This is a genomic window from Achromobacter sp., assembly GCF_050285585.1.
In the GTDB taxonomy this organism is placed as follows: domain Bacteria; phylum Pseudomonadota; class Gammaproteobacteria; order Burkholderiales; family Burkholderiaceae_B; genus Achromobacter.
In genome coordinates this window covers 1-56,053 of sequence record NZ_JBLZXF010000028.1, presented here as the reverse complement: position 1 = coordinate 56,053, position 56,053 = coordinate 1, and the positions used below count along the sequence as shown (strand labels likewise).

The 56,053-nt window shown below is 67.9% G+C and carries 50 protein-coding genes and 1 pseudogene (1 of these 51 cut by a window edge); 31 read left to right on the top strand and 20 right to left on the bottom strand.

Features of this window, described 5'->3' with window-relative positions:
* From ACN6PJ_RS25185 to ACN6PJ_RS25165, 5 genes are all read left to right on the top strand, one after another.
* A protein-coding gene (locus ACN6PJ_RS25185; RefSeq protein WP_427998521.1) for a branched-chain amino acid ABC transporter substrate-binding protein crosses the window boundary here: on the top strand, positions 1-200 show its 3' end. The gene continues 946 nt to the left of window position 1, outside the view; the window shows 200 of its 1,146 coding nt (coding positions 947-1,146); its start codon lies beyond the left edge, outside the window; the stop codon is at positions 198-200.
* 149 nt (positions 201-349) lie between these two features.
* Positions 350-1,279 (top strand): branched-chain amino acid ABC transporter permease, encoded by a 930-nt coding sequence (locus tag ACN6PJ_RS25180; protein WP_427998520.1) that lies wholly within the window; start codon positions 350-352, stop codon positions 1,277-1,279.
* Positions 1,276-2,364 carry an ABC transporter permease subunit gene (locus ACN6PJ_RS25175; RefSeq protein ID WP_427998519.1) on the top strand — a complete coding sequence of 363 codons (1,089 nt, stop codon included), beginning with the start codon at positions 1,276-1,278 and terminating at the stop codon, positions 2,362-2,364. Before ACN6PJ_RS25180 ends, ACN6PJ_RS25175 begins: the two co-directional genes overlap by 4 nt.
* Positions 2,361-3,161, top strand: coding sequence for an ABC transporter ATP-binding protein (locus tag ACN6PJ_RS25170; protein WP_427998518.1), 801 nt, complete (start codon positions 2,361-2,363; stop codon positions 3,159-3,161). Before ACN6PJ_RS25175 ends, ACN6PJ_RS25170 begins: the two co-directional genes overlap by 4 nt.
* Positions 3,158-3,889, top strand: coding sequence for an ABC transporter ATP-binding protein (locus tag ACN6PJ_RS25165; protein WP_427998517.1), 732 nt, complete (start codon positions 3,158-3,160; stop codon positions 3,887-3,889). The genes ACN6PJ_RS25170 and ACN6PJ_RS25165 overlap by 4 nt, the downstream gene beginning before the upstream one ends.
* Before the next feature lie 114 nt (positions 3,890-4,003).
* Here ACN6PJ_RS25165 and ACN6PJ_RS25160 read toward each other — a convergent pair whose 3' ends face one another.
* The 3 genes from ACN6PJ_RS25160 to ACN6PJ_RS25150 are packed head-to-tail and all read right to left on the bottom strand — an operon-like array spanning position 4,004 to position 7,101.
* Entirely contained in the window at positions 4,004-5,242 is a 1,239-nt protein-coding gene (locus ACN6PJ_RS25160; RefSeq protein ID WP_427998516.1) for a CaiB/BaiF CoA transferase family protein, read from the bottom strand.
* A 20-nt stretch (positions 5,243-5,262) separates the two neighbouring features.
* Positions 5,263-6,063, bottom strand: a complete 801-nt coding sequence (locus ACN6PJ_RS25155) for an enoyl-CoA hydratase/isomerase family protein (protein WP_427998515.1) — start codon at positions 6,061-6,063, stop codon at positions 5,263-5,265.
* A gap of 42 nt (positions 6,064-6,105) precedes the next feature.
* Positions 6,106-7,101, bottom strand: coding sequence for a Bug family tripartite tricarboxylate transporter substrate binding protein (locus ACN6PJ_RS25150; protein WP_427998514.1), 996 nt, complete (start codon positions 7,099-7,101; stop codon positions 6,106-6,108).
* A gap of 127 nt (positions 7,102-7,228) precedes the next feature.
* Between ACN6PJ_RS25150 and ACN6PJ_RS25145 the strand changes: the two genes are divergently transcribed.
* Complete coding sequence (locus ACN6PJ_RS25145; protein ID WP_427998513.1) at positions 7,229-7,930, top strand: GntR family transcriptional regulator; 702 nt, start codon at positions 7,229-7,231, stop codon at positions 7,928-7,930.
* 18 nt (positions 7,931-7,948) lie between these two features.
* Here ACN6PJ_RS25145 and ACN6PJ_RS25140 read toward each other — a convergent pair whose 3' ends face one another.
* Complete coding sequence (locus tag ACN6PJ_RS25140; protein WP_427998512.1) at positions 7,949-9,232, bottom strand: MFS transporter; 1,284 nt, start codon at positions 9,230-9,232, stop codon at positions 7,949-7,951.
* Between the two features lie 119 nt (positions 9,233-9,351).
* Here ACN6PJ_RS25140 and ACN6PJ_RS25135 point away from each other — a divergent pair, with 119 nt between their 5' ends.
* On the top strand, positions 9,352-9,954 hold the full coding sequence (locus ACN6PJ_RS25135) for a TetR/AcrR family transcriptional regulator (RefSeq protein WP_427998511.1): 603 nt from the start codon (positions 9,352-9,354) through the stop codon (positions 9,952-9,954).
* Between the two features lie 174 nt (positions 9,955-10,128).
* Entirely contained in the window at positions 10,129-10,350 is a 222-nt protein-coding gene (locus tag ACN6PJ_RS25130) for an XRE family transcriptional regulator (RefSeq protein WP_427998510.1), read from the top strand.
* A 131-nt stretch (positions 10,351-10,481) separates the two neighbouring features.
* Here the strand turns inward: ACN6PJ_RS25130 and ACN6PJ_RS25125 are convergent, their stop codons facing one another.
* A complete protein-coding gene (locus ACN6PJ_RS25125; RefSeq protein ID WP_427998509.1) occupies positions 10,482-11,771 on the bottom strand; it encodes an Nramp family divalent metal transporter in 1,290 nt (429 codons plus the stop codon).
* 129 nt (positions 11,772-11,900) lie between these two features.
* Positions 11,901-12,326: an OsmC family protein gene (locus tag ACN6PJ_RS25120; protein WP_427998508.1), complete on the bottom strand. Its 426-nt coding sequence runs from the start codon at positions 12,324-12,326 to the stop codon at positions 11,901-11,903.
* A 266-nt stretch (positions 12,327-12,592) separates the two neighbouring features.
* Here ACN6PJ_RS25120 and ACN6PJ_RS25115 point away from each other — a divergent pair, with 266 nt between their 5' ends.
* From ACN6PJ_RS25115 to ACN6PJ_RS25090, 6 genes are all read left to right on the top strand, one after another.
* Positions 12,593-13,747 (top strand): ABC transporter substrate-binding protein, encoded by a 1,155-nt coding sequence (locus ACN6PJ_RS25115; RefSeq protein ID WP_427998507.1) that lies wholly within the window; start codon positions 12,593-12,595, stop codon positions 13,745-13,747.
* A 187-nt stretch (positions 13,748-13,934) separates the two neighbouring features.
* Positions 13,935-14,858: an ectoine/hydroxyectoine ABC transporter substrate-binding protein EhuB gene (gene ehuB / locus ACN6PJ_RS25110; protein WP_427998506.1), complete on the top strand. Its 924-nt coding sequence runs from the start codon at positions 13,935-13,937 to the stop codon at positions 14,856-14,858.
* Positions 14,859-14,868: 10 nt separating this feature from the next.
* Positions 14,869-15,522, top strand: coding sequence for an ectoine/hydroxyectoine ABC transporter permease subunit EhuC (gene ehuC, locus ACN6PJ_RS25105; RefSeq protein WP_427998505.1), 654 nt, complete (start codon positions 14,869-14,871; stop codon positions 15,520-15,522).
* Complete coding sequence (gene ehuD / locus ACN6PJ_RS25100; protein ID WP_427998504.1) at positions 15,519-16,190, top strand: ectoine/hydroxyectoine ABC transporter permease subunit EhuD; 672 nt, start codon at positions 15,519-15,521, stop codon at positions 16,188-16,190. Before ehuC ends, ehuD begins: the two co-directional genes overlap by 4 nt.
* Entirely contained in the window at positions 16,187-16,957 is a 771-nt protein-coding gene (ehuA, locus tag ACN6PJ_RS25095) for an ectoine/hydroxyectoine ABC transporter ATP-binding protein EhuA (RefSeq protein WP_427998503.1), read from the top strand. Before ehuD ends, ehuA begins: the two co-directional genes overlap by 4 nt.
* A 115-nt stretch (positions 16,958-17,072) precedes the next feature.
* On the top strand, positions 17,073-18,185 hold the full coding sequence (locus ACN6PJ_RS25090) for an NADH:flavin oxidoreductase/NADH oxidase (RefSeq protein WP_427998502.1): 1,113 nt from the start codon (positions 17,073-17,075) through the stop codon (positions 18,183-18,185).
* A 3-nt stretch (positions 18,186-18,188) separates the two neighbouring features.
* Here the strand turns inward: ACN6PJ_RS25090 and ACN6PJ_RS25085 are convergent, their stop codons facing one another.
* The 3 genes from ACN6PJ_RS25085 to ACN6PJ_RS25075 form a co-directional block, all read right to left on the bottom strand.
* Positions 18,189-18,839, bottom strand: a complete 651-nt coding sequence (locus tag ACN6PJ_RS25085; RefSeq protein WP_427998525.1) for a dUTP diphosphatase — start codon at positions 18,837-18,839, stop codon at positions 18,189-18,191.
* A 106-nt stretch (positions 18,840-18,945) separates the two neighbouring features.
* Positions 18,946-19,494: a hypothetical protein gene (locus ACN6PJ_RS25080; protein ID WP_427998501.1), complete on the bottom strand. Its 549-nt coding sequence runs from the start codon at positions 19,492-19,494 to the stop codon at positions 18,946-18,948.
* 13 nt (positions 19,495-19,507) lie between these two features.
* Entirely contained in the window at positions 19,508-20,146 is a 639-nt protein-coding gene (locus ACN6PJ_RS25075) for a DedA family protein (RefSeq protein WP_427998500.1), read from the bottom strand.
* A gap of 106 nt (positions 20,147-20,252) precedes the next feature.
* On the opposite strand from ACN6PJ_RS25075, the gene ACN6PJ_RS25070 reads away from it, so the two are divergent.
* The 6 genes from ACN6PJ_RS25070 (at position 20,253) to ACN6PJ_RS25045 (ending at position 27,792) form a co-directional block, all read left to right on the top strand.
* Positions 20,253-21,293 (top strand): metal-dependent hydrolase, encoded by a 1,041-nt coding sequence (locus tag ACN6PJ_RS25070; RefSeq protein WP_427998499.1) that lies wholly within the window; start codon positions 20,253-20,255, stop codon positions 21,291-21,293.
* A gap of 417 nt (positions 21,294-21,710) precedes the next feature.
* Positions 21,711-22,322 (top strand): fimbrial protein, encoded by a 612-nt coding sequence (locus tag ACN6PJ_RS25065; RefSeq protein ID WP_427998498.1) that lies wholly within the window; start codon positions 21,711-21,713, stop codon positions 22,320-22,322.
* A gap of 25 nt (positions 22,323-22,347) precedes the next feature.
* Positions 22,348-23,094: a fimbria/pilus periplasmic chaperone gene (locus tag ACN6PJ_RS25060; RefSeq protein WP_427998497.1), complete on the top strand. Its 747-nt coding sequence runs from the start codon at positions 22,348-22,350 to the stop codon at positions 23,092-23,094.
* 44 nt (positions 23,095-23,138) lie between these two features.
* Complete coding sequence (locus ACN6PJ_RS25055; protein ID WP_427998496.1) at positions 23,139-25,793, top strand: fimbria/pilus outer membrane usher protein; 2,655 nt, start codon at positions 23,139-23,141, stop codon at positions 25,791-25,793.
* Complete coding sequence (locus ACN6PJ_RS25050; RefSeq protein ID WP_427998495.1) at positions 25,790-26,524, top strand: fimbrial biogenesis chaperone; 735 nt, start codon at positions 25,790-25,792, stop codon at positions 26,522-26,524. Before ACN6PJ_RS25055 ends, ACN6PJ_RS25050 begins: the two co-directional genes overlap by 4 nt.
* A 56-nt stretch (positions 26,525-26,580) precedes the next feature.
* Positions 26,581-27,792, top strand: coding sequence for a fimbrial protein (locus ACN6PJ_RS25045; protein WP_427998494.1), 1,212 nt, complete (start codon positions 26,581-26,583; stop codon positions 27,790-27,792).
* 356 nt (positions 27,793-28,148) lie between these two features.
* Here ACN6PJ_RS25045 and ACN6PJ_RS25040 read toward each other — a convergent pair whose 3' ends face one another.
* The gene (locus ACN6PJ_RS25040; protein ID WP_427998493.1) at positions 28,149-31,409 is read right to left on the bottom strand and encodes a GLUG motif-containing protein; all 3,261 of its coding nucleotides are present in this window, start codon (positions 31,407-31,409) and stop codon (positions 28,149-28,151) included.
* Positions 31,410-31,480: 71 nt separating this feature from the next.
* Positions 31,481-33,061, bottom strand: a complete 1,581-nt coding sequence (locus ACN6PJ_RS25035; RefSeq protein ID WP_427998492.1) for a ShlB/FhaC/HecB family hemolysin secretion/activation protein — start codon at positions 33,059-33,061, stop codon at positions 31,481-31,483.
* A gap of 593 nt (positions 33,062-33,654) precedes the next feature.
* On the opposite strand from ACN6PJ_RS25035, the gene ACN6PJ_RS25030 reads away from it, so the two are divergent.
* The 6 genes from ACN6PJ_RS25030 to ACN6PJ_RS25005 all read left to right on the top strand — a co-directional run bounded on the left by ACN6PJ_RS25030 (position 33,655) and on the right by ACN6PJ_RS25005 (position 38,708).
* Complete coding sequence (locus ACN6PJ_RS25030) at positions 33,655-34,311, top strand: response regulator (RefSeq protein ID WP_427998491.1); 657 nt, start codon at positions 33,655-33,657, stop codon at positions 34,309-34,311.
* A 174-nt stretch (positions 34,312-34,485) separates the two neighbouring features.
* Positions 34,486-35,253 carry an IclR family transcriptional regulator gene (locus ACN6PJ_RS25025; RefSeq protein WP_427998490.1) on the top strand — a complete coding sequence of 256 codons (768 nt, stop codon included), beginning with the start codon at positions 34,486-34,488 and terminating at the stop codon, positions 35,251-35,253.
* Positions 35,254-35,284: 31 nt separating this feature from the next.
* Positions 35,285-35,989 (top strand): dipeptidase PepE, encoded by a 705-nt coding sequence (gene pepE, locus ACN6PJ_RS25020; protein WP_427998489.1) that lies wholly within the window; start codon positions 35,285-35,287, stop codon positions 35,987-35,989.
* Positions 35,986-36,915: a DUF1177 domain-containing protein gene (locus ACN6PJ_RS25015; protein WP_427998488.1), complete on the top strand. Its 930-nt coding sequence runs from the start codon at positions 35,986-35,988 to the stop codon at positions 36,913-36,915. The genes pepE and ACN6PJ_RS25015 overlap by 4 nt, the downstream gene beginning before the upstream one ends.
* Entirely contained in the window at positions 36,912-37,601 is a 690-nt protein-coding gene (locus ACN6PJ_RS25010) for an AroM family protein (RefSeq protein WP_427998487.1), read from the top strand. The genes ACN6PJ_RS25015 and ACN6PJ_RS25010 overlap by 4 nt, the downstream gene beginning before the upstream one ends.
* 120 nt (positions 37,602-37,721) lie before the next feature.
* Positions 37,722-38,708 carry a Bug family tripartite tricarboxylate transporter substrate binding protein gene (locus tag ACN6PJ_RS25005; RefSeq protein WP_427998486.1) on the top strand — a complete coding sequence of 329 codons (987 nt, stop codon included), beginning with the start codon at positions 37,722-37,724 and terminating at the stop codon, positions 38,706-38,708.
* Between the two features lie 78 nt (positions 38,709-38,786).
* On the opposite strand, the gene coaBC is transcribed toward ACN6PJ_RS25005, so the two are convergent.
* From coaBC to ACN6PJ_RS24985, 4 genes are all read right to left on the bottom strand, one after another.
* Complete coding sequence (gene coaBC / locus ACN6PJ_RS25000) at positions 38,787-39,986, bottom strand: bifunctional phosphopantothenoylcysteine decarboxylase/phosphopantothenate--cysteine ligase CoaBC (RefSeq protein WP_427998485.1); 1,200 nt, start codon at positions 39,984-39,986, stop codon at positions 38,787-38,789.
* A gap of 158 nt (positions 39,987-40,144) precedes the next feature.
* Positions 40,145-40,672, bottom strand: coding sequence for a signal peptidase II (lspA, locus tag ACN6PJ_RS24995; RefSeq protein ID WP_427998484.1), 528 nt, complete (start codon positions 40,670-40,672; stop codon positions 40,145-40,147).
* Positions 40,673-40,674: 2 nt separating this feature from the next.
* Positions 40,675-43,536, bottom strand: coding sequence for an isoleucine--tRNA ligase (gene ileS / locus ACN6PJ_RS24990; RefSeq protein WP_427998483.1), 2,862 nt, complete (start codon positions 43,534-43,536; stop codon positions 40,675-40,677).
* On the bottom strand, positions 43,526-44,491 hold the full coding sequence (locus tag ACN6PJ_RS24985; protein WP_043547582.1) for a bifunctional riboflavin kinase/FAD synthetase: 966 nt from the start codon (positions 44,489-44,491) through the stop codon (positions 43,526-43,528). Before ACN6PJ_RS24985 ends, ileS begins: the two co-directional genes overlap by 11 nt.
* A 124-nt stretch (positions 44,492-44,615) precedes the next feature.
* On the opposite strand from ACN6PJ_RS24985, the gene purN reads away from it, so the two are divergent.
* Positions 44,616-45,281 (top strand): phosphoribosylglycinamide formyltransferase, encoded by a 666-nt coding sequence (gene purN / locus ACN6PJ_RS24980; protein ID WP_427998482.1) that lies wholly within the window; start codon positions 44,616-44,618, stop codon positions 45,279-45,281.
* Positions 45,282-45,840: 559 nt separating this feature from the next.
* Complete coding sequence (locus tag ACN6PJ_RS24975) at positions 45,841-47,151, top strand: RsmB/NOP family class I SAM-dependent RNA methyltransferase (RefSeq protein WP_427998524.1); 1,311 nt, start codon at positions 45,841-45,843, stop codon at positions 47,149-47,151.
* Positions 47,152-47,173: 22 nt separating this feature from the next.
* Here ACN6PJ_RS24975 and ACN6PJ_RS24970 read toward each other — a convergent pair whose 3' ends face one another.
* Complete coding sequence (locus ACN6PJ_RS24970) at positions 47,174-47,569, bottom strand: hypothetical protein (protein WP_427998481.1); 396 nt, start codon at positions 47,567-47,569, stop codon at positions 47,174-47,176.
* 353 nt (positions 47,570-47,922) lie between these two features.
* Here ACN6PJ_RS24970 and ACN6PJ_RS24965 point away from each other — a divergent pair, with 353 nt between their 5' ends.
* From ACN6PJ_RS24965 to ACN6PJ_RS24955, 3 genes are read left to right on the top strand one after another with little or no spacing between them, the layout of a single operon-like run.
* Entirely contained in the window at positions 47,923-49,131 is a 1,209-nt protein-coding gene (locus tag ACN6PJ_RS24965; protein WP_427998480.1) for a DesA family fatty acid desaturase, read from the top strand.
* Positions 49,128-51,422, top strand: coding sequence for a UvrD-helicase domain-containing protein (locus ACN6PJ_RS24960; protein WP_427998479.1), 2,295 nt, complete (start codon positions 49,128-49,130; stop codon positions 51,420-51,422). The genes ACN6PJ_RS24965 and ACN6PJ_RS24960 overlap by 4 nt, the downstream gene beginning before the upstream one ends.
* 5 nt (positions 51,423-51,427) lie before the next feature.
* The gene (locus ACN6PJ_RS24955; RefSeq protein WP_043547590.1) at positions 51,428-51,733 is read left to right on the top strand and encodes a chorismate mutase; all 306 of its coding nucleotides are present in this window, start codon (positions 51,428-51,430) and stop codon (positions 51,731-51,733) included.
* Positions 51,734-51,789: 56 nt separating this feature from the next.
* On the opposite strand, the gene ACN6PJ_RS24950 is transcribed toward ACN6PJ_RS24955, so the two are convergent.
* The 4 genes and pseudogenes from ACN6PJ_RS24950 to dapD form a co-directional block, all read right to left on the bottom strand.
* The gene (locus tag ACN6PJ_RS24950) at positions 51,790-53,724 is read right to left on the bottom strand and encodes an ABC-F family ATP-binding cassette domain-containing protein (protein WP_427998478.1); all 1,935 of its coding nucleotides are present in this window, start codon (positions 53,722-53,724) and stop codon (positions 51,790-51,792) included.
* A complete protein-coding gene (gene prmB, locus ACN6PJ_RS24945; protein WP_427998477.1) occupies positions 53,721-54,617 on the bottom strand; it encodes a 50S ribosomal protein L3 N(5)-glutamine methyltransferase in 897 nt (298 codons plus the stop codon). Before prmB ends, ACN6PJ_RS24950 begins: the two co-directional genes overlap by 4 nt.
* Before the next feature lie 81 nt (positions 54,618-54,698).
* Positions 54,699-55,859 carry a succinyl-diaminopimelate desuccinylase gene (dapE, locus tag ACN6PJ_RS24940; protein ID WP_427998476.1) on the bottom strand — a complete coding sequence of 387 codons (1,161 nt, stop codon included), beginning with the start codon at positions 55,857-55,859 and terminating at the stop codon, positions 54,699-54,701.
* Positions 55,859-56,053, bottom strand: a pseudogene (gene dapD / locus ACN6PJ_RS24935) (2,3,4,5-tetrahydropyridine-2,6-dicarboxylate N-succinyltransferase); the annotation flags it as partial. The pseudogene dapD and the gene dapE, both read right to left, overlap by 1 nt.

Sequence of the window (56,053 nt, the reverse complement as noted above, 5' to 3'; positions counted from 1 at the left end):
TCACCGCCATCGAGCAGGCCGGCTCGGCCAAGCCCGAGAAGTACCTGCCGGTCCTGGCCAAGCTGAACCGCAAGGGCGCCACCAGCGAGCACATCTCGTACGACGCCAACGGCGATCTGAAGGAAATCTCGGTCACCATCTACGAAGTCAAGAACGGCAAGTGGGAGATGGTTGAAACGATGGTCAGCCAGGCCAACTAACGGCGGCTGGTCCGGGCGGGGAGGCGGCGCGGCCGCGCCCGCCCGCGAGTCAAAGCGCGCGCGCCGTCCGGCGTGCGCGATGCGCGGCAGGCCCGAGGGCCGCCGCGGCGCAATATGCGCGATTTTTCCAGGCTTATTCCGCGGCCCCTATGGATATCTTCATTCAACAACTGATTAACGGCGTCACGCTAGGCAGCGTGTACGCCCTGGTCGCCCTCGGCTACACCATGGTGTACGGCATCATCGGGCTGATCAACTTCGCGCATGGCGACGTCGTCATGATCGGCGCGATGGCGGCCACCACGGTCGCCATCTCGCTCGTGGGCGGCGACCCGGGCACTTCCGCTTTCGTGGTCCTGGGCGTGGGCCTGCTGGTTTCGGTGCCGCTGTGCATGGCGGTGGGCTGGACCGCCGAGCGCGTGGCCTACCGGCCGCTGCGCCGGGCGCCCCGGCTGGCCGCGCTGATCACGGCCATCGGCGTGTCCATCATCCTGCAGAACGTGGCGATGATGGCCTGGGGCCGCAACTACCTGAACTTCCCGCAGGTGCTGGCGCCGCAGGTATTCGAGATCGGCGGGGCGCGCATGAGCACGCTGCAGATCGCCATCGTGGTGATCGCCGCGCTCATCATGGGCGGCCTGCTGGCCGTGGTGCACAAGACCCGCCTGGGCACGGCCATGCGCGCCACCGCGCAGAACCGGGAAGTGGCCGGGCTGATGGGCGTCAACATCAATACCGTCATCTCGGCGGCATTCCTGATCGGCTCGGCGCTGGCCGCCGTGGCGGGCATGATGGTCGCCACCTATTACGGCGTTTCGCAATACACCATGGGCTTCATGCTCGGCCTGAAGGCGTTCACGGCCGCGGTGCTGGGCGGCATCGGCAACCTGGTGGGCGCGATGGCCGGAGGCCTGTTGCTGGGCGTCATCGAATCCCTGGGCGCGGGCTACATCGGCGACCTGACCGGCGGCTTCCTGGGCAGCCACTACCAGGACGTGTTCGCGTTCTTCGTGCTGGTGCTGGTGCTGATCTTCCGTCCGTCGGGCCTGCTGGGCGAACGCGTGGGAGATCGCGCATGAGCGGAAACCTGAAAAGCAGCGGGTTCTCGGCCCGCAATCTGATCGGCATCGCGCTGATCGGCATCGTGCTCGCCGTCCTGCCCTTCGTGCTCGGCATGGCCGGGCAGAGCTGGGTGCGCATCCTGAACTTCGCCCTGCTGTACGTGATGCTGTCGCTGGGCCTGAACATCGTGGTGGGCTTCGCGGGGCTGCTGGACCTGGGCTACATCGCGTTCTACGCCGTGGGCGCATACACCTGGGCGCTTCTGGCCTCGCCGCATTTCGGGCTGCACCTGCCGTTCTGGGCGATTTTGCCGATCGCCCTGGCCGTGGCCTGCATATTCGGCGTGCTGCTGGGGGCTCCCACGCTCAAGCTGCGCGGCGACTACCTGGCCATCGTGACCCTGGGCTTCGGGGAGATCATCCGCATCTTCCTCAATAACCTGAACGCCCCGGTGAACATCACCAACGGGCCGCAAGGCATCAACCGCATCGATACGTTCAAGGTGGGAGAGTTCGCGTTCGGCCGCACGGAAAGCCTGCTGGGCCTGCGCGTGACGGGCCCCGAAAAGTACTACTACCTGCTGCTGGCGCTGACCCTCATCATCGTGGTGGTTTGCGTGCGCCTGCAGAACTCGCGCATCGGCCGCGCCTGGGAAGCCATACGCGAGGACGAAATCGCCGCCAAGGCGATGGGCATCAACACCCGCAACATCAAGCTGCTGGCCTTCGCGATGGGCGCGTCCTTCGGCGGCGTGGCCGGCGCGCTGTTCGCGTCCATGCAGGGCTTCGTCAGCCCCGAGAGCTTCTCGCTGATGGAATCCATCTCCATTCTCTGCATGGTGGTGCTGGGCGGCATGGGGCATATCCCTGGCGTGATCCTGGGCGCGCTGATCCTGGCCGCGCTGCCCGAGTTCCTGCGCGCGGTGGTCGAACCCGTCCAGCAGATGGTGTTCGGCGCAGTGGTGCTGGATCCCGAAGGCATACGCATGTTGCTCTTCGGCCTGGCGATGGTGTGCGTGATGCTGTTCCGCCCCGCCGGCCTGTGGCCTTCCGCCGTGCGCAAGCGCGAACTCGCCAGCAAGGCGCAGGGAGGCGCGGCATGAGCAAACTGCTGCAAGCCCAGGGACTGGGCAAGCGCTTCGGCGGCCTGCAGGCCCTGTCCGAAGTCAGCTTCGATATCGAACAAGGCGAGATCTACGGCCTGATCGGCCCCAACGGCGCGGGCAAGACCACGCTGTTCAACGTGCTGACCGGTCTGTACATCCCGGAGGAGGGCTCCTGCACCTTCGACGGCGAATCGCTGTCCGGCAAGAAACCGCACGAAGTCGCCCACGCGGGGCTGGCGCGCACGTTCCAGAACATCCGCCTGTTCGCCAACCTGAGCGCCATCGAGAACGTCATGATCGGCCGCCACATGCGGACGCGTTCCGGCGTGTTCGGCGCGGTGCTGCGCACGCGCGCCACGCGCGCCGAAGAGGCCGCCACGGAAGCGCGGGCGCAGGAACTGCTGGAATACGTGGGCATCGGCCACCGCGCCAACGACGTGGCCCGGTCTCTGCCCTACGGCGACCAGCGGCGCCTGGAGATCGCGCGCGCCCTGGCGACGGATCCCAAGCTGCTGGCGCTGGACGAACCGGCGGCCGGCATGAACGCGTCTGAAACCGTGGTGCTGCGCAAGCTGATCGAGAAGATCCGGGGAGACGGCATTACGGTGCTGCTCATCGAGCACGACATGAAGCTGGTCATGGGACTGTGCGACCGCGTCTTGGTGCTGGAGTACGGCAAGGTGCTAGCGATGGGCAAGCCCGCCCAGGTGCAGCGCGATCCCAAGGTCATCGAAGCGTATCTGGGCGCGGGCGCAGCCCAGGATCCGCTGATTCATCAGGAGCGCCCGGCATGACGGCAGCATCCCAACCCTTACTGGAATTGCGCGGCCTGCAGGTCGCCTATGGCGGTATCCGCGCCGTGCGCGGCATCGACCTGCGCGTGGACGAGGGCGAACTGGTGTGCCTGATCGGCGCCAACGGCGCGGGCAAGAGCACCACCTTGCGCTCCATCTGCGGACTGGTGCCGCTGGCCGGCGGCGAAGTCGTCTACGGCGGCCAGTCCATCGGCGGCGAAAAATCGCACGAGCTGGTGCGCCGCGGGCTGGTCATGGTGCCGGAAGGCCGCGGCATCTTCGGCCAGCTCACCATCGAGGAAAACCTCGCCATGGGCGGCTACGTGCGGCGCGACGCGGCGCAGGTCCGCCAGGACACGGACCGGGTCTTCACCCTGTTTCCGCGCCTGGCCGAACGCCGCAAGCAGGCGGCCGGCACCTTGTCCGGGGGCGAACAGCAGATGGTGGCGATGGGCCGCGCGATGATCGCGCGTCCCAGGCTGCTGCTGCTGGATGAACCCTCGATGGGCCTGGCGCCATTGATGGTCGAGAAGGTCTTCGAGGTGGTCCGCACCATCGCCAGCGAAGGCGTGACGATCCTGCTGATCGAGCAGAACGCGCGCCTGGCGCTGGAGAACAGCCATCGCGGCTACGTGATGGAGTCCGGCGAGATCATCCTGTCCGGTCCGGCCGGCCAGATGCTGCACGATCCGAAGGTGCGCGCCGCGTATCTGGGCGAAACCGAGTAGAAGAGGGTAGGGGGCAGGGCTTCGAGCTTGCGGCGGTCGGGCGTCTGTAGCCGCCGAGGCCGCCCTGCGCCCTTCCGGACGCCGGCGGCTCAAGAAACCCGGCCTCGGAAATTTCTACGCCGGTGCGCGTTCCCGGTCCACGGCCACGACCACGCCCGCGCCGATCAGCGCATCGATCTCCTGTTCGCCGTAGCCGAACTCTCCCAGGATCGCGATGGTGTCTTCGCCCAGCCTGGGCGCCGCGCGGTGGTATTGCGCGGGCGTGGCCGACAATTTCACCGGCATGCCCACCGTGCGCACCTTGCCGGCGACCGGGTGATCCTGTTCCACCACCATGCCGCGGGCGAGCGTCTGCGGATGCGATAGCGCCTGCGCGATCGAATGCACCGGCCCCGCCGGCACGCCGGCCGCGTCGAAGATAGCCAGCCATTCCTGCGCGCCGCGCGTCTCCAGGATGGCGGACATGTCGGCCACCAGTTCCTCCCGGTTCTGCATGCGGTCGCGGTTGCGGGCGTATCTCGGGTCGTCGGCCCATTCGGGCTTGCCCAGCGCCTGCGCGATGCGCTGCCAGTTCTTCTCGTTGGCGCCGCCGATGATGATCCAGTCCGTGGCCGTGGGGAATGCCTGGTACGGCGCGCTGAGCACGTGCGCGGAGCCAGTGGGGCCGGGCGAGATGCCGCTGCCGAAATAGATCGCCGCGTGCCAATACAGTTGCTGCAGGCTGGCCTCGAGGAGCGAGGTTTCCACGATCTGGCCTTCGCCGGTGCGCTGCTTGTGCTGGTACGCCGCCAGCACGCCGAACGCGGCCAGCAGGCCGGCATTGATGTCCGCGACGGAATTGCCGGTGCGCAGCGGCGGCCCGCCCGGTTCGCCCGTGATCGCCATCAGTCCGGAAAAGCCCTGGGCCACGAGGTCGAAGCCGCCCTTGTCCGCGTAGGGGCCGGTGGTGCCGTAGCCCGATACCGCGCAATAGATCAGGCCGGGATTCTCGCGGCGCAGCGTGTCGTAGCCCAGGCCCAGCTTTTCCATCGTGCCCTTGCGGAAGTTCTCGGTCACGACGTCCGCGTCGCGGATCATGCGCAGCAAGACCTTCTTGCCTTCGGGGTGCTTCAGGTCCAGCGCGATGGCGCGCTTGTTGCGGTTGAGCATGAGATAGGGCGCCGAGATCCCGTTGATCTGGGGATCGCGGTACTGGCGCGAATCGTCGCCGCCGTCGAGTTTCTCGACCTTGATGACGTCGGCGCCCATGTCGGCCAGCATCATGCCGCAGGTCGGACCGGCCATGATCTGCGAAAGCTCGATCACGCGCATGCCGGCCAGCGCGCCGGCGGGGCGGTGAGTGTCGTTGTGCATGAGGACTCCTAGCGCCGCGTTCAGCGGCCGTTGAATTGCGGCTTGGCCTTGGCCAGGAAGGCGTGGTAGCCCGCGCGGAAATCTTCGGTGTCGAAGCAGTCGAAGGCCTCGTCGCGGTCGGCCTCCGTCAAGGCCTTGCCGCTCATCAGGTTGCGGATGAATTTCTTGTGCCAGCGGGCAACCAGCGGCGCGCCGTCGGCGATGCGGCGCGCGGTGGCCTGGGCTTCCTCCGCGACCCGGCCATCGGGCTCCACGCGGGTGACGACGCCCAGCCGCAAAGCCTGCGCCGCGTCGAAGATGCTGCCTTCCAGCAGGACTTGCAGCGCCACCGACGGGCCCACCAGTCGCACCAGCGGCGCCAGTTCCGAATACGACATCACCAGCCCCAGGTTTTTGATCGGCACGCCGAACCGGGAGCTCTCGCCGCAGATGCGGACGTCCGCCAGGCTGGCGATTTCCAGCCCGCCGCCCACGCAAATGCCATGGATCTGCGCCACGACGGGGTGCCGGCATCCGCCGATGGCCTCTATCGTCCGGCGCATGACGGCGCCGTATTCCACCGCTTGCCGCTTGTTGCTGCGGGCGGTCTCGAATTCGCCGATGTCGTTGCCCGGCGAGAATGCCTTCTCGCCGGCCCCGCGCAGCAGCACGCAACGCACGCTGTCGTCGGCGTCCAGTTCAAGAAAAGTGTCGCCCAGCAGGCGCCAGCCGTCGATGGTCAGGGCGTTGAGCTTCTCCGGGCGGTTCAGCACCACGGTCGCGATGTCGCCGTCGCGCTGGCGCAGGATGAGGGGGGAGTCGGAAGTGGGGGTGGCGCTCATGGCGTTCCTTTGCGTGGGCGGGGGGCGGCCCTCCCGCTAGATTTACTGTTTGGTCAGGCCCAGGCTGGCGGTGAGCTTTCCGTACTTGCTCCATTCGTCCCGCACGTAGCTGGCGAAAGCCGCCGGATTTTGCGGGCCGCCTCCCAGCTCCATGCCCTGATCGGCCAGCTTGGCCGCGATCTCGGGGTCGGCGAGCGTCTGGCCAAGCGCGTGGTCGAGCTTGGCCAGGACGGGCTTGGGCAGCTTGGCGGGCGCAAGCACCGCATACCACTGCACGATGTCCAGGCCCTTGATGCCGGATTCGGCCAGCGTGGGCACGTCGGGCAGCCGTTTGCTGCGTTCCGGGCTGGTCACCGCCAGGGGGCGCAGCTTGCCGGCCTGTATCTGGTTGATTGCGCCGGGCAGGGTGTCGAAGTTCATGTCGACGCTGCCGCCCAGCAAGTCGGTCATCGCCTGGCCGCTGCCCTTGTAGGGCACGTGCTCCATGCTGACGCCCGCGATCTGCGAGAAGCGGGCCGCGCTCAGGTGTTGCGGGCTGCCCATGCCGGACGACGCGTACAGCAGCTGCTTGGGCTTGGCCCGGGCGTCGTCCACCAGATTCTGGACGGTGGCGTACCCGTGCTTCGCGGGGTTGACGACCAGCACGTTCGGCACGGAGCCGATATAACGCACCGCCGTGAAATCCCGGATGGGGTCGATATTGGACTGCACCACGTACGGGGCGGCCACGGTGGACTGCATGTTCGCCAGCAGCAGGGTGTAGCCGTCCGGATCGGCCTTGGCCACGTAGTCGGCCGCGATCAGCCCGGATGCGCCGGGCTTGTTCTCGACCACGACCTGCTGGCCCAGCAGGGTGGACAGCCGGGCGGAAAGAATGCGGGCCGAGACGTCGGTGCCGCCGCCTGGCACGAAGCCGACGATGAGGCGCAGCGGCCGTTCCGGCCATTTTGAAGCGTCCTGCGCCAGGGCGGGGCCAGCGGCGGCCAGGCCGGCGGTCAGCGCCAGGGCGCCGGCCCAGGCGCGAGCGTGCTTGTTCATGAAGGTCTCCTTGGTGGTGGGTGCCTGCCCTTGTGTTGCTTGCTCTATGATTGGGTCAGGTTGGTATGCCTTTGGTGTCTGGTATACCAGATACAAAAATAGTCGAATTAGCGAGTGCGAACAACTCATGGCTAACCCTGAAGTGCTGGATCAATCCGTCCCCGATTTGGCTATCAATCACCCCACGCTGCCGGCGGTGGTTGCCGAGAGGCTGCGGCAGCTCATCATCGACGGCACTTTCAAGCCGGGCACCTGGCTGAACGAGCGGGACCTTTGCGAACAGTTGAAGATCTCGCGCACCCCTCTGCGCGAGGCCTACCGCATGCTGGCCTCGGACGGCCTGCTGGCCTTGCAGCCCAAGCGCGGCGCGATGGTGGTCGAGTTATCCGCCGACGACGTCGAGAACATTTTCGACGTGCTGTCGGTGCTGGAAGGGCTGGCGGTGCGCGCCGCCGCCGAGCGCGCGACGGACGCCGAACTGGCGCACATCGCGCAACTGCACGCGCAGATGCGCGAGAACTACGAAAAGCGGGACATCCGCGCGTATTTCGCCGCCAGCATGGGCACCCATATCGCGATCAACCGCGCCGCGCACAATCCGGCGCTCACGCACGCCTACGACAGGCTCAACCTGCAGGTGCAGGCGTTGCGCTACAAATCCAATTTCGACAGCGATGAATGGACGGCGGCGGTGGCCGACCACGAGGCCTTCGTGGAGGCGCTGATGCAGCGCGACGGCGAGCGCGCCGAGGCGCTGATCCGCAAGCACGTGGGCAGCAAGAAAACCTACAACCTGCGCGCGCGGCACGCGGGGGCGCACGGAAGCTGACCCCCGCGGGCGCGCCGTTCAGGCGGGCTGGGGAACCGCGCGCTTCCTGCCTATCATCAGCGCGATGACGGCGGCCGCCAGGCCGGTCGTGCCCGAGATGACGAAGGCCATGAGGTAGCTGCCCTGCGCCTCGCGGATCGCGCCCGCCATCCAGGCGGCGCTCGCGGCGCCGAGCTGATGGCCCGCCACGATCCAGCCGAACACGATGGAGGCGTCGCGTTCGCCGAACGCCTCGGTGGTCAGGCGCAGCGTGGGCGGCACGGTGGCTATCCAGTCCAGGCCGAAGAAGATGGCGAAGATCGACAGGCTATAGAACGAAAAATCGGAATAGGGCAGATAGATCAGCGACAGCCCGCGCAGCCCGTAATAGACGAAAAGCAGCTTGCGCGGATCGTAGCGGTCCGTGAGCCAGCCCGACGCCGTGGTGCCGATCAGGTCGAAAATGCCCATCAGCGCCAGCAGGCCCGCCGCCTGCACTTCGGGCATGCCATGGTCGCCGCAGAGCGCGATGAGGTGCGTGCCGACCAGGCCGTTGGTGGTGAAACCGCAGACGAAGAAAGTGGCGAACAGGAACCAGAATGTGCGGGTCCTGGAGGCCCGCAGCAGGGCGCCGAAGGTAGCCGCCAGCAAGCCGGTGCGCGGTGCGGCGGGCGCTGGCGGGGCATGCGGATCGCTGCCGAACGGGGTCAGCCCCACGCTGGCGGGACGGTCGGGCACCAGCCACCAGGCCAGCGGCACCAGCGCCGCCGCCGCGGCGGCCACCGCCCACACTACCCGGGTCCAGTCGCCGGACGAGGCCAGGGCCGCCAGCGCCGGCAGGAAAACCAGCGTGCCGGTTGCGGAGCTGGCGGTCAGCAGGCCCATCATCACGCCGCGGTGCCGGGTGAACCAGCGGTTGACGACGGTGGCGCCCAGCACCACGGCGACCGCGCCCGAGCCGATCCCCGAGAACACGCCCCATGTCAAGAGCAGGTGCCAGGGCTCGGTCATGTAGGCGCTGGCGGCGCTGGACGCGGCCATCAAGGCCAGGGCTCCGATCAGCACGCGCCGCAGGCCGAAGCGCTCCATCGCCGCCGCCGCGAACGGCCCGACCATGCCGTACAGGAAGATGCCGAGGGCGGCGGAGAACGAAATCGTGCTTCGGCTCCAGCCGAAGGCTTCTTCCAGCGGCACCAGCAGCACGCTGGGCGAGGAACGCAGCCCGGCCGATACCAGGAGTGACAGGAAAACCACCGCGACGACGACAAAAGCGTACTTCTGGCCGGCGCGCCGGAACGGCATGGGAGGGTGGGGTATACTCATGTTACTGACCGGTACGTATGAAGGTTCGTGAATAGTACGTACCGGTCAGTAACATCGTCAAGCGCTTTTTTATGGCGCCCCGATCCGGACGGATCCTCCATCGGAAAAGGAGCCTACGTATGGCCAGCAAGACCGCCGCCTCCCCTCCCGCCGCGAAACCGCCGCTGGCGGCCGACCGCATCCGCAAGACCGCGCGGGAAATGTTCTACCGGGACGGCATCCGCGCCGTGGGCGTGGACGCGATCGTCAACGAGGCCGGGGTGACCAAGCCCAGCCTGTATCGCAGTTTTTCGTCCAAGGACGAGCTGGCTGCCGCATATCTGCGCGATTACGACGCCGAGTTCTGGGCGCGCTTCGACGCCGCCCGCGACGCGCATCCCGGCGATCCGCGGGCCCAGATCCTGGCCTACCTCTCCGGCCTGGGCGAGCGCGCCGTGCAGAGCGGCTACCGGGGCTGCGGCCTGACGAACGCCGCGGTCGAATATCCCGAACCGGACCATCCCGCGCGGATCGTGGCGGTGGCCCACAAGGAAGCGCTGCGTCGCCGCCTGGCGGCCATGGCGGCGGAAATGGGCGCGGCCGATCCGGACGCGCTGGGCGACGGGCTGCTGCTGTTGCTGGAAGGCGCTTTCGTATCCAGCCAACTGTTCGGAGAGGCGGGCCCGGCGGGCCGGGTTGCGCAGATGGCCGACAAGCTGATCGAGGCGCATCTTGCGCATTGAGCGGCGTGCACGAAAATCGTGCATCGCGTAGTGCGGGATGCACCGTTTTTTGGCGTTTGTACCCATTGCGCAACGCACAAAAAAATGCTTGGAGATTTTTATTGCGACGCAGCAAACACGGATCTAAGATGGACTCGTGTTGTTCCACATCGCGCTTTTCTCAAGGAGAGAATCATGAGCGATACCGCAATGAAGAACGCCCGTATGTCGGATGAGCTGGAGCGCTCCCTGATCCGCGACGCCATCGAGGCGGAGAGCCTGTCCGGCCCGCACGGCCGAGGCGGCTGGCGGCGCCTGAAGCTGCGCCTGGTTGCGCTGGGCGGAGCGGTGGGAGAGGTCCTGCACGATATGGACGCGGGCCGGCAGCAGCACCCGGTGGTCTCGGCCTACCACTGAGCCGTTCCTTCGAAGAAAACCCAGGATGCGTCCTGGGTTTTTTTTGCCGCGCGAGAACATGGGTACCGCATCGTGCGGTCGACTTCGACCGCGTATGGCGCGCCGTGGCCGGAATCGCGCCGCAGGGCGGTTCAGACCGCCATGTCGATCAGCAAATAGCCGTCCAGCGCGATGATGCAGGCCGTCGCCGCCATGGCGGCCCAGGCCCAGGCGCCGCGCAGGGCGTAGCGTCCCATCAGGTCCTTGCGGCGGGCCAGCGCCACCAGCGGCCCCAGCGCGAAGGGCAGCGCCAGGCTCAGGATGACCTGGCTCAGCACCAGCAGCCCGTCGGGATCATCCCCGCCCGTGAAGGCCAGCAGGCAAGCAGCCGCGCCGCCCGCGACCAGGCGCGTCATCAGCGCGCGCCGGCGGTCGGACCAGCCGCGGCGGACCTGGAAGCCATTGGACAGGATGCGGCCGGCCAGCACGCCGGTCAGCGTGGAGCTTTGCCCCGCCGCGTACAGCGCCACCGCGAACACGATCGCCGCGCCGACTCCCAGCGTGCTGCCGATCACCGCATGGGCATCGTCCAGGCTGGACACGATGAGGCCGGAGCCCGACAGGGACGCCGCCGCCACGATCATGATCGCCGCGTTGATCAGCATGGCCACGCCCAGCGACACGATGGTGTCGTTGCGCGCCACTCGCATGGCGAGGCCGCGGGCCGTAGGCGGCAACTGCCGCGCGCGCTGCGCGAGCGAGCCTGAATGCAGGTACAGATTGTGCGGCATGAGGGTTGCCCCCAGGATGCCCAGGGCAATCAGGAAACCCTGCGGATCGCGCAGCGCATCGCCCGTCCGCGTGACGCCGTGCGCCACCTCCGTCCAGGCCGGATTGGCCTTGAACAACAGGAACACGAACGACATCGCGACGACCGACAGCAGCAGGGCGATGACGCGTTCGTGCCGGTCGGCGTTGCCGCGCGCGAGCGCCAGCACGGCGAAGGTGCCGACGCCGGTGACGGCGACGCCGGCGATCAGCGGCAGGCCGAAAAGCAGCCGCAAGGCGATGGCGCCGCCGACGAGCTCCGCCAGCGCCGTGGCCAGGATGGCGGCTTCGCCCGCCAGCCAGGCCGCCTTGGACAGGCGGGGCGAAAGATGGCGCGCCGTGAGCGTGGCCAGGTCCTGGCCGGTGGCCAGCGCCAGGCGCGACACCAGGATCTGGAAACCGAGCGCGAGGAAGGCGGACACGATGACGACCATCAGCAGGCCGTAGCCGAAGCCGCTGCCGCCGGCGATATCCGTGGCCCAGTTGCCCGGATCGATGTATCCCACGGCCACGAGCAGCCCGGATCCGATCATGCGGCGCAGGTTGGCCGACACCTGGACGTCTTGCGCCAGGACGCTATTGCCGCCCGATATCGCGTAGATGAAACGTGTCATGACCACTCCTGAGAATGATTCTCATTGTCTAGAAGCGATCGGTATCCGTCAAATTGATTTTGGGCAAGGGCAGGATAGGGCGGCCCAATGGCTCCGTCCCCGCGGGACGGGCCCCGGGCCGGGAGGAGGTCAGGATTTGAGCTTGGCGTCCATCGATATCCTGGCGTTGAGCACCTTGGATACCGGGCAGCCCTTTTCCGCCTTGCGGGCGGCGTCCTCGAAGGCCTGGGCGCTGGCGCCGGGAATGACGGCTTCCACGGTCAGATGGACGGCCGTGATCGAAAAGCCGTCTTCCACCTTGTCCAGCGTGACCTCGGCCTTGGTGTCCAGGCTTTGGGCCACCATGCCGGCTTCGGCCAGGATATTGGAGAGCGCCATGGTGAAGCAGCCGGCGTGCGCCGCGCCCAGCAGTTCCTCGGGATTGGTGCCGGGAGTGTCGCCGAAGCGGGTGTTGAAACCGTAGGGCTGGTCTTTGAGCGCGCCGCTTTGCGTGGAGATCGTGCCCTTGCCGGTCTTCAGATCGCCCGACCAGGCGGCGGATGCGGTTTTTTTCATGCTTGACTCCTGTAAGGGGCCCGCGCCCGTCGCGAGCGCGTCCGGTGATGGAGAGCGGGCCGCCGGAGTAGCGGCGCGCGTTGCCTCGGGGGCATCGTCGATGATACGGCGGGCGCGCGTCCCCGGCGCGGAAACGGCTCGCTCGCAACGGCAAGCCGATGTAACGGCGGGCGGAAAGGGCTCCGGATTGCGGCGCGTCGAAGAGTTGCGGGATGACATGAGGCAGAATACGGGCATCCCCTTCAAATCCTCTGAGAACCGTAGTCATGTCTCTCGATCTTCTCCGCTGCGCCTGCGCCGTCGCGCTGGCCGTTCCCATCTTTTCCGCCCAGGCCGAAGTCGTCATCGGCGTGGACGTGTCCACGACCGGCCCGGCCGCCTCGATCGGCATCCAGACCAACAACGCGATCCGCCTGTGGCCCGCGACGCTGGGCGGCGAGCCGGCCCGCTACGTGGTCCTGGACGATGGCACGGACGTCAGCCGCGCAGTGAAGAACATGCGCAAGCTCACCTCGGAGGACAAGGTCGACGCCATCGTCGGGCCCAACACGACCGCCGCCGCGCTGGCCGGCCTGGACGTGCTGGCCGAAACCAAGACCCCCATGATCGCGTTGGCGGCTTCCAGTGTCATCGTCGAGCCGCTTTCGGACCCGAAGCGCGCCTGGGCGTTCAAGATGCCGCAGAATGATTCGCTGATGGCGACGGTCCTGGTCGAAGACATGAAGAAGAAGGGCCTGAAGAACGTGGCCTTCATCGGCTTTGCGGATTCCTACGGCGACAGCTGGTGGAAGGAGTTCAGCGCAGCCGCCGGTTCCGACCTGAAGATCGTCGCGCAGGAGCGCTTCCAGCGCACCGACGCTTCGGTGGTCGGGCAGGTGCTGAAGGTTATCGCCGCCAAGCCGGACGCGGTGCTGATCGCGGGGGCGGGCACGCCCTCGGCCCTGCCGCAGAAGACGCTGCTTGAGCGCGGCTATACCGGGGCGGTCTACCAGACCCACGGCATCGGCACGCTGGAATTCCTGCAGGTCGGCGGGCCGGACGTGGAAGGCACGCTGTTCCCCACGGGGCCCGGCGTGGTCGCCCGCGAGCTGCCGGACGACAATCCGGTCAAGAAGGTCGCCGTGGCGTTCGCGGACAAGTACGAAGCCCAGTACGGCGCGCACACGCTGACGCAGTTCGCGGGGGATGCCTACGGGGCCTGGATGCTGCTGGACTCGGCCGTTGCCCGCGCGCTGAAGACGGGCGCCAGGCCCGGCACCCCGGAATTCCGCGCCGCGCTGCGCGACGCCCTGGAGAACACCCGGGACCTGGTCGTGCCCAACGGGGTATTGAACATTTCCAAGGACAACCACCAGGGTTTCGACGAGCGGGCCCGGGTCATGGGCATCGTCAAGAACGGGCGGTTCTCGTACGCGCAATAGGGGTGGAGGCGGCGCGTCATGCCCACCAACCCTTGGTAACGTGTCCTAACGCCCCATAGGGGCGGACAAAGGGAAAGCAGGCCGCGGCCTGCTTTTTTTCGGCCATATCATTAGTGCCGAAATGATTTATTGTCGTATCATTTTTAGTGAATCCATGTACCTAGAAATAAATTAGGGAGAAATGCCCATGAATCCGTCCTTGACCCTGACCCGATCCCGACGTTTCCTGCTCGCGCTGAGCTTGGGCGTGCTGGCCGCCTGTTCCGACTCGGGATCGGACAAGCCCGCCCCGGCGGCGGCGAATGCGCCGGCGGGCGGGTCCACGCTGGAAGCCGCCAAGGCCGCGGGCAAGATACGCATCGGCTACGCCAACGAGGCGCCGTTCGCCTATATGGATAGCAAGGAAGCCAAGGTCACGGGCGAATCCGTGGAGATCGCGCGGGTGGTGCTCAAGCGCATGGGCATCAACGAGGTGGAGGGTGTCCTGACCGAGTTCGGCTCCCTCATTCCCGGCCTGCAGGCCAAGCGTTTCGACATCATCGCGGCGGGCATGTACGTCACGCCCGAACGCTGCCAGCAAGTGGCGTTCTCCGATCCCACCTACGGCGTGGGCCAGTCGTTCCTCGTCAAGCAGGGCAATCCCAAGAACCTGCACAGCTACGAAGACGTGGTGAAGAATCCCGACGCCAGGCTGGGCGTGGTGGTGGGCGCGATCGAGGCCGAGTACGCCTCCAAGTCCAAGGTTCCCGCGGGGCAGGTGGTGGTGTTCCCGGACGCGGTCAGCGCCTTGTCCGGCATCCAGGCGGGGCGCGCCGATGCGTATGCGGCCACCGCGCTCACGGTCAACGACCTGATGGGCAAGACCAGCCAGGCCAGCGGCCTGGAGAAGGCGGAGCCCTTCACCGACCCGGTCATTGACGGCAAGAGCGTGCGCGGCTACGGCGCCTACGCATTCCGCACCGACGACAAGGCCTTCGCCGACGCGTTCAATGCCGAACTCGCCAAGTTCATCGGCACGGAAGAACACCAGAAACTGGTGGCGCCGTTCGGTTTCACGCCGCAGGAACTGCCCAAGGGAGTCACCGCCGCCCAGCTGTGCGCCGGCAAGTAAGGGGGCGCCGATGCAGCTGATATCCGAGCATTTCGCCGAGCTGGCGCCGCCGCTGCTCGAAGGCCTGGGCGTTACGCTCCAGGTCCTGGCGGGCGCGGTGGTGCTGGCCGTTCCGCTGGCGCTTGTGGCGGGCATCTGCCGTCTGTCCTCGCTGCGTCCCGTGCGCTGGATCGCGTCGATCTATGTGGAGGTGTTCCGCGGCACGTCTGCGCTGGTGCAGCTTTTCTGGTTTTATTTCGTGCTGCCGCTGTTCGGGGTGCAACTGCCGGCCATGCTGGTGGGCATCGTGGTGCTGGCGCTGAACGCAGGCGCCTACGGCGCCGAAGTGGTGCGCGGCGCGATCCGCGCGGTGCCGCCCGGCCAGCGCGAGGCGGGGATCGCCCTGAATCTCACGCGCGGGCAGATCATGCGCCGCATCGTCGTGCCGCAGGCCGTGCCGGCCATGCTGCCGCCCGCCGGCAATCTGCTGATCGAATTGCTGAAGAACACCGCGCTGGTGTCCCTGGTCACCATTACCGACCTGACGTTCCGGGGCCAGCTGCTGCGCAGCGAGACCCTGCGCACCACCGAGATCTTCACCCTGATGCTGCTGCTGTACTTCGTGGTGGCCTTGCTGATCACGGCCGGAGTGCGGCTGCTTGAACGGAGGGTGAGGGTCCGATGACGCCGATATTCGACTGGTCTTTCGCCCTGGAAATCCTGCCCACGCTGGGCTCCGCGCTGATCGTCACGATCCAGGCCACGCTGCTGGGCATGCTGGTCGCCGTCACCCTGGGCCTGGTGCTGGCGATGCTGCGGCGCTCGCGGCTGAGCATCGTGTCGCTGCCCACGGCTTTCGTGATCGAGTTCGTGCGCAGCACGCCTTTGCTGGTGCAGATGTATTTTCTGTTCTACGTCCTGCCGCTGACCGGCGTGCGCATGTCCCCCCTGGCCACCGGCATCATCGCGCTGGGCCTGCACTACGCGACCTACTGCGCGGAGGTCTACCGCGCGGGCATCGAGGCGGTGCCGCGCGGCCAATGGGAGGCCGCCACCGCGCTGAACCTGTCGCGCTGGCGCACGGCGGTCGACGTGGTGCTGCCGCAGGCCATCCCGCCCGTGGTGCCGGCGCTGGGCAACTACCTGGTGGCCATGTTCAAGGACACGCCCCTGCTGTCCGCGATCACCGTGGTGGAACTGCTGCAGCAAAGCAAGATGATCGGGTCCACGACATTCCGCTACACCGAGCCCCTGACCCTCGTGGGTTTGCTGTTCCTGGCGCTGAGCCTGGTGGCGGCCTGGGGCGTGCGAGGCCTGGAGGCCCGCCTGCAACGATATGGAGGAAAGCGATGAGCGCCAGCGTAAGCATCAAAAACCTGCGCAAGCAATACGGCGACCTGGAGGTGCTGCGCGGCATCAACCTGGAAATACCCGCTGGCCAGACCGTGGCCGTGATCGGCCCCTCGGGCTCGGGCAAGTCCACGCTGCTGCGCGTGCTGATGACGCTGGACCGTCCCAGCAGCGGCGATATCGAGATCGACGGCGTGCCGATGTGGACCGACGCGCAGGGCCGGCCCGCCGGCCCCAATTCCGAGCACTTGCGCAAGGTGCGCGGCAAGATCGGCATGGTGTTCCAGCACTTCAATCTGTTTCCCCACATGACGGCGCTGGGCAACGCCATGGAAGCGCCGATGCGCGTGCTGGGCATGTCGCGCGCCCAGGCCCGGGAACGGGCCGTGGAGTACCTGGAAATGGTCGGCCTGGGCGAAAAGCTGGACGTCTACCCGGCGCAGCTGTCCGGCGGCCAGAAGCAGCGGGTGGGCATTGCGAGGGCGCTGGCCATGTGCCCGGACATCATGCTGTTCGACGAAGTGACCTCGGCGCTGGACCCGGAATTGGTAGGGGGTATCCTGCAGATCCTGCGCGATCTGTCGGCGCGGCGCAGCATGACGATGATCATCGTGACCCACCAGATGAAGTTCGCCGAGCGCAGCTCGGACCGCACGCTGTTCTTCGACGAGGGCAATATCGTCGAGGATGCCGAGTCGTCCGTGCTGTTCAGCCAGCCCAAGGAGGAGCGCACGCGCCAGTTCCTGGATTGCGTGATCGAAGGCCAATAGACGTCGTGACCGCGGCGCCCGGCAGGGTTTGACCCTGCCGGGCGCGTTGGGATTCGCGCCGCGCGCGCGCCGCGGGCGCTATGCTGTGGCATCCAATGCCATGGAGGCTTCCAGCATGACCCATCTTTTCAGTCCCATCCCGATCGGCAATCTCGAACTGGCCAACCGCATCGTCATCGCGCCCATGTGCGAATACTCGGCGGAAGAGGGCCGGGCCACCGATTGGCACATGATCCACCTGGGACACCTGGCCTTGTCGGGCGCCGGGCTGCTGTTCACCGAGGCCACGGCGGTGGAGCCGGATGGGCGCATTTCGCCGGGGGACCTCGGCCTGTGGTCCGACGAGACCGAACGGGCGCTGGGCCGCGTCGTGCAGGCCGTGCGCCGCTACTCGCCCATCAAGCTGGGCATCCAGCTTGGCCACGCCGGCCGCAAGGCCTCCAGCGACGCGTCCTGGAACGGAGGCCAGTTGGTGCCGGCCAGCGAAGGCGGATGGCAGGGCTGGGCGCCTTCGGCGGTGCCGCACAACGCGTCAGAACCGCCGCCGCGCGCGCTGGACGAGGCCGGCCTGGCGCGGGTGCGCGACGCCTTCGCCGATAGCGCCCGCCGCGCAATCCGCCTGGGCTTCGACGCGATCGAGCTGCATGCCGCGCACGGCTATCTGCTGCACCAGTTCCTGTCGCCGCTGGCGAACCGGCGCGAGGACGCCTACGGCGGCTCGCTTGAGAACCGCATGCGTTTCCCTCTGGAAGTGTTCCAGGCGCTGCGCGAGGTCGTGCCGCCGTCGGTCACGCTGGGAGTGCGGGTGTCCGCGACCGACTGGGTGGATGGCGGCTGGGACCTGGCGCAGACGCTGGTTTTCGCGCAGGCCTTGAAAGACCGCGGCTGTGAATTCATCGACGTGTCCAGCGGCGGCGTGTCGTCGCAGCAGAAGATTCCCGTCGGGCCGAACTACCAGGTGCCTTTCGCCGACGAGATCAAGCGCAAGGTGGGCATGCCCACCATCGCCGTGGGGCTGATCACCGAGGCCCAGCAGGCCGAGGACATCCTGGCGCGGGGCGAGGCGGACATGGTCGCGCTGGCGCGCGGCATGCTATACGACCCCCGCTGGCCCTGGCATGCCGCGGCCCAGCTGGGCGGGCAGGTGGCCGCGCCGCGCCAGTACTGGCGTTCGCAGCCGCGCGAACACAAGGCCCTGTTCGGCGAAACGCGCTTCGGCCAGCGCTAGGGGCTACAGCCGGCCGTAGGCTTCTTCGAGCTGCGCCTGGAGCCGGTCGGCGAAGTCGGCCTGGGCCGGATCCAGCGCCGACATCAGGCGGGCCAGCACGACGTTGTCTTCTTCGCCGTTCCAGATTTTGACGTACGTGCCTTCCTTGTAGCCGTGCCGCTGGCGGAAGATGTTCAGCACGTTCTTGGAAACGTATTGGGTATAGGCGTCGTTCCAGCTCATTTCGCAGGCCGTCATGGCGCGTTCCAGCACCTTGAAGCTGGCGCGGCCGCATACCGCCAGGCCGCCGATCAGTTCCAGCAGCTCGGGCACGGTCAGCGAGCCCAGCGCATAGGCCTTGCCGTCGAGCGTAATCGAGGCGGGCGCCGCCAGGTCGGCGACCAGCGCCTCGGCGGCGCCGGCGGTGCTGCCGCCGGCCGCGACGATGGTGTGGGACAGGTAGAAATGCAGGATGTCCACCAGTTCCATCTGCACCTGTGGCAGGTCGATGGTCTGTTTCTTCCACCATTTCCAGCCGTGGTGCTCCAGCGCTTCGGCCGATTCGACGAAGGCGGCGCGCAGGAACCGGGCCCCGCCATTGACCCAGTCCGGATTGATCATGGTGTTCAAGTGGTCCTGCAACTTGAGCATCGTGGCCGCCTGGGCCTGGTTCAATCCGACAACGTTATTCACTTTCACTCCGGGGTTCGTGGGTCTTTGCGACAGCGGCGGAAATGTTAGCACCATTGCCTGCGGGCGCCTGGGCGCCCGGCGGGCGGCGTCAGGCGCCGCCGTCCTTGCGATGGGACGATGGCTTCAGCGGAGGCAGTTTTCCCAACGGCGTCTTGCGCGGGTTGCGCGCGCTGCCGGCCGCCTTGAACAGCATGAACGCGAAGAACGCCAGGAAAATGGCGGGCATCAGTTCGTCCAGATCGAACCGGGGGGTGCGCAGGACTTCGAAGACGATGCGTGCCGCGGCCCAGCCGGCCAGCGCGCCGGCCACCGTCAGGATGATGCCGATCTTGCGCCGCCGGGCCCGGTCCGCCAGCGATACAGCGGCGGCGTCTTCCTGGTCCGCGGCCGGCGCGGCGGGCGCCGCGGAGCCGGACCGGGAGGGCGGGGGCTGCTGCGCGGACTTGCCCCAGGGGGCGGTGGACAGCGATTCGGAAGATGGGGATGGCGCGGGGACGGGGAGCGCGGCGGGCTCGGCGGCCCGCCGCGAGGTCTCGCGCTTGGAAGGGACCCTGCCGGGCGTGGCCCCGCCCGCGCGCGTCAGGTTTTCGATATAGCGCGCGAAATCGCCGTCTTTCGGTTCCGCATCTATGGCCATTCCCTTCTCCGGTTCAGTTGCCGCGGCGTTGCCTCGCCGGCATGCGGCGCTTGCGCAGCATGGCGATCAGCAGACCGCATCCTAGCAGCACGGAGAGCCCCGCGCCGATCATCATGGCGATCTGTTGCGCATTGTCCGCCGCGCCCAGGCTGCGCGCGGTGACGTAGCCCGGCGCCAGCATCAGCGGCAGCCACAGGACGGCGGACGCGACGTTGGCCAGCTGGAAGCGGGCGTGCGCCATGCCCATGACCCCGGCGACGGTGGGGATGGTGGAGCGGATGGGGCCCAGAAAGCGGCCGATCAGCACGGAAGCGAAGCCATAGCGGTAGAAGAACAGGCGCGCGCGCGCCACGCCGGTGCGCTGCTGCTTGAGCGGCCAGCGGCGCAGCACGCCCGGCCCCGCCCAGCGGCCCAGCCAATAGGACAGCGCATCGCCGACGACGGCGCCGGCGATGCCCCAGGCCAGGACGCTCCAGGGGCTGAGGGTGCCGGCGCCGATCAGCCCCCCGGTCAGCAGCATCAAGGCCGTGGCCGGGATGAACAGCCCCACCAGCACCATCGACTCGCCCAGGGTCAGCAGAAAGGTGATCGGCCCCGCCCACGCCTGGTTGGTTTCGATGAACAAGGCAATCTTGTCGACGTATTGGTCCATAAGCAGAAAGTTGAAAATCAGCTGAATGCAATCAGGTATCTTAACGCCTGCATGGGCGGCCGCGCAGGGCGTAGTCCGTCCGGTTGAAGCTTATCGACGGGGAATTATGGATTCGGTTACGCAGGCGGTGCTGGGGGCGGGGATACAGGGGGCGTTGATGGGGCGCTTCCAGGGGCGGCGGGCGCTGATTTACGGCGCGGCGCTGGCCACGGTGCCGGACCTGGACGTATTGATGAGCTATCCGGATCCGGTGTCGCTCATGACCTACCACCGTGGGTTTTCGCATTCGGTCTTCGTCCTGACCGGCCTGGCGGCCCTGCTGGCGTGGCTGATCCGCAAGTATTGGCCGCAGGCGCCCTATGGCGGGCGGCGGTTGTTCCTGACGTTGTGGCTGGTGCTGGTGACCCATCCCGTGCTGGACGCCTTCACCGTCTACGGCACGCAGCTCTTCTGGCCGCTGGCCCGCATTCCTGAAAGCTGGTCGGCCGTCTTCATCATCGATCCGCTCTACACCGTGCCGCTCCTGGCGGCGGTACTGTTCGCCATCGCCTGGGGGATGACGGTGACCGCGCGCCGCCTGCTGGCCGCCGCGCTGGTCTTCAGCACGGCTTACCTGGGTTTCGGGCTGGCGGGGAGGGTGGCCGCCGAACATCGCGTGCGCGATGCAATGCGGACGCAAGGCATCGCGGTCACCGAGCTGCGCGCGGTATCCATGCCCTTCAATACGCTGGTGTGGCGCGTCATCGCCAAGACGGCGGATGGCCATTATTACGAAGCGGTCAGCAGCCTGTTCGACCGGGATCCGCCGGAATGGCTGCGCCAGCCGCTGAACCTGGACGTGGGCCGGGCGCTGGCGGGCGTGCCGCTGCACGAGCGGCTGCGCTGGTTCACGGATGACTGGTTGCGCTATGACGCCATCGGCGACGCGCTGGTGGTGACGGACCTGCGCATGGGCCTGGCGGGGCATTACACCTTTCGCTTCAAGATGGCCGAGCGAGCGGCCGGCGGGGCCTGGACGCCAGTGACTCCATCGAGCTGGCCCACCGAGCGTGGCGGATGGGCTGAGTTCAAGCTGGTGCTGGCGCGCATCCTGCATGAGCAGCCGCCGCTGCCGCTCGCCCAATGGTCGGAACAGGCTCTGCGCTAAGACTCCGGCCGCACAGCGGCCGCCCACCATCACTCCGCGATCAGCCAGGCGGCGCCGTACAGGCGCCGTTTTTTTTTGCGCCCGCTCGCCCGCGATCCGATGGCGCGGGCCGGCCCGCGCCCGGCATTCGAGCGGTGTGGATTGATACGGGCGTTTCAATGTGACCGAACAATTTACAAAGATTTATCAATTGTCGAACTACTACTAACGTGATTTGGTCGCGTTTCTAAAGACCTGGCCAGGGGGCGACCCATACAGTATGCACACCTCTGGAACCCGCATATGGCCAGCGCGCCGTGGGCGTATTCCAGAGCCGCGGCGTTTCGCCGTCCGGGTCTCCGTTCGCTCGCCGCGGGCACGCGGTCGGCCTCGCATTGCCGAGGCCGGCCCTATCCACTCCAACTCAGGAATCGCAATATGAAACGCAGTATCCTCGCCTCCTTCATCTCTTCGGGCGCGCTCATCGCCGCCCTGGCGCCATCGATTTCGCAAGCCCAGGCGTTCGACGGCCAGGTCCGCTTCATCGGCAAGGTTTCTGCCGTCACGTGCAAGGTCAACGGCAAAGACGCGGGCCTGGGGAACATCAAGGACGTCAACCTCGGCCCCCACGACCCGACCGCGTTCGCCAACTTGGACAAGGGCGCCATGCTCACCGCCAGCGAGAAGCCGTTCAGCATCGAGCTGAGCGACTGCAGCGCCAAGGGGACGGCCGCCATCGCGTTCGACCAGGTGTCCACCACCATCAACAAGGATTCCGGCAACCTGAAGATCAACACCACCCTGCCGGCGACCGGCATCGAAATCGGCATCTGGAACGCGGGCAACAGCAAGACCAACAAGGTCGTGCTGGGCAAGGCGCAGGATCCGGGCGACGTGCAGACCGTCTCGTGGGATCCGACCGCCGCAACGCCTACCAATGGCGGTTCGCTGGACTTCAAGGCCGCCTACATCAAGGTGGTGGACAAGGCCGTCACGGTCGGCTCGGGTAGCGCCGGTTCGGACATCGGCTTCATCGTCGCCTACCAGTAACCCGTACCGGTAAGGAGATGATGGCATGACGCCCGTGGTGCGTATTGTTGTTCGTTTGCTGGCCATGGGCGTCATGGCTTGGGCCGCCGGCGCCGGAACGGCCCAGGCGGCCCTGGTGCTGGAAGGCACGCGCATTGTGTTTCCCGGCGACGCCAAGGACGTCTCCATCCGGGCGCGCAATAGCGGCGACGTTCCGCTGTTGCTGCAGGCCTGGCTGGATGACGGCCGGTCGGACGAATCCCCAGAAACCCTGGTGGTGCCCTTTCTCGTGTCGCCGGCCGTTTCACGCATAGAACCCGGTTCCAGCGCCGTGCTGCGGGTGTTCTATACCCGGCGCGCGCTGCCGGCCGACCGAGAATCGGTCTTTTATTTGAACGCCTTGGAAACGCCCCCGAGCAGCGGCAAGGACAATGCCGTGGGCCTGAGGTTCCGCACGCGCATCAAGCTGTTTTTCCGACCTTCCGGCCTTGCCGGCAGGATCGAGGACGCGCCCGCCAGCCTGAGCTGGGCCGCGGCGGACGGCGGCGCGGCGCTGGAAGTGCGCAATCCGACGCCGTATTTCGTGTCGTTCCTGTCCGTCGAGCTGGCGGGCGGCGACGGCCGTCGCCGTACCGCCATGGGCGGCGGCATGGTGGCGCCGTTTTCCACCGAGCGGTTTCGCCTGCCTGCCGGCGCGCGTGCCGCCCGGGGCGCCAATGCGGCCGTGCATTACACGGTGATCAATGACTTCGGCGGCGCGCAGGAGTTCGAACGCGCGCTGGAGTCCCGATGACGGTGGCATTGGCTCGTTCGTTGTGTTCGCGAGGGCGCCGCAGCATGCATCTATCGATGCTGGCCGGAGCGCGCCGGCGCGATGGCCGCTTGCGCGCGCAACGCGGGCTGCTGTGGGCGCCAGGCCTGGCCCTGTTCGCCATGATGGCGGCGGCGGTGGCGGGTGGCGGGGCTGCGCAAGAAGTCCGTTTCGATGCGAAGATGCTGGTGCGCGGCATGGGCGGCGAGTCCATAGACCTGTCCCGCTTCGAGCGGCCCAACGTCGTGACGCCGGGGCAGTACCGGGTCGACGTGCAGGTGAACGGGCGGTGGCGCGGGACGCTGACCATGGATTTCCGCGGCGCGGGGCCCGAAGGCGCCCGCCCGTGCTACACCGCCGAGCTGCTGAGCAGCATGGGCCTGGACATGCATAAGGTCGAACGCCAGGGGCCCGAACTGGGGGTCAAGGCCCTAGGGGAAGCGCCTTCATGCGGAGACCTATCCGACTACGTGCCGGGCGCAGAGGCCAAATTCGACATGGCCGAACAGACCCTGTCGCTGACCGTGCCCGCCTATTACCTGACGAAAGGGCGCGCAGGCACCTATGTGGACCCGGCATACTGGGATCGGGGCATTCCCGCCGCGCGGCTGAATTATTCGGCCAATTTCTATGCCCAGGACACCGATGGCCGGCGCAACCGCAGGGGATACGTCAACCTGAACGGGGTGGTCAACGCCGGCGCATGGCGCCTGAAGCATGACGGTTTCCTGCGGTGGTCTTCGCGCGACGGCGCGCGCTACAGCCGGGGGCAACTGTACGCCGTCACGGATCTGCCGGCCTGGCGCTCGCAGCTGCTGCTGGGCGAAACCTCGACGGACGGCCGCTACTTCGATGCCGTGTCTTTTCGCGGCGTGCGGCTGGCCAGCGAAGAACGCATGCTGCCCGACGACCGCCGCGGCTATGTGCCCACTGTCCGAGGCACCGCGCGCACCAACGCCGCGGTCAGCGTCTATCAGCGCGGCTTCCTCGTCTACGAGACCACCGTGGCGCCGGGTCCGTTCGCCATCGAGGACCTGGGCGCGGCCAGTTTCGGCGGAGACCTTACGGTGCGCGTCACCGAAGCGAATGGCGAGACGTGGAGCTTCATCGTGCCCTTCGCGACCACGGTGGAGTTGTTGCGTCGCGGGGAAACGCGCTATTCCGTCGCCGTGGGCCAGGCCACGTCCTCCGGCTACCGCAGCAGCGGGCAACGCGTCTTCGAAGGTCTGGTGCGGGCGGGGGTGAGCGATCAGGTCACCGCGTATGGCGGCCTCGCGCTCAGCGACTACTACGGCTCCGCATTGGCGGGCGCCGCGCTGAACACGCAGCTGGGCGCCTTCTCCGGAGACGTCACCCTGGCCAGCGCGAATCTGCCCGGCGAGCGCACATCGGGCTCCAGCTACCGCGTGTCCTACAGCAAGAACCTGCCGAACTCCGGCACCAACTTTTCCTTGCTGGCCTATCGCTATTCGACCAGCGGTTTCGTGGGGCTGAACGAGGCCATCGCGCTGCGGGACGCTCCCCACTCGTATCGCTACGCCGACCTGGGCCGGCTGCGCAACCGGCTGGACGTCAACATCAACCAGGACCTGGGCGCACGAGGCGGGTCCTTCTATCTGAACGGATCGGCGCTGCAATACTGGCGCCGGTCCGGCAGCGCATTCAATTACGGCATGGGTTACCGCAACAGCTGGGGCAAGGTGTCCTATGCGCTGGCGCTGCAGCGCGTGCAGGACCTGTCCTCGGGCGGCGAACTGTACATGCCGGGCCGCGGCCGCAGCACCGTCGCCACGCTGAATCTTTCATTCCCGCTGGGCAGCGGCAAGTCGATCAACACGCCCTCGTTCAGCAGCTATACGAGCCACAGCAGCGTCGGCGGCACCGATGCCGCGGCGTCCGTGGCGGGCGGGCTGGGCGACGACGGCCGGCTCAGCTATTCGCTGTCGGCGTCCCGCAACAGCCGTTCCGATACCGCCGCGGCCAGCGGCAGCCTGGACTATCGCGCGGCGGTCGCCAATATGGGTGTCAACGTGTCGCAGGGTTCCGGCTACCGCCAGGCAGGGTTGCGGGCGCAAGGCAGCGTGCTGGCCCATGCGGGCGGAGTGACGCTGTCGCCCACGCTGGGCGAGACCGTCGGCCTGGTGCTCGCGCCGGACGCGGAGGATGCGCGCATCGGTTTCGACCGCAGCCGCGTGGATGGCCGGGGCTACGGCCTGGCGACCAGCCTGGCGCCATACCGCCTCAACACCGTGGAACTGGATCCCTCGGAGATGGCGGACGATGTCGAATTGCTGGCCAGTTCGCGCACCGTGGCGCCGCGCGCCGGGGCGGTGGTGCTCTTGCGCTATCCGACTCGTCGGGCGCGGCCCGTGCTGGTCAATGTGCGGCGGCCCGACGGCAGCGTGCTGCCGTTCGGCGCCGAGGTCTTCGACCTTGCCAGCGGCGAGTCCGTGGGCGCGGTGGGGCAGGGCAGCCGCATCATCATGCGGGTAAGCCAGGACCACGGCGACATCCGCGTGCAGTGGGGGCCGGATGCCGAGCAGCGTTGCCTCGTCGGCTATCGCTTGCCGCCGCGTCAAGGCCGGCAGGATGGTTTCGACACCCTGGACGCCGTTTGCCAGCCCGAGCCCGAGCCCGCGCCACCGGCGATCGGCTCGCCGGTGGCGGCGATATGGCCATGAGCGCCGCCGCGCGCCGATGGTCCGCGCTGGCCTGCGCCTGCGTGTTGGCCGCGGGCGCCGCGGGCGCGCGCGCCGATCTTTCCGTGGACGGCACGCGCTTTGTCTATCCGGCGCAAAACAAGTCCATCACGCTGCGCACCGGCAATCCCGGCAGCGCGCCCATCCTGGTGCAGATATGGCTGGACCAGGGCGAGGGGCAGGACGACCTCGCCCGCCTGGAAACGCCTTTCGTGCCGATGCCGCCGTTGTTCCGGTTGGACCCCGGCGAGCGCAAGGCGATCCAGCTGCGCTACACGGGCGAGCCGCTGCCCCAGGACCGCGAGTCGCAGTTCTGGATCAACTTCATGGAAGTGCCCACGGCGGGCGAGCGCCGCGATGGGCTCAGGCTGCAGATCAATCTCTCGATGAAGCTGCTGTTCCGGCCCAAGGGCCTGGCGGGCGACCCGCGCAAGGCGCCCGGCGAATTGCGCTGGACCTACCACGCCGCCGGCGCGGTGCTGGCGGCGGAAAACCCAACCCCGTACAGCGTGACGCTGCGGACCTTGCGCGTGCGCGGCGCGCCGGATGCGGCGCCTCAGTCGCTGACCGTGGCGCCTTATTCCTCCGCGCGCCTGGCCTGGCCCGGCCCGTTGCCGCGCGCGCAAGAACTCACGCTGGACTACGAAGCCGTCGACGACCTGGGCTTGGCCGCGGCGGGAACCGCCCGGGCACGGGCCGCGGGCGGCACTTGATGGCACCCGATCTTACGCAGCGGACGCCCGCGTCCGCGTCTTCTAGGAGAAACACCATGATCTTGCGGTTGCCCTCGATGCGGGCCGCAATGAGCCGCCCGCGCCGCAAGGCGCTGGCTGGCGCTGTCCTGGCGGCCTGCCTGGCCGCGCCGGGCGCGGAGTCCTACGCAGTGCCCAGAACGGCGGGCGAATGCGAGGTGCAAAAATTCGCCGAGGGCATCAGCGGCAGCACCGCCTGGGACCCGCCACAGGTGGGCAATGTGGGCAGCGGCGTGCCCGTGGGCACGGTGCTGGCCACGCGCTGGCTGACAATATCTTCCGGCTTCAGGTACCAGGACAAGACGATGCCTATGGCCTACCTCGCGCATGGGGCCTACTGGCGCGGGGTGCCCTACGACCTTCCCGCCATCGTGCCGACGAACGTTCCCGGCGTGGGGCTGCGCGTCAGGCCTGCCGGGCGGCAGGAGCTCAAGTTCGAAAACGCGATCAGGGCCTATGCCAGCCTTGGATTGGACCACGCCGATGCGGGGCAGAAGAACGGCTTCGCTAGCAGCATCATGGTGGAGCTGGTCGTGACGGGAACCGTGCCCTCGGGCAGCCACCAGGTCACGGACCAGGATCCGAATTTTCCCGCCGCGCGGATGCACATAAGAATGGCGCAGATGCGCCCGCAGCCCGCGGCCGGCGACGATATTGCGCATGTGGACGGCAAAATCCCGGGGTCGGGGGCGACCTGCCTCGATGATGCCTGGTTCGACGTCAAGGAGCTGATCTCCATCGGCGCAGCGCCGCCGCAGGTCACGGCCGTGTGCGAGGTGGATGCCCGCTACCTGGGGTTCGGGCACGAAGTGCCGATGGGCAAGGTGACGGCGGATGATTTCCCATCCCTGGGATCGCGTGCCGGCGCCGCGAGGTTTTCTATTTCCTTGAGCAACTGCGCCGCCGAGGCCAAGCCCAGGCTGGCGTTCTATGCGGGCGGGCCGGGACGGGTGCCGGGCATGCAGGCTTTGCGTCTCGATCCGCAGCCCGGTTATGCCAGGAACCTGGGCATCGTGCTGACCCGGCAGGGTGACACCGCGCCGCTTGCCATCGGCGCCGGCGCAGCGGATCTCACTTTTTATTCGTTTCCCGGCCTGCCCATCGCTCCGGGGGCGACCGCCAATTTCGACCTGGAGGCGCATTACCAGCGCACGGACCACGACAGGCCGGGCGGCGTTACGCCCGGGCCGGCGAATTCCAGCGCGCGTTTCCAGGTGCGCTACGACTGACGCCGCCGCAACGGCGCATGCAAAGGCCCGGCGCCATGTGGCACCGGGCCTTTTTGCCGCCGGGCCGCCCCAAGGCAGAAACGCCCCCCTTGGGGGGGCAGCAAGCGGGCGAAGCCCGCGCGGCGTTGGGGGGGTGTTTCTTGCCGCCGGGCCGCCCCAAGGCAGAAACGCCCCCCTTGGGGGGCAGCAAGCGGGCGAAGCCCGCGCGGCGTGGGGGGTGTTTCTTGCCGCCGGGCCGCCCCAAGGCAGAAACGCCCCCCTTGGGGGGGGCAGCAAGCGGGCGAAGCCCGCGCGGCGTGGGGGCATGTCTTGCGGTGATGGAGCCGGCCCAACGGGCCGGCCCCGCCGTCCTCCTGTTAGAAGTAGTAGTAGGGCGGATTCATCACTCCGTAGTTGATGCCTGCCGCCGGAATCAGCGCGGCTTGGCCTTGCGTGAAGTTGCCCTGCATGACGCCGTAGTTCACGCCGACCAGGCCGCCGTAGGTCTGGCCCGCGTTATTGCGGTAGTCGATCTTGCTGGCGGCGGTGGAGTAGTTGATCTGGCCGTAGTTGATGCCGGCCAGTCCGCCCAGTGTGGATCCCGTGGCCGTGTAGCAATAGCTGCCGTTGGCCGAGCAGTTGTACGCGCCGATGACGGGGCCGCTGGCGGTAGAGGTATCGATCGTGCCGGTCGAGTGGTTCACGCCGGTGATGCCGCCCAGGTTGGAGTAGTTGCCGGCGGCGACGCTGCCCCAAGCCATGCCGGTGTTGATGGCGCCCGCATTCTGCCCGGCGATGCCGCCGACATTGCTGTAGGCGCCCCCCTGCGCGCGGCTGCTCGAGCCGGAAGCCAGGATCGAGCCCTGGTTGAAGCCGACCAGCCCGCCCACCGAGGAGTTATTGCCGGCGCGGACGTCCAGCACGCGCGAGGTGCTGTACGAGATCGAGCCGCTGTTCTGGCCCACCAGGCCGCCGGCGCGGGTGGCTGAGTTGCTGTAGGCCGCGCTGACCAGCGTTCCGCTGGCCTCGCCGTTGTCAATGGAGGCGCCGAAGCCGTTGGTGCCGACCAGGCCGCCGATGCTGGCGGCCGTGCCCGTGTCGCGGACGGCGCCGCCGGCCTTTACGTCGGCCAGCGTGCCGCCAGTGCCGTTCAGGCCCACCAGGCCGCCGGTGGAGGCGCCGTTATACGCCACGACTTCGCCCGAGGCTTCGGATTGGCCGATCGACCCGGTGTTCTCGCCGACCAGCCCGCCGGTGTTGCTGCCGGCGCCGCTGGAAACGCGGCCGGTGCTCGTGCCGTCGAGGATCGTGCCGCCCATGCTCTTGCCGACCAGGCCGCCCACGCTGCCCTGGCTGCCGCCCGAGACCGTGCCCGTGTTGCGCACGCGCTCGAGCGTTCCGTCCAGGTTCAGGCCGACGGCGCCGCCGGTGTTCAGGTAGGCGCTGCCCGCCGTGACGGACGCCGTGTTCAGCGAGTCGGTGATGGTCCCGCCGCGGTTGGCGCCGGCCAGGCCGCCGATGCCGCCGAATTCATGGCGCAGCAGCGAACCGCTGACGATGCCTTCGCTACGGCTGCCCGTGATGACGCCGCCGCCTCCGCCGTTCTTGGCGTTGACCCCGACCAGCCCGCCCAGCGCGTAGGTCTGCGAACCGCCGTAGACGCGGCCGGAGAAGCTGGAGTCTTCGATCGTGCCGCCCTGGTTGGTGCCCGCCAGGCCGCCGGTGGCATTGGAATGGTAGCCATTGCCGTACAGCGTGCTGTTGGCGACCTTGACGTTGGAGATGCGGCCCGTGTTGTAGCCCACCAGGGTGCCGATGGACATGGGACCGAGGTTGGGCTGGCCGGAATTCACGCCGATGGCGTCCAGGCTGAGGTCGCGGATCACGCCGGCCGATGCCGCGAACAGGCCGACGTTGGCGCCGCCGCTGCTGACGGTGAAGTTGCTGAGCTTGTGGCCCAGGCCTTCGAAGCTGCCGTTGAAGATGCCGCGCTGGCCGCCGATGGACTGGAACGTGCCCGAACCGCGCAGGTCCGTGCCCAGCACGTAGTAGCCATAGAGGTTGTTGTTGACGGCCTGCATCTGCGCCAGGTTCTGGATGACCGTGTATTGCACGCCGTTGGACGAGAAGCCGGCGTCGGCGCCGGACAGCGTGATCACGGCCTGGCCCGGGGCGCCGCCGAGCACGTAGTTGGCGGTGGCCGCCATGTGCGGGCCGGCGTTGGGCGCGGCCTTGGTCGTGTCCAGCGACAGGCGGTTGCCGGGGCCGCCGAGCGTGATCTTGTTGTTGATGTCGATGCGCTCGTCGGCCGCCAGATTGAGCGCGGCCCGGCCGCCGGTGGCGGTAAGCGCGCCGTTGACGATCACCTTGCCGGCGCCGCCGTGCTGCGCATTCAGGCCAAGCGAATTGCCGCTGGTCCACGTGATCGGCGCGTTCACCACCACGTCGCCGGCGGTGCTGCGCAGCTCGACGTTGGTGGTGGCGAGGTTGCGCGTCAGCGTATCGGCGTGGATCGTGGGCAGGGCCACGGCGGCCGTGTTCTCCACATTGACTTCGCCGCTGCGGATGCGGAACGTGCCGGTGCCGCCATTGGTGGCGCGGGTGTCGACTTCGGTGGCCAGGCGCACGCTCACGTGCTTGCCCGCTACGTCGACGGTGCCGCCGTTGCCGTAGGTGCCCAGGGCGCTGGCGTTCAGGCTGCCGGCCACTTGCACCAGGCCGTTGTCGCCGCCGTCGAGCACGATCTTGCCGGTACGGTTGTTCAGCGTCTTGGCTTCGATGACACCGCTGTTGTTGACCACCGCCTCGTACGGGCTGGCGGGCGCGGACCGGCGGGCCTGCATCGCCACCTGGCCGGCGTTGGCGCGGATCATGCCGGTGTTGCTGGCCAGGGCATAGGCGGCGGGAGCGCTGACTTCCAGGCTGAGCGGGCCGTTGCCCATGCGCAGCGTGAAGGCCTGGCCGGCGCCCAGCGCGACCGAGCCGCCATCGGCCTGCAGCGTGCCGTGGTTGATGGCGTGAGTGCCGAGCAGCGCGATGTCGCCGCCCGAGCTTGCGCGGATGGTGCCGTAGTTCTCGACCTTGTTGGTGGACGGGGAGCCCGCGTCGAAGGCGAACACGCCGCTGGCGTTGTTCATGAACGCGGCGGGATCGATGGCCCGGGTGGATGCGACCAGCCCGCCCACGTTGACCTGCGCGCCCGCGCTGAACACGATGCCGTTGGGGTTCACCAGGAACACCTTGCCGAGGGCGTTGACGGAGCCGTCGATCCGGCTCAGGGAGCCCGCCCCGCTGACGTAGTTCAGCGTCATGTCGTTGGCGGTCCTCTGGTTGAACGTCACGCGCTCATTGCGGTCGACGTTGAAGGAATGCCAATCGATGACGGCTTTCGAGGAGTTCTGGCTGATGACCGTGTCGGTGGCGTTCTGCCACACCGTGGCGTCGCCGTGCGTCACCTTGTTGAGCGACGGGCCCGCGAGGGCGGACGGGGCCAATGCCGTCAGGCCCGCCGCGGCCAGGGCCGCCGCGACCAGGCGGGCGCCCGTCACGCCGGACTTGCCGCGCCGGCGCGCGCATTCGCTGGCCACCGTCCAGCACGCCTTGCTGGCGTTCCATATCACTGCATGGGTCTTGTTCATGATCTTCCTTGTGGGTTGAATGACGCGCCTGGGGGCCGGGCGCGGTGCTATAGCACTCGGGGGGCGGCCGATCAGAAGTACCGCGTGGCGCGCAGCCAGAATCGCGGTTCGTGGCGGGGGCCGCTTTGTTCGGTTTCTTTCTGGATGGGCCACGCGGCGGCGACCATGACTTGATGGCGCGGGCCGGACTGGGTGAGGCTTACGCCGGCCGCGGACAGGCGCCGGGTGTTCCGGTCGTCGTTCCAGGGACGTCGGTTGACGGTGATGCGGCCGGCGTCCGCGAACGCCGCCAGCTGCAGCCCGGGCATCGGCAGGTAGCGCAGTTCCATCGTCGCCTGCCAGCCCTGGTCGCCGCTGGCGTCGCCGTTGGCGAACGCGCGCACGCCATAGGGGCCGCCCAGGCTGAATTCCTCGGATCCGTCCAGGTTCTTGCTGGCCAGCTGGGCATTGAATTGCGTGTACAGCGCGAATGGGCCCGGCAGGTTCTGCTGCCGCAGCAGCGTCAGGCTGGCCTTGCCGAACTCGCCGGCGCTGCGGGCGTACGCCTGGTCGCGGGCGCGCATGCGCGCCGTGTCCAGCCGCAGCCGGCCCAGCCCGTAGGACAGGAACCCGGCGCTGCGCCCGCCGCCGAGCAGGCCGTCTTCGCCGGTGATCGACAGTGAGGCGGTGGCCAGCTGCACCCGCTTGCCGTCGGCGAGCGAGAACAGGCCCATGTGTTCGCTCAGGCGCTTGTCTTCGTAGGTGAATTGCGCGCGCGCGCTGAAATGAGGGCCGTAGGCCAGCGGCTGCTCGACGAAGAAGCCCGTCGTGCGGGCCGTGCCCCCGGCCTCCAGGATCTCGAAATCGCGGCCGATCGCATAGCGCATGTGCGAGACGTTCAGGCCCACGCGGGTCAGCGCGGGGCCGACAGGGATCCGGTAGGAGGCCTGGTAGTAGCGCTGGCGGCGGTCGCTGGACAGCAGGCGCAGGCCGAGCTGGTCGCCCAGGCGCAGCGGGCTGTCCACGTCCAGGTTGCCGCTGAGTCGGAATTCGCCGGTGTAATAGCCGCCGAAGTTGTCGGCGTCCAGGCTGCCTGTGGCCAGCGGTGTAGGCGCGGCGTCCACGCGCAGCGCGGTCGAGCCTGGCGCCGTGCCGGGCCGCAGCGTGCCCCGCACGGCGGCCCCGGGCAAGTCGTCCAGGCCCTGCAGGCGGCTTTCCAGCTGCTTGATGTGGACCGCGTCCCCGGGATGCAGGGACGAGAGCCCGCGGCGCAACACGGCATCGTCGACGCGGGAGCGGTTGTCGAGCTGAATTTCGTCGTACACCCCTTCCTGGATGGCGATCGTGACCTCGCCGTCGGCGATCTCCTGGGCAGGCAGATAGGCGCGGGCCAGCAGGTAGCCCTGTTCCTGGTAATAGCGCGTAATGCGGTCGGCCGCCGCGCGCAGGCCGTCCAGATTCTGCTCGGTGCCGGGCAGGTCCGCCAGCAGCGCCTGCAGGACTTCGTCGCCATAGACGCGGTTGCCGGTCAGGATGACGCGCCGCAGAAGCAACCGCGGGCCAGCCGCCTCGCCGCTTGCGGAGGGCTCGGCAGGAGGCGTGGCGGAGTCGTCCAGCGCCGGCCGCGCAGGGCGCGGCGCCATGGCGGGAAGGGTGTTTTCGATATCACGCATCGACCTGCCGGCGTCGGGAATCTGCGCTCCGGCGGGGGACGCCGCGGCGGCCAGCAGCGCGCAGGCCAGGCTTGTGCCCAGTAGGCGGGCGGCCAGGGAAGGGGGGGCGTGGAGCGCGCCGTCAGGCGACGGGCGAAGAAGGCCGGGCCGCGCCGCGGCATTCGTTTGGAACAGCATGGGTCGGCTTGCTACCGTCCGCTTGGACGGATCCCTTTTGGCCCATCAACCCATGCCGGAAAGGCCGGGCGAAGCGGCGTGTTATGCACGATTGCAGATCGGGAAACTATAGGTAGCGGGCGGCCAAGAAGATTTAGTAATAGTATGAATTAACTAGTTAATTTCTACTAAAACAAAAAAGGGCGGATTCCGGGCGCGCGCGAGACGGGCGGCGGGACATCCATTGTCAGCATTGGACTTACGTGATTCCGCCTCGTCGCTTGCGCGGGAACCGGCGGCTACGCCGGAGTGGGAGCGTGCTGTTTTCAGCCCTTTCCGCCTCGGACCGTCGTTTAGAATTTCCTACACATTGCCCGATGGCAGGCACAACAAAATAAGGCGTCGTGCGCCATGGCGTCCGATCAGTGGGAGTAGCGGTGTCCGATCTCAGCATACGTCTGGCGATTGCCGATGATCATCCGGTAGTGCTGCTGGGCCTGGCTGCCGAACTGGCGCGCAATCCGGCGATGAAGGTCGTGGGCCAGGCCACGGATTCGACCGAGCTGGTCGCGTTGCTGGACGAGCAGCCGTGCGACGTGCTGGTCCTGGATTACGCCATGCCTGGCGGCAAGTACGGCGACGGCCTGGTGCTGATTTCCTACCTGCGCCGGCGCTGGCTCGACATGCGCCTCGTGCTCTACACAATGGTCGACAATCCGGCGCTGCTGCTGGCCATCGTCAAGCATGGCGTCAAGGCGGTGATCAGCAAATCGGATCCCCTGGCCCGGCTGGTCGATGGCGTCTACGCTGCACACGGCGGCCGCCAGTACTATTCGCCGCTCATCAAGGACATGCTGCTGGACACCATGATGGTGGCCGAAGCCGACAGGCTGACGCCGCGCGAGGCCGAGATCGTCCGCTTGTTCTGTGCCGGCGGCACCATAACCGAGATTGCCGAGCGCCTGCACCGCAGCGTCCAGACCGTCAGCACCCAGAAGCGCAGCGCCATGCGCAAGCTGGGCGTGAACCGCGACGTGGACCTCATCAAGCTGCTCAGCGACTTCCCTCCCAAGGTGTTCACGGCGCAGGGCTGACCCCGAGCCCGGTGTCGCCCCGGTCCTGGCGGCTGGCGCGGCAACCCCTCCCATTTCCCGCAGGCCCGGCGCGTTCTTCGCCGGTGCGCGCGCACGTCCGTATTGACCCTGGATCGGGGCCTGCATTATTCTTGTTCTTTATTAAGGAACATCAGTTCCTATAACTGGAACTATATGAGCATATTGGACGGGGTGCAACGCGTACTGGCGCTGTACGCGGACGGCGCGACGGAGTTGAGCTTCACGGAGGTGGCAGGGCGTCTGGCCCTGCCCAAGAGCACGGCTTCGCGCCTGTTGAACCAGATGCAGAGCTATGGCCTGCTGGACCAGGAGCCCGCCACGCGCCGCTACCGGCCCGGGGCCTTGCTGTCCCGGGTCGTGCGCGCCGGCATGGCGGCCACGCCGCTGGACGACGCGTGCCGCGCCGTGTTGACCAGGCTGTCCGACGACAGCGGCATGACGGCCTACCTGTCCACCCTCAACCAGCGCGAAACCGTGGTGTTGCAGCGCCTCAATGGCTCGAATCCGGTACAGGTGCTGTCGCCGCCCGGCTCGCGCCGCGCCGCCTCGGGCACCGCCATGGGCCGGGCGCTGCTGTCGCGCCTGAGCGATGCCGAATTCCAGGCCCTCTACGGCGCCGACGCGGATCGGCCCCTGCCCGTGGAAGGACGGGACTGCCCCGCCACCGTGGGCGAGCTTGCCCAACTGGTCGCGCGGACCCGCGCCGACCATTGCGGCGTGGCCATCGACCAGGCCATGCCCGGCATCGGCGCGGTGGCCGCCGCGGTGCGCGATCCCGCCACCGGCGAGCTGCGCGGCCTGTGCCTGTCCTTCGTTTCCTTCCAGGCCGATGCCGAGCGCGTCGCGCGTCTGCGCGAGTCCGTGCTGCAGCAGGTGGGGGCGCTTGGGCGCGAATTGAACGATCCCTATTGGCTTGCCTGAATATCCATACTTCCCTACGGAAATCCTCCTGATGAATCTCCTGCTCCTCAGCAATTCCAGCAGTGACGCCGGCTATCTGGCGCACGCGCTGCCCGACATCCGGGAATTGACCGCCGCGCTGCCGCAAGGCGCGCCGGCGGCCTTCGTGCCGTACGCCGGCGTGACCCGCGATTGGGACGACTACACCGCGCTGGTGGCGTCGGCGCTGGCCGGCACCGGCCTGGACATCCTGGGCCTGCATCGCGCGGAAGACCCCGTGGCCGCGCTGGAAAACGCCGCGGTCATCATCGTGGGCGGCGGCAACACCTTCAACCTGCTGGGGCAGTTGCGCCGCCAAGGCCTGCTCGAGGTGGTCGTGCGTTGCGTGCGCCAGGGCGCCGCCTATCTGGGATGGAGCGCCGGGTCCAACCTGGCCTGCCCCACCATCTGCACCACCAACGACATGCCCATCACGGATCCGCGGGGCTTCGACGCCCTGGGCCTGCTGTCCTTCCAGATCAACCCGCACTACACCAACGCCCATCCGCCCGGCCATCGCGGCGAAACCCGCGCCCAGCGCCTGGCGGAATTCTGCGCGCTGAACCCCCGGATACCCGTCCTGGGCCTTCCGGAAGGTTCCGGGCTGCGCGTCCGCGGCGGCGAGATTTCCCTGATCGGTCCGCACGACGCGCCGCTGTTCCTCGGGCAGGAAGAGCCGCGCACGTTCCGTCCGGGCCTGTTGGAGATCCCGGCATGAAACAGGTCATCGATACGATCGAGCTTCTTTCTTCCGCCCACGTGACGGGCGAGATCGTCGCGCGGCAGCTGCGCGAAGCCGGCAACTGCGAAGTGGAAGTGACCCGGCTGGAGCGAGACGGCGCCGCCACCGATTTTCTTTCCATCGTGATTCCGGGCGCCGACGACGCCGCGCCTCAGCTCGGCATCGTGGGCCGCCTCGGCGGGATAGGCGCGCGCCCCGCGGTGACGGGCCTGGTGTCCGACAGCGACGGCGCGGTGGTCGCCATCGCGGCGGCGTTCAAGCTGATGGCCATGGCCCGGCAGGGCGACGTCCTGCCCGGGACCGTGCGCATCCGCACGCATATCTGCCCGCGCGCCGGCACGCGTCCGCATCATCCGGTGCCGATGATGCGCTCGCCGTTCCCCATGCGCGAAATGATGTCGCACGAAGTAGATCCGTGCATGGACGCGATCCTGTCGGTCGACACCACGCGCGGCAATCGCCTGGTCAACAAGCGCGGCGTGGCGCTCACGCCCGTGGCGCGCCAAGGTTATCTGCTGCGCATTCCTGAAACCATGCTGGACGTGATGGGCTGGGTCAGCGGCGAATTGCCGATCACCTTGCCGCTGACCACGCAAGACATCACGCCTTATGAAAACGGGCTGTGGCACGTGAATTCGCTGATGCAGCCCGCGATCGTCACGGACGCGCCGGTGGTGGGCGTGGCGCTCACCGCGCAGACGACCGTGCCGGGCTGCGCAACCGGCGTCACGAACGCCGTGGACGCCGACGTCGCCATGCGTTTCTGCATCGAAATCGCCAAGCTGTTCGGCCAGGGCGCCTTCGCCTTTTCCGACGAGGCCGAATGGACCGCGTTGCAGGCCCGCTACGGCTCGATGGCGCACCTGCAGACCGTGGGCCGTGAAGACGGAAGCGCGGCATGAGCGCGGGTTCCCGGCGGCGCGTGGCGTTCTTCACCATCGGCCAATCGCCGCGCAGCGACGTGGTGCCCGAAATGGCGCCGCTTCTGGGCGCGGGCGTGCGCATCGATGAATTCGGCGCGCTCGATGGCCTGGACGCGGCGGCGCTTGCCGCCCTGGCGCCCAGGGCGGGCGAATACCGGTTCGCGACGCGCATGCGCGACGGAACGCAGATCGAGCTGGACGCGGCGGCGGCCGAGGCGCGGCTGGCGCAGGTCATGGGCGAAGCCGACGCCGCGGGCTATGACGTCCTGGTGCCGCTGTGCACGGGCACGGCGATCGCGCCGATGCGCACGCTCGTGGTCGAACCGCAGCAGGTCGTGGACCATCTGGTCGCCGGCCTGGCGGCGCATTGCCGCAAGGTGGGGCTGGTGGTGCCGCTGGAAGCGCAGGTCGACGCCTTTCACATGGTCGTGCCGCTGTCCTGCGAGACCCAGGTCGTCCACGCTTCTCCCTATGAGGCGGACGCCGGGCAGGCGGCGCGCAACTTCGAGCGTGCCGGCCGCGAACTGGCGTCCTGCGACCTGATCGTCATGCATTGCATGGGCTATGCCGAGCGCATGCGGCGGGCGGTGGCGCAGGCCTCGGGACGCCCCGTGCTGCTCTCGAACCGCATGGTCGCGCAGACGCTGGCGCAAATACTGGAATGAAGCCGCCGCAACCGTCCCGCGGCCCTGGCGCGCCCATCGGCATCCGGCGCGGCGGGGGCGGTCGAGCGGCAAGAGGAGACGAAGCGATCTTCGTCAGTCAATTGTTGGGAGTGTTTTTTCATGTTTAGCCGTACCCTGCACCGCGCCGCTGGCGCACTGTTCGCCGTCTCGGCCCTGGCGGCCACGCCCGCCCTGGCTGCCGACGCCTGGAAACCCGCCAAGCCCGTGCGGCTGCTGGTGGGCTTCGCGCCCGGCGGCTCGGCCGACACGCTCGCGCGCCTGCTCGCCGATCCCTTGTCGCAGCGCCTGGGCCAGCCAGTCGTGGTTGAAAACCTGGCCGGCGCCGGCGGCAACATCATGGCTTACCGCCTGAGCCAGTCGCCCGCCGACGGCTACACCATCGGCATCGCGGCCGCCGGTTCCATGGCCATCACCCATGTCCTGAATCCCAAGGGCACGAACTACAAGCCCGCGGACTTCACTCCGATCACCCTGGCCGCCGTGCAACCCAACGTGGTGATCGTGAACAAGGACGTACCGGCCAACAACCTGGCCGAGCTGAAGGAATACTTCCAGAAGACGCCGAACGCCACCTACGGCACCGCCGGCGTGGGCATTTCCAACCACCTGATCGCCGAAACGATGCTGTACAAGCTGGGCGTGAAGGTGCCGCACGCCGCGTACCGCGGCGCCGCGCCCGTCATCACCGACCTGCTGGGCGGCCACATCGCGATGACCATGGACAACATCTCCACCGCGGCGCCGCTCGCCTCGCAGGGCAAGGTCAAGGCCATCGCCGTCGCATCGCTCAAGCGCGCGCCGCAGCTGCCCAACGTGCCCACGCTGGACGAACAGGGCCTGAAGGGCTTCGACATGCCGACGTGGCAGGGCGTGTTCGCGCCCGCCGGCCTGCCCGCCGACGTGCTGGCCGCCTATTACGCCGCCTTGCAGGACGTGTTGAAGCAGCCCGCCCTGATCGAGAAAATGGCCGGCCTGGGCTCCGAGCCCGTCACCGGCATGACGCCCGAGCAGTTCGGCCAGTTCCTGGCCAAGGACCGCCAGCAATGGGCGGATATCGTCAAGGCCGCGAACATCAGCATCGACTGATCCCCCGGCGAGCCCGGAATTCCGCCGGAAAAAAAACGCCAGGCTTGGAGCCTGGCGTTTTTTATTGCCGCTTGCCGCTTACTTTTGCGGCACCCTGGCCGCGATCTCGGCGATCAGCCGACGCGCGGCGTCCAGTTTGCCGGCGGCGGGCAGGGGGTGCACGCCGTGCTCGTCGAACAGCACCAGTTCGGTGGTGTCCGCATCCATGACCTTGTGCGCCAGGTTGCCCACCAGCAGCGGGATGCCCTTGCGCACGCGCTTGGCTTCGGCGTGCTCGGCCAGTTTTTCGGTTTCGGCGGCGAAGCCCACGCACCACGGGCCATTGGCCAGCTTGGCCACTTCGGCCAGGATGTCCGGATTGGGTTCGAACTCCATCGCGGGGGCGCCGCCGCCCTCGCTGGTCTTTTTCAGCTTCTGGGTGCTGACGTTCTTCACGCGCCAGTCGGCCACGGCGGCCACGGCGATGAAGATGTCCGCATCGGCCGCGCTGGCCATCACGGCGTCATGCATCTGGCGGGCGGTGGTGACCGACAGGGCGGTGACGCCGCGCGGCACCGGCAGGAAGGTGGCGCCGGAGATCAGCGTGACGCGGGCGCCGGCCTCGCGGGCGGCGCGCGCCAGCGCGTAGCCCGTCTTGCCGGACGAGCGGTTGCTCAGGACGCGGACCGGGTCCACGGGTTCGGACGTGGGGCCGGCCGTCAGAAGCACGTGGCGGCCCGCCAGCAGCTTGGGCTGGAAGAAGGCGATCAGGTCGGTCAGCAGTTCATGCGCTTCCAGCATCCGGCCGTCGCCGGTTTCGCCGCAAGCCTGTTCCCCGGCCGCCGGCCCGAGAATGCTGATACCGTCGGCGCGCAGCTGTTCGACGTTGCGCTGGGTGGCCGGATTGGCCCACATCTCGCGGTTCATGGCGGGCGCGACCAGCAGCGGACAGGCCCGCGCGAGGCACAGCGTGGACAGCAGGTCGTCCGCCATGCCGTGCGCGAGCTTGGCCATGAAATCGGCGCTGGCGGGCGCGATCAGGACGGCGTCCGCGCCCCGCGTCAGGTCGATGTGCGCCATGTTGTTGGGCACGCGCGCGTCCCATGCATCCACGAACACCGGGCGGCCGGAGAGGGCCTGCATGGTGACGGGGGTGATGAAGTGCGTGGCCGCCTCGGTCATGACCACGTCGACCGTGGCGCCTTGTTCGGTCATGCGCCGCACCAGCTCGGCGATTTTGTAGCAGGCGATGCCCCCGGTCAGGCCGAGGACGATGCGTTTGCGGGCGAGATCGAGCATGAGGACGGGGCGGCGGGTTCAGCGCCGTGAAAACGAGGAATGGAAAGAGATTTTATTCTGCATTGCGGCATCGCGCCGTTCGCCATGCATTCAGGGGGCATCAAGCGGGACGAAAACCGGCAGGGCGGGCCGGGGAGAGGGTTCCGGCCGGCGCCCATTCAGGCGCGCGGAGGCTTGCGCGCCCGCAGCAGTTCATCCAGCACCAGCAGCACGGCGCCGCAGGTGATGCCGACGTCGGCCAGGTTGAAGGCGGGGAACTGCCAGTCGTTCCAGTAGAACAGCAGGAAGTCCACCACGTGGCCGTAGACGACACGGTCGATCACGTTGCCGATGGCGCCGCCCAGGATCAGGGTCAGGGCCAGGCAGAAGCGGGGCTGGCCGTGGGTGCGCCGCAGGATGACGGTGATCACCACCGCCGCCACGCAGCCCAGGCCGGTGAACAGCCACCGCTGCCAGCCTTCCTCGGACGCCAGGAAGCTGAACGCGGCGCCCCGGTTATACACCAGGGTGAAATCGAAGAAGGGCAGCAGGTGGACCCGCTGGCCGTACTGGAATTCCGTGTTGAAGTAGATCTTGGTCAACTGGTCCAGCACGATGATCGCCAGCGCGATGGCCAGCCAGCGCCCCACGCGCGCGGGCGCGGGGCGGGAGCCGGACGGGATGCCGGTGTCGGCGGGCCCCGTCATGCTCAGGCCTTGTCGCGGGCTTCGCCCGAGCCGAACAGATTGGACACGCAGCGGCCGCAGATCTCGGGGTGGTCCGCGTCCTGGCCCACGTCCAGGCGCCAGTGCCAGCAACGCTCGCACTTCTTGTGCGCCGAGGGCGTGACTTCGATGCGGGTCTCGCCTTCGGCAGCGTGCACGGTGGCGCGCGAAACGATCAGCACGAAGCGCAGGTCGTCGCCCAGGCTGGCCAGCAGTTCGTGGTCGGCGCCGTTGGCGTAGAGGTCGACCTCCGCCTGCAGCGACGAGCCGATGTCGCCGGCCGTGCGCACTTCCTCCAGCTTGCGCTGGACTTCGGCGCGGATGGCGCGCAGGCGCGTCCACTTGGCCGATAGCGCGTCGGCGTCGGCAAACGGCGGCAGCACGTGGTAGACCTCGGTGAAGATCGTCGTGCGGGCGGCGTCGGCCTGGTTCTTCAGCGCGGAGCCGACCAGTTCCTTCCAGGCCTCTTCGGCGGTGAAGGAGAGGATGGGCGCCATCAGCTTGAGCAGCGTCTGCGTCACGTCGAGCAGGGCGGTCTGGGCCGAGCGGCGGGCGCGGCTGTCCACCGCCGAGGTGTACAGGCGGTCTTTCAGGATGTCCAGGTAGAACGCGCCCAGGTCTTCCGAGCAGAAGGTCTGCAGGCGGGAGACGGCCGGGTGGAAGTCGTAGCGCTCGTAGTGGCCCTGGACTTCCGCCTGCATCTGCGCCGTCATCGCCAGCGCGTAGCGGTCGATTTCCAGCAGCTCGCCGTAGGGCACCGCCTGCGACACGGCGTCGAAGTCGGCCAGGTTGGCCAGCAGGAAGCGCAGCGTGTTGCGGATGCGGCGGTAGCCTTCGACCACGCGCTTGAGGATTTCATCCGAAATCGACAGCTCGCCGGAATAATCGGTGGAAGCCACCCACAGGCGCAGGATTTCCGCGCCCAGCGAGTCGGACACCTTCTGGGGCGCGATCACGTTGCCCACCGACTTGCTCATCTTGCGGCCCTGGCCATCCACCACGAAGCCGTGCGTCAGCAGGGCCTTGTAGGGGGGCTGGCCGTAGAGCATGCAGCCGGTCAGCAGCGAGGAATGGAACCAGCCGCGGTGCTGGTCGGAGCCTTCCAGGTAGAGGTCGGCGGGCCAGGCCAGTTCGGCGCCGTGCGAACCGGCGAAGGCGCCGTCCTTGCCGCCCAGCACGGTGGCATGGGTGCTGCCGGAGTCGAACCACACGTCGAGCGTGTCGCGGTTCTTTTCATATTGATCGGCCTCGTCGCCCAGCAGTTCGCGCGGGTCCAGCGTCTGCCATGCCTCGATGCCGCCTTGCTCGACGCGCTGCGCCACCTGTTCGAGCAGCTCGGACGTGCGCGGATGCAGCTCGCCGGTTTCCTTGTGCACGAAGAAGGCCATCGGCGTGCCCCATTGGCGCTGGCGCGACAGGGTCCAGTCCGGACGGTTGGCGATCATGGCGTGCAGGCGGGCGCGGCCCCAGGCGGGGTAGAAGGCCGTGGCGTCGATGCCGGCCAGCGCCGATTCGCGCAGGGTGGGGCCGCCGTCGTTCGGGGCCACGTCCATGCCGGCGAACCACTGGCTGGTGGCGCGGTAGATGATGGGCGTCTTGTGGCGCCAGCAGTGCATGTAGCTGTGCTTGTGCTTTTCGACGTGCATCAGCGCGCCGGCTTCCTTCAGGGCATCGACGATCTTGGGGTTCGCGTCCCAGATCGACAGGCCGCCGAACAGCGCCAGGCTGTCCGCGTACTTGCCGTCGCCCATCACGGGGCTGATGAAGTCGGTGTCCTTCATGCCGTGCTCCTTGCACGACATGAAGTCCTCGATACCGTAGGCGGGGGCCGAGTGCACGACGCCCGTGCCGGAATCGGCCGTCACGTAGTCGCCCAGGTAGATGGGCGCCTTGCGGTCGTAGGCGGCGTTGAACTGCGCCAGGGGATGGCGGAACTGGATGCCGGACAGCGCGGCGCCCGGCGCGGTGGCGATGACTTCGCCTTCCAGGCCCCAGGCCTTCAGGCAATCCTCGACGCGTTCCTTGGCGATCAGCAGCAGCGGGCCGAACTTCGGCGCCGGCGACACGCGCACCAGCGCGTATTCGATCTCGGGGTGCAGGTTCAGCGCCTGGTTGGACGGGATGGTCCAGGGCGTGGTGGTCCAGATGACGATGGCGCCATCGTCCACCGAATCCAGGCCGAAGGCGGCGGCAAGCTTGGCGTGTTCGGCAAACGGGAAGGCCACGTCCACGGCAGGGTCGACGCGGTCCGCGTATTCGACTTCGGCTTCGGCCAGCGCCGAGCCGCAGTCGAAACACCAGTTCACGGGCTTCAGGCCGCGGAACACATAGCCCTTGTCCAGGATGCGGCCCAGCGCGCGGATTTCGTCGGCTTCATTGCTGAAGTTCATCGTCATGTAGGGACGATCCCACTCGCCCAGCACGCCCAGGCGCTTGAAGTCCTTGCGCTGGCGGTCGATCTGCTCCAGGGCGTAGGCGCGCGCCTTGGCCTGCACTTCGGCTACGGGCAGGTGCTTGCCGTACTTCTTTTCGATCTGGATCTCGATCGGCATGCCGTGGCAGTCCCAGCCCGGCACGTAGTGCGCGTCGTAGCCGGCCATGTTGCGGCTCTTGACGATGATGTCCTTCAGGATCTTGTTGACCGCATGGCCGATATGGATGTCGCCGTTCGCGTAGGGCGGGCCGTCGTGCAGCACGAAGCGGGGCCGGCCGCGGCTGGCGGCGCGGATCGCCTGGTAGACGTGGTTTTCCTCCCACTGCGAAATCCAGGCGGGCTCGCGCTTGGCGAGGTCGCCCCGCATGGGGAAGGGAGTATCGGGCAGGTTGAGGGTCTTTTTATAGTCCATGAACGGCAAAATAGGCGCGCGCGTTTCGCGCGTCTTCGGCGATGGCGGCAGTCAGGGAAGGGAGGTCAGGAAATTTTTCTTCGTCCCGCAGCTTTTGCAGGAACTCGACGCGTACGAGTTTACCGTAAGCGTTGATGGTCTCGTCGAGCAGGTGCGCCTCCAGCAGCACGCGGCCGCGGTCCTCGACCGTGGGGCGCACGCCCAGGCTGGCGACGGCGGGCAGGGCGCGCTCGGCCAGGCCGTGGACCTGGACCACGTAGATGCCGGAGCGCGCGGCGCAGCGTTCGGCCACCCTCAGGTTCATCGTGGGAAAGCCCAGCGTGCGGCCCAGTTTCTGGCCATGGATCACGTGGCCGCTGATGTGGAAGGGATGCCCCAGCAGGTGGCGGGCGCGTTCCAGGTCGCCCACGGCCAGCGCGGTGCGGACCTCGGAGCTGGAGATCCGGTGGCCGTGCTGGTCGGTCACGTCGGCCAGCGTCTGCACTTCGAAACCATGGCGCAGGCCCGCTTCGCGCAACAGATCGATGTCTCCGCTGCGCTTGTGGCCGAAGCGGAAATCCTCGCCCACCAGCAGCCACTTGGCATGCAGGCCCTCGACCAGCAGGTGCTCGATGAAGGCGTTGGCCGACATCTCGGCCAGGCGGGCGTTGAAGCGCTCCACCACGACCTGCGAGATGCCGTAGCGCGCCAGCGCGGCGAGCTTGTCGCGCAGCCCGGAGATGCGCGTGGGCGCCAGCTCGGGACGCTGGTTCAGCGTGGCGAAATATTCCCGCGGATGCGGCTCGAAGGTCATGACGGCGGGCACCAGGGCGCGTTCGCGCGCCACTTGGCAGACGCGCGCCAGCATGGCCTGGTGTCCGCGGTGGACGCCGTCGAAATTGCCGATCGTCAGCGCGCAAGGGGCGCGCCGGTCGGGCGGGGGCAGGGATCGGTAGATGCGCAGCGATGGTTTCACGAGCGAGAGTTTACAATTTTGGATTCCGGGTTTGTTCCCATCCCTTCCCGCCACGCGCCCTGGCCTTTCCGGCGGGCGGGGCCTCGAGGGCGGACGGGCCCGATTTCCCTTGGAATTCCTTATCTTGCCGGAAACATCTACCACCAAGCGCCGCCTGGTCATCCTGATCTCGGGGCGGGGCAGCAACATGCGGGCGCTGACCGAAGCCTGCCGCAACGAGGGCTGGCCGGCCGAAGTCGCCGCCGTCATCGCCAGCCGGCCGGACGCCGGCGGGCTGGAGTGGGCGGCCCACCAGGGCATCCCCACCGCCGCCCTGTACCACAAGGACTACGCCAGCCGTGAAGCATTCGATGCCACGCTGGCCTCCGAGATCGACCGTTTCGAGCCCGATTACGTCATCCTGGCGGGGTTCATGCGCGTCCTCACCCCGGGCTTCGTCAATCACTACGCCGGCCGGCTGGTCAACATCCATCCTTCGCTGCTGCCCGCGTTTCCCGGCCTGCACACGCATGCCCAGGCGCTGGCCACGGGCGTCCGCGTGCATGGCTGCACGGTGCATTTCGTCACCCCGGTGCTGGACCATGGCCCCATCATCGCCCAGGGTTGCGTGCCCGTCCTGGCGGGCGACACGCCCGAGACGCTGGCCGACCGCGTCCTGGCCGTCGAGCACCAGGCCTTCCCGGCGGCGGTGCGCTGGCTGGCCGAGGGCCGGGTTACCCTGACGAGCGACCAGCGGGTAAACGTCGAGGGCGATCCCGAACGCCTGTTCACCTGGTCGCCGGCCGCCTGAGCGGCTCCGAATCGCTTTTACCGGGCGGAATGCCTCCGCCCCACTGGAATACGCCATGACTAAATCCCCATCTCCGCGTTCCCGTCCCGCAGGCGCCCGACAGGCTGCCTCCGAGGGGCGCGACGGCCGGAGCTTCTTCTCGCGCCCCAAGGGCGAGGCCCGGCAGGCGCTCGAGCGCGGGCGCGATGGCCGGCCCGCCGGCAAGCGCGACGAGCGGCCCGAAAGCCGTGCGCCCTCCGAGACCCCGCGCGGCGGTGAGCGCGCTTCCTACGGTTCCGAACGCCGCGACGGCCGTCCGGGCCAGCGCCCGTCCTACGACGCCCCGCGCGGCGGAGACCGGGGCGGCGAACGGGCCTCCTACGGCTCCGAGCGCCGCGACGGCCGTCCGGGCCAGCGCCCGTCCTACGACGCTTCGCGCGGCGGAGATCGCGGCGGCGAACGGGCCTTCCACGGTTCCGAACGCGCCGAGGGCGGGGCCAATCCTGGCCGGGCCAATCCGGGCCGGACGCCGCAGAAGCCGCAGGCCAGCCGCCCGCGCCAGCCGTACGCCGCCATCCGCATCGAGCAGGTCCAGCGCGCGCTGGGCGAGATCCTGCAATGGACCTACCCGGCCGACGCGGCGCTGTCGCACTGGCTGCGCAACCACCCCAACCTGGGCGCGCGCGACCGCTCCGAAGTCGCCGAAGCCGTCTATGACGTGCTGCGCCACCTGCGCCGATATCGCCAGTTCGGCGAGAGCGGCGTAGGCCCGGCATCGCGCCGCCTCGCCATCCTCGGCCTGGCCGCCACCCTGGGCGCCGGCGAGCTCGCCGAAGGCCTGGACGCCGCCGAGGCCGAATGGCTGCGGCGCGTGTCGCAGATCGACCTGGCGACGCTGCCGCGCGCGGTGCGCGGCAGCATCCCGGACTGGCTGGACGAGCGCCTGGGCGCCATGGACAGTCCCGAAACGCTGATCGAGGCGCTGAACCGCCAGGCCAGCCTGGACCTGCGAGTCAACCCGCTGAAGGCCGAACGCGACGCGATGCTGGCCGAATTGCAGCAGGGCGCCGGGCGCTACGCGCCGGTCGCCATGCCGTATTCGCCCTGGGGCATCCGCATGGAAGGCCGTCCGGCCATCAACCGCTGGCCGCAGTTCGAGAACGGCAGCATCGAGGTGCAGGACGAAGGCAGCCAGCTGCTGGCGCTCCTGGTCGGCCCCCGCCGCGGTGAAATGATCATCGACTTCTGCGCCGGCGCCGGCGGCAAGACCCTGCTGCTGGGCGCGCTGATGCGCTCCACGGGCCGCCTGTATGCGTTCGACGTGTCGGCGGCGCGCCTGGCCCGCGCCAAGCCGCGCTTCGCGCGCAGCGGCCTGTCCAACGTGGTGCCCGTCGTCATCGACAATGAAAACGATGCCCGCGTGAAGCGCCTGGCCGGCAAGGCCCAGCGTGTGCTGGTGGATGCGCCGTGCAGCGGCATCGGCACGCTGCGCCGCAATCCGGACCTGAAGTGGCGCCAGCACCCCGAGGCGCTGGCCGAACTGGGCCAGCTCCAGGAGCGCATTCTGAATAGCGCGGCGCGTTGCGTGGCGCCCGGCGGGCGCCTGGTCTACGCCACGTGCAGCCTGCTGGCGGAGGAAAACGAGGCGCAGGCCGAGCGTTTCCTGGCCAGCCATCCCGACTTCGAACGCCTGGACGCCGCCGGCATCCTGGCGGCCCGCTGCGAAAACCTGAAACTGGAGGGGCCGTACGTCCAGCTGCGTCCCGACGTGCACGGTACCGACGGCTTCTTCGCCGCCGTGTTCGAGCGCAGGAAAAAAGGGGCCGTAGCCGAAGGCGGCGAGGCGCCGGAAGCCGCGGAAGCCGCCGACGGGCAGGGCGAGCCGGCCTGAGGGGCGACGGCCCCGCGCCAGATCAGGGGGCCGGCGTGACGCCCACCGTTGCACTGTAGCGGCGGGTGCCGAGCGCCTTGTCCTGGTATTTCACTTCCCAGGCCAGGAGGTCGTCGCCCGGCCGGTCGGCCTGGTAGACCACCTGCGATATGGGCACCGCCTTGTAGGCGCAGCGCCCGGACCCGGCGGTCTGGCCCCGCGTCTGCATGACGTTCGCCTTGCCCAGGCGCGGGGCCTGGGTGATGGTCACCCGCGGCGCGCGCAGGGGCAGGCAGTCCGACCCGCGGATCTCATAGTACGAGGCGAGCACGGCGACCTCGCCCGACTTCAGCGTCTGGGACGAGGCGGGCGGCGGCAGCGTCGCTCCCAGCAGGGTCAGCGCGAAAAACAAACGGGGACAGATTTTTTCGGACAACATCAGTGGGGCAAAAGAGACAATTCGAACAAACGGAGCCAGAGTGTGCGCCCGCGGCGCGGCCCGGGCAAGGCCGGACCCGAGCTGACAGGAACTTTAATGGTGGAATTCTGCCAAAACCACTTGCCTATGCGCGCGCCCCACGCCTGTCCCGGGGCGGCCGGCCCAGGCGCCGGATACCCGCAAGGCCTGGCCTCGCGCCTGCCCGCCATGGTCGCGAGCGGAGATGTCTATGCTTCAAAACCAGGGCTTAGTCCTTGATTTCTCTCAAAAACTATTTTGAAACTCCCTTGTCATAAGACGGCAAAGGTAAGCTAAACTTCAGGCACTTCTCAAGCGAGGCTCATAACAGCTTTATGGATTACATCCTCTCCTTCATTGCCGGCGGTCTGACGCAAGCCACTTGGTGGCAGATCGTCGTTTTCACGCTGGTGATGACGCACATCACGATCGTGTCGGTCACCGTCTTTCTCCATCGCAGCCAAGCGCACCGCGGTCTGGACTTGCATCCAGCCGTCATGCATTTCTTCCGCTTCTGGCTCTGGATGACGACCGGCATGGTCACCAAGGAATGGGTCGCCATTCACCGCAAGCACCACGCCAAGTGCGAAAAGGAAGGCGATCCCCATTCGCCCATCCTGTTCGGCATCTGGAAGGTGCTGTTCCGCGGCGCGGAGCTCTACCGCGAAGAATCCAACAACAAGGAAACCATGGCCAAGTTCGGCCACGGCACCCCTGACGACTGGCTCGAACGCAACGTCTACAGCAAGCACAGCCTGTGGGGCGTGCTGACCATGCTCGCCATCGACATCGCCCTGTTCGGCGCCATCGGCGTCACGGTGTGGGCCGTGCAGATGGCCTGGATCCCCTTCTGGGCCGCCGGCGTCGTGAACGGCATCGGCCACTACTGGGGCTATCGCAACTACAACAGCCCGGACACCAGCACCAACGTGTTCCCGTGGGGCATCGTGATCGGCGGCGAAGAGCTGCACAACAACCACCACGCCCACGGCACGTCGGCCAAGTTCTCGGCCAAGTGGTACGAGTTCGACATCGGCTGGTGCTACATCAACATCCTGAAGTTCTTCGGCCTGGCCAAGATCAAGAAGGTTGCGCCCAAGCTCAAGCTGGACGACTCCCGCACGGGCATCGACCTGCGCACGCTGCAAGGCGTGATCACGCACCGCTACGAAGTCATGGCCCGCTATGCGGACGTGATCAAGAGCGCCGCCCGCGAAGAACTGGCCAAGCTCAAGGCCTCGCGTCAGGAAGGCAACGCCGAATGCGGCTACACCAAGCTGCACAGCGTGCGCCGCGCCATCCATCGCAACGAAGAAATCCTGCAGCCCGAGCAACTGGCTGCCGTGGACAAGGCCATCGCCCAGAACAAGTCGCTGTCGACGCTGGTGCAGATGCGCCGCGAACTCGGCCGCATCTGGGAAAGCTCCAGCGCCAGCAGCGAACAGCTCCTCCATGACCTGCAGGCCTGGTGCCAGCGCGCCCAGCAAAGCGGCATCGCCGGGCTCGAGCAATTCGCTCAACGTCTGCGCCGCTACGCGGCATGATGCTAGAGAAGCTCAATCCCGAACAACGCGCCGCAGTAACGTTAGAACCGCAGCACGCCCTGGTCCTGGCCGGGGCGGGCAGCGGGAAGACCCGGGTACTCACCACCCGCATGGCCTGGCTGATTCAAACCGGCCAGGCTTCGCCTTTTGGGCTGCTGGCGGTCACGTTTACCAACAAGGCCGCCCGCGAGATGCTGGCGCGCATGTCGGCCATCCTGCCCATCGATACGCGCGGCCTCTGGATCGGTACCTTCCACGGCCTGTGCAACCGCATGCTGCGGGCGCATCACCGCGATGCGGGCCTGCCGCAGAGTTTCCAGATCCTCGACGTCACCGACCAGCTGGCCGCCATCAAGCGCCTCATGAAGGCCAATGGCGTAGACGACGAAAAGTATCCCCCCCGCGATGTGCAGCGCTTCATCAACGGCGCCAAGGAAGAGGGCCTGCGTCCGGCGGACGTCGAGGCCTACGACGCGCATCGCCGCCGCCTGATCGAGATCTACCAGCTCTACGAGGCCCAGTGCCAGCGTGAGGGCGTGGTGGACTTCGCCGAGTTGCTGCTGCGCGCCTACGAACTGCTGTCGCGCAACGCGCCCGTGCGCGAGCACTACCAGCGCCGGTTCCGCCACATCCTGGTCGACGAGTTCCAGGACACCAACACCCTGCAGTACAAGTGGCTGCGGCTGCTGGCCGGCGGCGGCGCGGCCATCTTCGCGGTGGGCGACGACGACCAGTCCATTTACGCGTTCCGCGGCGCCAACGTGGGCAACATGGCCGATTTCGAGCGCGACTACGCGCACGGCACGGTGATCCGCCTGGAGCAGAACTATCGGTCGTACGGCCACATCCTGGATTCGGCCAACGCGCTGATCGGGCACAACACCGGCCGGCTCGGCAAGAACCTCTGGACGGAGCAGGGCGAAGGCGAGCCCGTGCGCGTCATCGAACAGCCTTCCGACGGCATGGAGGCGCAATGGATCGTGGACGAGATCCGTTCGCTGATCCACGAAGGCAGCCTGCGCCGCGAAATCGCCGTGCTCTACCGCAGCAACGCACAGTCGCGCGTGCTGGAACACGCCATTTTCTCGGCCGGCATTCCCTACAAGGTCTATGGCGGTCTGCGCTTCTTCGAGCGCCAGGAAATCAAGCACGCGCTGGCCTACCTGCGCCTGATGGCCAATCCGCACGACGACACCTCCTGGATGCGGGTCGTCAACTTTCCCACGCGCGGCATCGGCGCGCGCACGCTGGAACAACTGGCGGACGCGGCCCGCGCGCACGACACCAGCCTGTACGCCGCCGTGGCCCTCGTGGGCGGCAAAGGCGGCTCCAATCTGGCCCAGTTCGCGCAGTTGATCCACCGCCTCATCGAGGAAACGCGGGATCTGCCACTGCCGGAGATGGTCGAGCACATGCTCGAAGAGAGCGGCCTGAACGCGCATTACAAGGCCGAGCGCGAGGGCGCCGAGCGCCTCGAAAACCTGAACGAACTGATCACCGCGGCCGCCGTGTTCGCGTCCGAGGAAAACTACGACGGGTTGCCCGCGGGCGTCGTGCCCGAGCAGGACACGTCGTCCACGCTGATGCCGGGCGTGGTGGACGCGCCGGCCATCGTCACGGACGGCCTCACGCCCCTGGCGGCGTTCCTGTCGCACGCGGCGCTGGAGGCGGGCGATAACCAGGCCCAGCAGGGCCAGGACGCCGTCCAGCTCATGACCGTGCACGCGGCCAAGGGCCTGGAGTTCGACGCGGTCTTCATTACCGGCCTGGAAGAGGGGCTGTTCCCTCACGAGAACAGCATTCTTGAGCCGTCCGGGCTGGAAGAGGAACGCCGCCTCATGTACGTGGCGATCACCCGCGCGCGCCAGCGCCTGTACATCAGCCTGGCGCAAAGCCGGATGCTGCACGGCCAGACGCGCTACGCGATGCGTTCCCGCTTCCTGGAAGAAATCCCGGAGCAGCACCTGAAATGGCTTACGCCCAAGGCGGGCCTGGCCCAGGTCGGCGCCACGGGCGCGGGCTGGGGCGGCGGCAACCGCGGCGACGCCTTCGGACGCAAGCCCACCAACACCATTGCGCCGCGTCAACCGCGCAGTGTCGCTTCGGGTGTCACCGTCGGCGACAAGCAGTATCGTGTGGGTCAGGGCGTGCGCCACGCGCGGTTCGGCGAGGGCACGATCATCGGCTTGAGCGGAGCAGGACAGGACGCCCAGGCCCAAATCCAGTTCCGCGACGTGGGCGCCAAGACCTTGGCGCTGGGCATCGCGAAGCTCGATATTGTTCAGGGTTGAAAGACATGGCCGACAACGATTCCCCGAAAGCCGAGCTGGCGTCGCTGCGCGCCGAGGTCGATGAAATCGACCAGCAGATCATCCTGCTGCTCGGAGTGCGATTCCGTTGCACGGACATGATCGGTGAACTCAAGCAGGCGCATGGCATGGACCTGGTCGATGCCAAGCGCGAGTCCCAGCAGGTCGCGCGCATCCGCCGGCTGGCCGAAGAGGCGGGCGTGCCGCCCGCGCTGGCCGAGACCATCCTGCGCGAAGTGATCGACGTGGTGGTGGACCACCACACCCGCCTGCGCGAGCGCCCCTACTCGTAAGCAGGCCGAAGCGCCGGGCGCCTCCGCAAGCGCGGGGCGGCCCAGGCGCTCTTTTCTCAGGATTCGGACTGCTCGATCTCTTCGAGCGAGCCCTGGATCTCCAGCCACTGCTCTTCCAGCTCGTCCATGCGCTTGCCGTGCTCGCCGTGCTCGGCCATGACCTTCTGGCGTTCCGCGCGGCGGGCGTCAGAATAAAGGTCCGGGTCGGCGATGATGGCGTCCAGCGCCTGCAGCTTGGCCCGCAGTTTTTCCATTTCGGCGTCGACCTTGGCAAGCTTGGTTTCGAGCGGCTTGCGCAAGGCGGACAGGCGCTGGCGTTGTTCGGCCTCGGCCCGGCGCTGCGCCTTGCGGTCGACCACCGGCTCGCCGTTAGCCGCGCTTTCGCGCGCCGCTTCGGCGCGCTCGCCCGCATTGCGCGCCGCCAACCAGTCCCGGTAGTCTTCCAGGTCGCCGTCGAACTCGCGCACGGCGCCGTCCGCCACGATCCAGAAGCTGTCCACCGTGGTGCGCAGCAGGTGGCGATCGTGCGATACGAGCAGCATGCTGCCCCCGAAGTCCGCCAGCGCGGTGGCCAGGGCCTCGCGCGTCTCCACGTCCAGGTGGTTGCTGGGTTCGTCCAGCAGCAGCAGGTTGGGCTTTTGCCAGACGATCAGGGACAGCGCCAGGCGGGCCTTTTCGCCGCCGGACATCGGGCCCACCTTGCTCGTGACGGTATCGCCCGAAAAGCCGAAGCCGCCCAGGTAATTGCGCAGCTCCTGTTCGCGGGCCTCGGGAGCGAGGCGCGCCAGGTGGGCGATCGGCGTGCTGTCCACGTCCAGCATGTCGAGCTGGTGCTGGTGGAAATAGCCGATGGCGAGCCCGCGCGAGGCGCGGCGCGCGCCGGCCTGCACGGGAAGCTCTTCTGCCAGCGTCTTGATCAGCGTGCTCTTGCCGGCGCCGTTGGCGCCCAGCACACCCACGCGGCTGCCGGCACGGACCATCAGGGTCACGTCGCGCAAAATAGGCACGGCGTTGCCGGCTGCGTCCGTATAGCCGGCCGACAGATGCTCCAGGGTCAGGAGCGGATCCGGCACCTGTTCCGGCGAAGGGATGCGGATGTCGATGCCCGCCTCGGCCTGCAAGGGAGCCAGCACCTGCATGCGCGCGAGCGCCTTGACGCGGCTTTGCGCCTGCTTGGCCTTGGACGCCTTGGCCTTGAACCGGTCGATGAAGCCTTGCAGCCTCGCGGCCTCGCGCGTCTGGCGCTCGTAGGCGATGTTGCTCTGGCGCAGGCGTTCGGCGCGCTGCGTCAGGAAGTCGCCATATCCGCCCCGATAGCGCACCAGCTTGGCGTGGTCGAAGTGCAGGATGGACTTGGCCACCGCGTCCAGGAACTCGGTGTCGTGTGAGATCAGCATGACGGTGCCCGGATAGGCGCCCAGCCATTTCTCCAGCCACAGCATGGCGTCCAGGTCCAGGTGGTTGGTGGGCTCGTCCAGCAGCAGCAGCTCGGACGGCGCCATCAGCGCGCGGGCCAGCGCCAGGCGCATGCGCCAGCCGCCGGAGAAGCTTTCGACCGGCTGCATCCATTCGGCGGGCTTGAATCCCAGGCCGGCCAGCAGCTGTTCGGCGCGCGAAGCCGCGCTCCAGGCGCCGGCTTCCACCAGCGCCGCTTCCACTTCGGCGATTTGCGTGCCTTGCTCGTCCGTCAGCGCGGCGCGCCGGGCCTGCAGTTCACGCAGGTGGACGTCGCCGTCGATGACGAATTCGCGCGCCGGCCGGTCGTCCGCGTCGATCTCCTGCTTCACGCTGGCGATGCGCCAGCCCGCGGGCATCGCCAGCGTGCCGGCGTCCACGTCCAGGTCGCCCGTCAGCAGCGCGAACAGCGTGGATTTGCCCGCGCCGTTCTTGCCCACGATGCCCACGCGCTCGCCCGGGTGCACGACGAATTCGGCGTCGTCCAACAGCACTTTCGTGCCGCGGCGCAAGGTCAATCCAGTAGCGCGTATCACAGGCTCAGTTGCTCGCGGGTAAGTAGCAGAAGCTGGTCGGAGGCTTCTTCGGTGTCCAGCCACACCGGGGACAGCTGCGGGAACGCGGCCTCGAAGAAATCGCGTTCATGGCCGATTTCCAGCACCAGCACGCCTTCCTGCGCCAGGTAGCGCGGGGCGGCCTCCAGGATGCGGCGGACCAGGTCCATGCCGTCGGCGCCGCCAGCCAGCGCCAACTGGGGTTCGTGGCGGTATTCCTGGGGCAGGGCGTTCATGGAGCCGCTGTTCACGTAGGGCGGATTGCAGACGATGACGTCGTATTGGCGCGCCGGCAGGCTATCGAACAGATTGCTCTCGTGCAGGTCCAGGCGGCCGGCCAGGGCGTAGTCGTCCACATTGCGGCGCGCCACGGCCAGGGCATCCGGGGATACGTCTACCGCGTCCACATGGGCGTGAGGGAACGCCAGCGCCGACAGGATCGCCAGGCAGCCCGAGCCGGTGCACATGTCCAGCACGTTTTCGACGGCGAACGGATCCTGCACCCAGGGACCAAGGCCTTCGTCGAGCAGTTCCGCGATGGGCGAGCGCGGCACGATGACGCGTTCGTCCACATAGAAGCGATGCCCGCGCAGCCAGGCCTCGTTGGTGAGGTAGGCGGCCGGCACGCGTTCGGTCACGCGGCGGTCGATCAGATCCAGCACGCGGTCGCGCTCTTCGCCGAGCACGCGCGCGTCGATGAACGGGTCCAGCGTGTCCAGAGGCAGGTGCAGGGCATGCAGCGTCAGATAGACCGCCTCGTCCCAGGCATTGTCGCTGCCATGGCCCAGCGCCACTTGCGCGGCGTTCAGGCGCGAAACGCCGTAGCGGATCAGATCGCGCAGGGTCTGCAGTTCTTGGCGGGAGGATGGATGCATGGCTGGCTTTCTTGATGAGGCCGCCCCTCGGGGGATGGACTCTCCCGAGGGGCGGAAGGCCCGCGGCTGGCGCGGGAGGGGTTACGACTTGGCGGGCAGGAGGTTTTCCAGCGTGCGCCGGTAGATGTTCTTGAGCGGTTCGAGGGAGGCGATCTCGATGCGCTCGTTGACCTTGTGGATCGTGGCGTTGCACGGGCCGAACTCGATCACCTGCGGGCAGATCTTGGCGATGAAGCGGCCGTCCGAGGTGCCGCCGGTCGTCGAGAGCTCGGTCGTCACGCCGGTCTCGTCCTTGATGGCCGAAGACAGCGCTTCGCTGAGCGAGCCGCGCGGGGTCAGGAAGGGCTCGCCGCCCAGATCCCAGTCCAGCGCGTACTCCAGGCCGTGGCGGTCGAGCACCTCGTGCACGCGCGCCTTCAGGCTTTCGGGCGTGCTCGCCGTCGAGAACCGGAAGTTGAACAGCGCGACCGCCTCGCCAGGCACCACGTTGGTGGCGCCCGTGCCCGAGTTCAGGTTCGACACCTGGAACGTGGTGGGAGGGAAGTACTCGTTGCCCCGGTCCCATTCGATGCCGACGATCTCGGCCAGGGCCGGCGCCAGCTGGTGCACGGGGTTGCGCGCCAGGTGGGGGTAGGCGACGTGGCCCTGGATGCCCTTGACCGTGAGCTTGCCCGACAGCGAGCCGCGGCGGCCGTTCTTGCAGATGTCGCCCAGCGCGTCGCCCGAGGTGGGCTCGCCGACGATGCAATAGTCCAGCTGTTCGCCGCGCGCCTTGAGCGCGTCGCACACGATGGCGGTGCCGTCGATCGACGGACCTTCCTCGTCGGACGTGATCAGGAGCGCGATCGAGCCGCCGTGCTGCGGATTGGCCGCCACGAATTCCTCGGCCGCCACCACGAAGGCGGCGATCGAGCTTTTCATGTCGGCCGCGCCGCGGCCGTACAGGTAGCCGTCGCGTTCGGTGGGCACGAACGGATCGCTTTCCCACTTTTCGCGCGGGCCCGGGGGCACCACGTCCGTGTGGCCGGCGAACACGGCCAGCGGCGCGGCGGTTCCGCGCCGCGCCCACAGGTTGGTCACGCCGCCCTGGGCGATGGTTTCGCACTTGAAGCCGATGCGTTCCAGGCGCGCGGCAAGCGTGGCCTGGCAGTCTTCATCGGCGGGCGTCACCGACGGGCGGGCGATCAGGTCCTTGACCAGATCCAGCACGGCGGAAGCCGGCGCGGACGCGGGAGTGCTCATCAGGCCCTCAGCAGATCGTTGATGCTGGTCTTGGCGCGCGTTTGCGCGTCGACGCGCTTGACGATGACGGCGCAGGCCAGGCTGTGCGTGCCATCGGCCGAGGGCAGCGAGCCGGGGACCACGACCGAGCCCGAGGGCACGCGGCCATAGGTGATCTTGCCCGTGGCGCGGTCATAGATCTTGGTGCTTTGCGA

Coding starts and splice junctions, on each gene's coding strand:
- ehuC (WP_427998505.1), top strand. CDS start 14,869: ATGCAGCTGATATCCGAGCATTTCGCCGAGCTGGCGCCGCCGCTGCTC.
- ACN6PJ_RS25015 (WP_427998488.1), top strand. CDS start 35,986: ATGAAACAGGTCATCGATACGATCGAGCTTCTTTCTTCCGCCCACGTG.
- ileS (WP_427998483.1), bottom strand. CDS start 43,536: ATGGACTATAAAAAGACCCTCAACCTGCCCGATACTCCCTTCCCCATG.
- lspA (WP_427998484.1), bottom strand. CDS start 40,672: ATGACGGGGCCCGCCGACACCGGCATCCCGTCCGGCTCCCGCCCCGCG.
- ACN6PJ_RS25065 (WP_427998498.1), top strand. CDS start 21,711: ATGAAACGCAGTATCCTCGCCTCCTTCATCTCTTCGGGCGCGCTCATC.
- ACN6PJ_RS25150 (WP_427998514.1), bottom strand. CDS start 7,101: ATGAACAAGCACGCTCGCGCCTGGGCCGGCGCCCTGGCGCTGACCGCC.
- ACN6PJ_RS25130 (WP_427998510.1), top strand. CDS start 10,129: ATGAGCGATACCGCAATGAAGAACGCCCGTATGTCGGATGAGCTGGAG.
- ACN6PJ_RS25075 (WP_427998500.1), bottom strand. CDS start 20,146: ATGGACCAATACGTCGACAAGATTGCCTTGTTCATCGAAACCAACCAG.
- ACN6PJ_RS25170 (WP_427998518.1), top strand. CDS start 2,361: ATGAGCAAACTGCTGCAAGCCCAGGGACTGGGCAAGCGCTTCGGCGGC.
- ACN6PJ_RS25045 (WP_427998494.1), top strand. CDS start 26,581: ATGATCTTGCGGTTGCCCTCGATGCGGGCCGCAATGAGCCGCCCGCGC.
- ACN6PJ_RS24960 (WP_427998479.1), top strand. CDS start 49,128: ATGATGCTAGAGAAGCTCAATCCCGAACAACGCGCCGCAGTAACGTTA.
- ACN6PJ_RS24955 (WP_043547590.1), top strand. CDS start 51,428: ATGGCCGACAACGATTCCCCGAAAGCCGAGCTGGCGTCGCTGCGCGCC.
- ACN6PJ_RS25055 (WP_427998496.1), top strand. CDS start 23,139: ATGCATCTATCGATGCTGGCCGGAGCGCGCCGGCGCGATGGCCGCTTG.
- dapE (WP_427998476.1), bottom strand. CDS start 55,859: ATGAGCACTCCCGCGTCCGCGCCGGCTTCCGCCGTGCTGGATCTGGTC.
- ACN6PJ_RS25155 (WP_427998515.1), bottom strand. CDS start 6,063: ATGAGCGCCACCCCCACTTCCGACTCCCCCCTCATCCTGCGCCAGCGC.
- ACN6PJ_RS25165 (WP_427998517.1), top strand. CDS start 3,158: ATGACGGCAGCATCCCAACCCTTACTGGAATTGCGCGGCCTGCAGGTC.
- ACN6PJ_RS25035 (WP_427998492.1), bottom strand. CDS start 33,061: ATGCGTGATATCGAAAACACCCTTCCCGCCATGGCGCCGCGCCCTGCG.
- ACN6PJ_RS25040 (WP_427998493.1), bottom strand. CDS start 31,409: ATGAACAAGACCCATGCAGTGATATGGAACGCCAGCAAGGCGTGCTGG.
- ACN6PJ_RS25090 (WP_427998502.1), top strand. CDS start 17,073: ATGACCCATCTTTTCAGTCCCATCCCGATCGGCAATCTCGAACTGGCC.
- ehuD (WP_427998504.1), top strand. CDS start 15,519: ATGACGCCGATATTCGACTGGTCTTTCGCCCTGGAAATCCTGCCCACG.
- ACN6PJ_RS25025 (WP_427998490.1), top strand. CDS start 34,486: ATGAGCATATTGGACGGGGTGCAACGCGTACTGGCGCTGTACGCGGAC.
- ACN6PJ_RS25060 (WP_427998497.1), top strand. CDS start 22,348: ATGACGCCCGTGGTGCGTATTGTTGTTCGTTTGCTGGCCATGGGCGTC.
- ACN6PJ_RS24970 (WP_427998481.1), bottom strand. CDS start 47,569: ATGTTGTCCGAAAAAATCTGTCCCCGTTTGTTTTTCGCGCTGACCCTG.
- ACN6PJ_RS25120 (WP_427998508.1), bottom strand. CDS start 12,326: ATGAAAAAAACCGCATCCGCCGCCTGGTCGGGCGATCTGAAGACCGGC.
- ACN6PJ_RS25115 (WP_427998507.1), top strand. CDS start 12,593: ATGTCTCTCGATCTTCTCCGCTGCGCCTGCGCCGTCGCGCTGGCCGTT.
- ACN6PJ_RS25010 (WP_427998487.1), top strand. CDS start 36,912: ATGAGCGCGGGTTCCCGGCGGCGCGTGGCGTTCTTCACCATCGGCCAA.
- coaBC (WP_427998485.1), bottom strand. CDS start 39,986: ATGCTCGATCTCGCCCGCAAACGCATCGTCCTCGGCCTGACCGGGGGC.
- ACN6PJ_RS25140 (WP_427998512.1), bottom strand. CDS start 9,232: ATGAGTATACCCCACCCTCCCATGCCGTTCCGGCGCGCCGGCCAGAAG.
- pepE (WP_427998489.1), top strand. CDS start 35,285: ATGAATCTCCTGCTCCTCAGCAATTCCAGCAGTGACGCCGGCTATCTG.
- ehuB (WP_427998506.1), top strand. CDS start 13,935: ATGAATCCGTCCTTGACCCTGACCCGATCCCGACGTTTCCTGCTCGCG.
- ACN6PJ_RS25160 (WP_427998516.1), bottom strand. CDS start 5,242: ATGCACAACGACACTCACCGCCCCGCCGGCGCGCTGGCCGGCATGCGC.
- ehuA (WP_427998503.1), top strand. CDS start 16,187: ATGAGCGCCAGCGTAAGCATCAAAAACCTGCGCAAGCAATACGGCGAC.
- ACN6PJ_RS25135 (WP_427998511.1), top strand. CDS start 9,352: ATGGCCAGCAAGACCGCCGCCTCCCCTCCCGCCGCGAAACCGCCGCTG.
- ACN6PJ_RS25005 (WP_427998486.1), top strand. CDS start 37,722: ATGTTTAGCCGTACCCTGCACCGCGCCGCTGGCGCACTGTTCGCCGTC.
- ACN6PJ_RS24965 (WP_427998480.1), top strand. CDS start 47,923: ATGGATTACATCCTCTCCTTCATTGCCGGCGGTCTGACGCAAGCCACT.
- ACN6PJ_RS25080 (WP_427998501.1), bottom strand. CDS start 19,494: ATGGCCATAGATGCGGAACCGAAAGACGGCGATTTCGCGCGCTATATC.
- prmB (WP_427998477.1), bottom strand. CDS start 54,617: ATGCATCCATCCTCCCGCCAAGAACTGCAGACCCTGCGCGATCTGATC.
- ACN6PJ_RS25180 (WP_427998520.1), top strand. CDS start 350: ATGGATATCTTCATTCAACAACTGATTAACGGCGTCACGCTAGGCAGC.
- ACN6PJ_RS25145 (WP_427998513.1), top strand. CDS start 7,229: ATGGCTAACCCTGAAGTGCTGGATCAATCCGTCCCCGATTTGGCTATC.
- ACN6PJ_RS25125 (WP_427998509.1), bottom strand. CDS start 11,771: ATGACACGTTTCATCTACGCGATATCGGGCGGCAATAGCGTCCTGGCG.
- ACN6PJ_RS25070 (WP_427998499.1), top strand. CDS start 20,253: ATGGATTCGGTTACGCAGGCGGTGCTGGGGGCGGGGATACAGGGGGCG.
- ACN6PJ_RS25050 (WP_427998495.1), top strand. CDS start 25,790: ATGAGCGCCGCCGCGCGCCGATGGTCCGCGCTGGCCTGCGCCTGCGTG.
- ACN6PJ_RS25175 (WP_427998519.1), top strand. CDS start 1,276: ATGAGCGGAAACCTGAAAAGCAGCGGGTTCTCGGCCCGCAATCTGATC.